Origin of the sequence: Paragemmobacter ruber (assembly GCF_009908315.1) — a bacterium.
Classification (GTDB): Bacteria; Pseudomonadota; Alphaproteobacteria; order Rhodobacterales; family Rhodobacteraceae; genus Paragemmobacter; species Paragemmobacter ruber.
In genome coordinates, this window is the sequence record NZ_JAAATW010000001.1 from 1,519,235 (window position 1) to 1,573,941 (window position 54,707).

62 protein-coding genes (2 of these 62 running past the window's edge) are annotated in these 54,707 nt (G+C 63.5%); 36 read left to right on the top strand and 26 right to left on the bottom strand.

What is annotated here, in order from left to right:
- Both xylB and xylA read left to right on the top strand, forming a co-directional pair.
- Positions 1 to 575 carry the 3' portion of a xylulokinase gene (gene xylB / locus GU920_RS07400; protein WP_161766275.1) on the top strand. It extends 862 nt beyond the left edge of the window, so the window shows 575 of its 1,437 coding nt (coding positions 863-1,437); its start codon lies beyond the left edge, outside the window; its stop codon occupies positions 573 to 575.
- Positions 572 to 1,873: a xylose isomerase gene (xylA, locus tag GU920_RS07405; protein ID WP_161766276.1), complete on the top strand. Its 1,302-nt coding sequence runs from the start codon at positions 572 to 574 to the stop codon at positions 1,871 to 1,873. Before xylB ends, xylA begins: the two co-directional genes overlap by 4 nt.
- A gap of 93 nt (positions 1,874 to 1,966) precedes the next feature.
- On the opposite strand, the gene GU920_RS07410 is transcribed toward xylA, so the two are convergent.
- The gene (locus tag GU920_RS07410) at positions 1,967 to 2,539 is read right to left on the bottom strand and encodes a hypothetical protein (RefSeq protein ID WP_161766277.1); all 573 of its coding nucleotides are present in this window, start codon (positions 2,537 to 2,539) and stop codon (positions 1,967 to 1,969) included.
- 225 nt (positions 2,540 to 2,764) lie between these two features.
- On the opposite strand from GU920_RS07410, the gene mgrA reads away from it, so the two are divergent.
- The 7 genes from mgrA (at position 2,765) to GU920_RS07445 (ending at position 10,628) form a co-directional block, all read left to right on the top strand.
- On the top strand, positions 2,765 to 3,793 hold the full coding sequence (gene mgrA, locus GU920_RS07415) for an L-glyceraldehyde 3-phosphate reductase (protein ID WP_161766569.1): 1,029 nt from the start codon (positions 2,765 to 2,767) through the stop codon (positions 3,791 to 3,793).
- A gap of 112 nt (positions 3,794 to 3,905) precedes the next feature.
- Positions 3,906 to 4,826 (top strand): hypothetical protein, encoded by a 921-nt coding sequence (locus GU920_RS07420; RefSeq protein WP_235933108.1) that lies wholly within the window; start codon positions 3,906 to 3,908, stop codon positions 4,824 to 4,826.
- Between the two features lie 56 nt (positions 4,827 to 4,882).
- Positions 4,883 to 5,737: a flagellar motor protein MotB gene (locus GU920_RS07425; RefSeq protein WP_161766279.1), complete on the top strand. Its 855-nt coding sequence runs from the start codon at positions 4,883 to 4,885 to the stop codon at positions 5,735 to 5,737.
- Between the two features lie 74 nt (positions 5,738 to 5,811).
- On the top strand, positions 5,812 to 7,125 hold the full coding sequence (locus tag GU920_RS07430) for a flagellar hook protein FlgE (protein ID WP_161766280.1): 1,314 nt from the start codon (positions 5,812 to 5,814) through the stop codon (positions 7,123 to 7,125).
- A gap of 7 nt (positions 7,126 to 7,132) precedes the next feature.
- On the top strand, positions 7,133 to 8,533 hold the full coding sequence (gene flgK / locus GU920_RS07435; RefSeq protein ID WP_161766281.1) for a flagellar hook-associated protein FlgK: 1,401 nt from the start codon (positions 7,133 to 7,135) through the stop codon (positions 8,531 to 8,533).
- A gap of 2 nt (positions 8,534 to 8,535) precedes the next feature.
- Positions 8,536 to 9,534 carry a hypothetical protein gene (locus GU920_RS07440; RefSeq protein WP_161766282.1) on the top strand — a complete coding sequence of 333 codons (999 nt, stop codon included), beginning with the start codon at positions 8,536 to 8,538 and terminating at the stop codon, positions 9,532 to 9,534.
- Positions 9,534 to 10,628 carry a flagellar basal body P-ring protein FlgI gene (locus tag GU920_RS07445; RefSeq protein WP_201743991.1) on the top strand — a complete coding sequence of 365 codons (1,095 nt, stop codon included), beginning with the start codon at positions 9,534 to 9,536 and terminating at the stop codon, positions 10,626 to 10,628. The genes GU920_RS07440 and GU920_RS07445 overlap by 1 nt, the downstream gene beginning before the upstream one ends.
- A gap of 14 nt (positions 10,629 to 10,642) precedes the next feature.
- Here the strand turns inward: GU920_RS07445 and fliP are convergent, their stop codons facing one another.
- The 4 genes from fliP to fliF are packed head-to-tail and all read right to left on the bottom strand — an operon-like array spanning position 10,643 to position 13,755.
- Positions 10,643 to 11,377, bottom strand: a complete 735-nt coding sequence (gene fliP / locus GU920_RS07450) for a flagellar type III secretion system pore protein FliP (RefSeq protein ID WP_394351536.1) — start codon at positions 11,375 to 11,377, stop codon at positions 10,643 to 10,645.
- Positions 11,374 to 11,631, bottom strand: coding sequence for a FliM/FliN family flagellar motor switch protein (locus GU920_RS07455; RefSeq protein WP_161766284.1), 258 nt, complete (start codon positions 11,629 to 11,631; stop codon positions 11,374 to 11,376). Before GU920_RS07455 ends, fliP begins: the two co-directional genes overlap by 4 nt.
- On the bottom strand, positions 11,621 to 12,220 hold the full coding sequence (locus GU920_RS07460; protein WP_161766285.1) for a FliH/SctL family protein: 600 nt from the start codon (positions 12,218 to 12,220) through the stop codon (positions 11,621 to 11,623). The genes GU920_RS07455 and GU920_RS07460 overlap by 11 nt, the downstream gene beginning before the upstream one ends.
- The gene (fliF, locus tag GU920_RS07465) at positions 12,220 to 13,755 is read right to left on the bottom strand and encodes a flagellar basal-body MS-ring/collar protein FliF (protein WP_235933170.1); all 1,536 of its coding nucleotides are present in this window, start codon (positions 13,753 to 13,755) and stop codon (positions 12,220 to 12,222) included. Before fliF ends, GU920_RS07460 begins: the two co-directional genes overlap by 1 nt.
- Before the next feature lie 144 nt (positions 13,756 to 13,899).
- On the opposite strand from fliF, the gene GU920_RS07470 reads away from it, so the two are divergent.
- The 10 genes from GU920_RS07470 (at position 13,900) to GU920_RS07515 (ending at position 23,108) form a co-directional block, all read left to right on the top strand.
- Positions 13,900 to 14,373, top strand: coding sequence for a flagellar basal body-associated FliL family protein (locus GU920_RS07470; RefSeq protein WP_161766287.1), 474 nt, complete (start codon positions 13,900 to 13,902; stop codon positions 14,371 to 14,373).
- A gap of 11 nt (positions 14,374 to 14,384) precedes the next feature.
- Positions 14,385 to 14,735 (top strand): hypothetical protein, encoded by a 351-nt coding sequence (locus tag GU920_RS07475; protein WP_161766288.1) that lies wholly within the window; start codon positions 14,385 to 14,387, stop codon positions 14,733 to 14,735.
- Positions 14,732 to 15,283, top strand: a complete 552-nt coding sequence (locus tag GU920_RS07480; RefSeq protein WP_161766289.1) for a MotE family protein — start codon at positions 14,732 to 14,734, stop codon at positions 15,281 to 15,283. Before GU920_RS07475 ends, GU920_RS07480 begins: the two co-directional genes overlap by 4 nt.
- 13 nt (positions 15,284 to 15,296) lie before the next feature.
- Positions 15,297 to 16,166 carry a flagellar motor stator protein MotA gene (gene motA / locus GU920_RS07485; protein WP_161766290.1) on the top strand — a complete coding sequence of 290 codons (870 nt, stop codon included), beginning with the start codon at positions 15,297 to 15,299 and terminating at the stop codon, positions 16,164 to 16,166.
- A gap of 2 nt (positions 16,167 to 16,168) precedes the next feature.
- On the top strand, positions 16,169 to 18,142 hold the full coding sequence (locus GU920_RS07490; RefSeq protein ID WP_161766291.1) for a tetratricopeptide repeat protein: 1,974 nt from the start codon (positions 16,169 to 16,171) through the stop codon (positions 18,140 to 18,142).
- A 103-nt stretch (positions 18,143 to 18,245) separates the two neighbouring features.
- Positions 18,246 to 18,905 carry a transglycosylase SLT domain-containing protein gene (locus tag GU920_RS07495; protein WP_161766292.1) on the top strand — a complete coding sequence of 220 codons (660 nt, stop codon included), beginning with the start codon at positions 18,246 to 18,248 and terminating at the stop codon, positions 18,903 to 18,905.
- Positions 18,906 to 18,916: 11 nt separating this feature from the next.
- Positions 18,917 to 20,983: a flagellar biosynthesis protein FlhA gene (locus tag GU920_RS07500; protein WP_161766571.1), complete on the top strand. Its 2,067-nt coding sequence runs from the start codon at positions 18,917 to 18,919 to the stop codon at positions 20,981 to 20,983.
- Positions 20,980 to 21,741 carry a flagellar biosynthetic protein FliR gene (locus tag GU920_RS07505; RefSeq protein ID WP_161766293.1) on the top strand — a complete coding sequence of 254 codons (762 nt, stop codon included), beginning with the start codon at positions 20,980 to 20,982 and terminating at the stop codon, positions 21,739 to 21,741. The genes GU920_RS07500 and GU920_RS07505 overlap by 4 nt, the downstream gene beginning before the upstream one ends.
- 3 nt (positions 21,742 to 21,744) lie before the next feature.
- On the top strand, positions 21,745 to 22,797 hold the full coding sequence (gene flhB, locus GU920_RS07510) for a flagellar type III secretion system protein FlhB (protein WP_161766294.1): 1,053 nt from the start codon (positions 21,745 to 21,747) through the stop codon (positions 22,795 to 22,797).
- On the top strand, positions 22,785 to 23,108 hold the full coding sequence (locus GU920_RS07515; RefSeq protein ID WP_161766295.1) for a hypothetical protein: 324 nt from the start codon (positions 22,785 to 22,787) through the stop codon (positions 23,106 to 23,108). The genes flhB and GU920_RS07515 overlap by 13 nt, the downstream gene beginning before the upstream one ends.
- A 5-nt stretch (positions 23,109 to 23,113) precedes the next feature.
- On the opposite strand, the gene GU920_RS07520 is transcribed toward GU920_RS07515, so the two are convergent.
- From GU920_RS07520 to flgB, 9 genes are read right to left on the bottom strand one after another with little or no spacing between them, the layout of a single operon-like run.
- Positions 23,114 to 23,563 carry a flagellar basal body-associated protein FliL gene (locus GU920_RS07520; protein ID WP_161766296.1) on the bottom strand — a complete coding sequence of 150 codons (450 nt, stop codon included), beginning with the start codon at positions 23,561 to 23,563 and terminating at the stop codon, positions 23,114 to 23,116.
- 2 nt (positions 23,564 to 23,565) lie between these two features.
- Positions 23,566 to 24,282, bottom strand: coding sequence for a flagellar basal body L-ring protein FlgH (gene flgH / locus GU920_RS07525; protein ID WP_161766297.1), 717 nt, complete (start codon positions 24,280 to 24,282; stop codon positions 23,566 to 23,568).
- Positions 24,267 to 24,731, bottom strand: coding sequence for a flagellar basal body P-ring formation chaperone FlgA (flgA, locus tag GU920_RS07530; RefSeq protein WP_161766572.1), 465 nt, complete (start codon positions 24,729 to 24,731; stop codon positions 24,267 to 24,269). The genes flgH and flgA overlap by 16 nt, the downstream gene beginning before the upstream one ends.
- Entirely contained in the window at positions 24,731 to 25,516 is a 786-nt protein-coding gene (gene flgG / locus GU920_RS07535) for a flagellar basal-body rod protein FlgG (protein WP_161766298.1), read from the bottom strand. The genes flgA and flgG overlap by 1 nt, the downstream gene beginning before the upstream one ends.
- Position 25,517: 1 nt before the next feature.
- Positions 25,518 to 26,228 (bottom strand): flagellar hook-basal body complex protein, encoded by a 711-nt coding sequence (locus GU920_RS07540; RefSeq protein ID WP_161766299.1) that lies wholly within the window; start codon positions 26,226 to 26,228, stop codon positions 25,518 to 25,520.
- Positions 26,229 to 26,231: 3 nt separating this feature from the next.
- Positions 26,232 to 26,498: a flagellar biosynthetic protein FliQ gene (locus tag GU920_RS07545; protein ID WP_161766300.1), complete on the bottom strand. Its 267-nt coding sequence runs from the start codon at positions 26,496 to 26,498 to the stop codon at positions 26,232 to 26,234.
- Positions 26,495 to 26,785, bottom strand: coding sequence for a flagellar hook-basal body complex protein FliE (gene fliE / locus GU920_RS07550; protein ID WP_161766301.1), 291 nt, complete (start codon positions 26,783 to 26,785; stop codon positions 26,495 to 26,497). Before fliE ends, GU920_RS07545 begins: the two co-directional genes overlap by 4 nt.
- Positions 26,786 to 26,795: 10 nt before the next feature.
- Positions 26,796 to 27,170: a flagellar basal body rod protein FlgC gene (gene flgC / locus GU920_RS07555; protein ID WP_161766302.1), complete on the bottom strand. Its 375-nt coding sequence runs from the start codon at positions 27,168 to 27,170 to the stop codon at positions 26,796 to 26,798.
- Positions 27,170 to 27,529, bottom strand: coding sequence for a flagellar basal body rod protein FlgB (gene flgB, locus GU920_RS07560; protein ID WP_161766303.1), 360 nt, complete (start codon positions 27,527 to 27,529; stop codon positions 27,170 to 27,172). Before flgB ends, flgC begins: the two co-directional genes overlap by 1 nt.
- Before the next feature lie 78 nt (positions 27,530 to 27,607).
- On the opposite strand from flgB, the gene GU920_RS07565 reads away from it, so the two are divergent.
- Positions 27,608 to 28,912: a FliI/YscN family ATPase gene (locus tag GU920_RS07565; protein WP_161766304.1), complete on the top strand. Its 1,305-nt coding sequence runs from the start codon at positions 27,608 to 27,610 to the stop codon at positions 28,910 to 28,912.
- Positions 28,913 to 28,996: 84 nt separating this feature from the next.
- Here GU920_RS07565 and GU920_RS07570 read toward each other — a convergent pair whose 3' ends face one another.
- From GU920_RS07570 to GU920_RS07595, 6 genes are all read right to left on the bottom strand, one after another.
- The gene (locus tag GU920_RS07570; RefSeq protein ID WP_161766305.1) at positions 28,997 to 29,803 is read right to left on the bottom strand and encodes a DUF1217 domain-containing protein; all 807 of its coding nucleotides are present in this window, start codon (positions 29,801 to 29,803) and stop codon (positions 28,997 to 28,999) included.
- Positions 29,800 to 30,204: a flagellar biosynthesis repressor FlbT gene (gene flbT / locus GU920_RS07575; RefSeq protein ID WP_161766306.1), complete on the bottom strand. Its 405-nt coding sequence runs from the start codon at positions 30,202 to 30,204 to the stop codon at positions 29,800 to 29,802. The genes GU920_RS07570 and flbT overlap by 4 nt, the downstream gene beginning before the upstream one ends.
- Positions 30,201 to 30,575, bottom strand: a complete 375-nt coding sequence (flaF, locus tag GU920_RS07580; RefSeq protein WP_161766307.1) for a flagellar biosynthesis regulator FlaF — start codon at positions 30,573 to 30,575, stop codon at positions 30,201 to 30,203. The genes flbT and flaF overlap by 4 nt, the downstream gene beginning before the upstream one ends.
- Positions 30,576 to 30,645: 70 nt before the next feature.
- The gene (locus GU920_RS07585; RefSeq protein WP_161766308.1) at positions 30,646 to 31,863 is read right to left on the bottom strand and encodes a flagellin; all 1,218 of its coding nucleotides are present in this window, start codon (positions 31,861 to 31,863) and stop codon (positions 30,646 to 30,648) included.
- A 174-nt stretch (positions 31,864 to 32,037) separates the two neighbouring features.
- Positions 32,038 to 32,328 carry a hypothetical protein gene (locus tag GU920_RS07590; protein WP_235933109.1) on the bottom strand — a complete coding sequence of 97 codons (291 nt, stop codon included), beginning with the start codon at positions 32,326 to 32,328 and terminating at the stop codon, positions 32,038 to 32,040.
- A gap of 22 nt (positions 32,329 to 32,350) precedes the next feature.
- Entirely contained in the window at positions 32,351 to 32,548 is a 198-nt protein-coding gene (locus GU920_RS07595; RefSeq protein ID WP_394351538.1) for a rod-binding protein, read from the bottom strand.
- Between the two features lie 177 nt (positions 32,549 to 32,725).
- On the opposite strand from GU920_RS07595, the gene GU920_RS07600 reads away from it, so the two are divergent.
- The 3 genes from GU920_RS07600 to GU920_RS07610 are packed head-to-tail and all read left to right on the top strand — an operon-like array spanning position 32,726 to position 36,095.
- Positions 32,726 to 34,582 carry a flagellar hook-length control protein FliK gene (locus GU920_RS07600; protein ID WP_161766311.1) on the top strand — a complete coding sequence of 619 codons (1,857 nt, stop codon included), beginning with the start codon at positions 32,726 to 32,728 and terminating at the stop codon, positions 34,580 to 34,582.
- A gap of 10 nt (positions 34,583 to 34,592) precedes the next feature.
- Entirely contained in the window at positions 34,593 to 35,249 is a 657-nt protein-coding gene (locus GU920_RS07605; RefSeq protein WP_161766312.1) for a flagellar hook capping FlgD N-terminal domain-containing protein, read from the top strand.
- A 42-nt stretch (positions 35,250 to 35,291) separates the two neighbouring features.
- A complete protein-coding gene (locus GU920_RS07610; RefSeq protein WP_161766313.1) occupies positions 35,292 to 36,095 on the top strand; it encodes a phosphotransferase in 804 nt (267 codons plus the stop codon).
- Here GU920_RS07610 and ubiB read toward each other — a convergent pair.
- The gene (gene ubiB / locus GU920_RS07615; RefSeq protein ID WP_161766314.1) at positions 36,092 to 37,621 is read right to left on the bottom strand and encodes a 2-polyprenylphenol 6-hydroxylase; all 1,530 of its coding nucleotides are present in this window, start codon (positions 37,619 to 37,621) and stop codon (positions 36,092 to 36,094) included. The genes GU920_RS07610 and ubiB overlap by 4 nt on opposite strands.
- Position 37,622: 1 nt before the next feature.
- Positions 37,623 to 38,375 carry a bifunctional demethylmenaquinone methyltransferase/2-methoxy-6-polyprenyl-1,4-benzoquinol methylase UbiE gene (gene ubiE, locus GU920_RS07620; RefSeq protein ID WP_161766315.1) on the bottom strand — a complete coding sequence of 251 codons (753 nt, stop codon included), beginning with the start codon at positions 38,373 to 38,375 and terminating at the stop codon, positions 37,623 to 37,625.
- An 86-nt stretch (positions 38,376 to 38,461) separates the two neighbouring features.
- Between ubiE and mutM the strand changes: the two genes are divergently transcribed.
- The 4 genes from mutM to dnaA all read left to right on the top strand — a co-directional run bounded on the left by mutM (position 38,462) and on the right by dnaA (position 42,654).
- Entirely contained in the window at positions 38,462 to 39,352 is an 891-nt protein-coding gene (gene mutM, locus GU920_RS07625) for a bifunctional DNA-formamidopyrimidine glycosylase/DNA-(apurinic or apyrimidinic site) lyase (RefSeq protein WP_161766316.1), read from the top strand.
- A gap of 84 nt (positions 39,353 to 39,436) precedes the next feature.
- Positions 39,437 to 40,213: an enoyl-CoA hydratase gene (locus GU920_RS07630; protein ID WP_161766317.1), complete on the top strand. Its 777-nt coding sequence runs from the start codon at positions 39,437 to 39,439 to the stop codon at positions 40,211 to 40,213.
- Between the two features lie 183 nt (positions 40,214 to 40,396).
- Positions 40,397 to 40,672, top strand: a complete 276-nt coding sequence (gene rpsT / locus GU920_RS07635; RefSeq protein WP_161766318.1) for a 30S ribosomal protein S20 — start codon at positions 40,397 to 40,399, stop codon at positions 40,670 to 40,672.
- A 608-nt stretch (positions 40,673 to 41,280) separates the two neighbouring features.
- Positions 41,281 to 42,654 (top strand): chromosomal replication initiator protein DnaA, encoded by a 1,374-nt coding sequence (dnaA, locus tag GU920_RS07640; RefSeq protein ID WP_161766319.1) that lies wholly within the window; start codon positions 41,281 to 41,283, stop codon positions 42,652 to 42,654.
- A gap of 21 nt (positions 42,655 to 42,675) precedes the next feature.
- Here the strand turns inward: dnaA and GU920_RS07645 are convergent, their stop codons facing one another.
- The 3 genes from GU920_RS07645 to GU920_RS07655 form a co-directional block, all read right to left on the bottom strand.
- Positions 42,676 to 43,197, bottom strand: coding sequence for a hypothetical protein (locus tag GU920_RS07645; RefSeq protein WP_161766320.1), 522 nt, complete (start codon positions 43,195 to 43,197; stop codon positions 42,676 to 42,678).
- 245 nt (positions 43,198 to 43,442) lie between these two features.
- On the bottom strand, positions 43,443 to 44,240 hold the full coding sequence (locus GU920_RS07650; protein ID WP_201743993.1) for a carbohydrate ABC transporter permease: 798 nt from the start codon (positions 44,238 to 44,240) through the stop codon (positions 43,443 to 43,445).
- Positions 44,237 to 45,097 (bottom strand): carbohydrate ABC transporter permease, encoded by an 861-nt coding sequence (locus tag GU920_RS07655; RefSeq protein WP_161766321.1) that lies wholly within the window; start codon positions 45,095 to 45,097, stop codon positions 44,237 to 44,239. Before GU920_RS07655 ends, GU920_RS07650 begins: the two co-directional genes overlap by 4 nt.
- A gap of 195 nt (positions 45,098 to 45,292) precedes the next feature.
- On the opposite strand from GU920_RS07655, the gene GU920_RS07660 reads away from it, so the two are divergent.
- The 4 genes from GU920_RS07660 to GU920_RS07675 all read left to right on the top strand — a co-directional run bounded on the left by GU920_RS07660 (position 45,293) and on the right by GU920_RS07675 (position 48,278).
- On the top strand, positions 45,293 to 45,589 hold the full coding sequence (locus GU920_RS07660; protein ID WP_161766322.1) for a ribbon-helix-helix domain-containing protein: 297 nt from the start codon (positions 45,293 to 45,295) through the stop codon (positions 45,587 to 45,589).
- A gap of 95 nt (positions 45,590 to 45,684) precedes the next feature.
- Complete coding sequence (locus tag GU920_RS07665) at positions 45,685 to 46,080, top strand: VOC family protein (protein ID WP_161766323.1); 396 nt, start codon at positions 45,685 to 45,687, stop codon at positions 46,078 to 46,080.
- A 72-nt stretch (positions 46,081 to 46,152) separates the two neighbouring features.
- On the top strand, positions 46,153 to 46,692 hold the full coding sequence (locus GU920_RS07670; RefSeq protein WP_161766324.1) for a Twin-arginine translocation pathway signal: 540 nt from the start codon (positions 46,153 to 46,155) through the stop codon (positions 46,690 to 46,692).
- A gap of 14 nt (positions 46,693 to 46,706) precedes the next feature.
- Complete coding sequence (locus tag GU920_RS07675) at positions 46,707 to 48,278, top strand: GMC family oxidoreductase (protein ID WP_161766325.1); 1,572 nt, start codon at positions 46,707 to 46,709, stop codon at positions 48,276 to 48,278.
- Between the two features lie 160 nt (positions 48,279 to 48,438).
- Here GU920_RS07675 and ubiG read toward each other — a convergent pair whose 3' ends face one another.
- Positions 48,439 to 49,188 carry a bifunctional 2-polyprenyl-6-hydroxyphenol methylase/3-demethylubiquinol 3-O-methyltransferase UbiG gene (ubiG, locus tag GU920_RS07680; RefSeq protein WP_161766326.1) on the bottom strand — a complete coding sequence of 250 codons (750 nt, stop codon included), beginning with the start codon at positions 49,186 to 49,188 and terminating at the stop codon, positions 48,439 to 48,441.
- Positions 49,189 to 49,243: 55 nt separating this feature from the next.
- Here ubiG and pip point away from each other — a divergent pair, with 55 nt between their 5' ends.
- The 5 genes from pip to infB all read left to right on the top strand — a co-directional run.
- Complete coding sequence (gene pip / locus GU920_RS07685) at positions 49,244 to 50,215, top strand: prolyl aminopeptidase (RefSeq protein ID WP_161766327.1); 972 nt, start codon at positions 49,244 to 49,246, stop codon at positions 50,213 to 50,215.
- Positions 50,216 to 50,362: 147 nt separating this feature from the next.
- A complete protein-coding gene (gene rimP, locus GU920_RS07690) occupies positions 50,363 to 50,974 on the top strand; it encodes a ribosome maturation factor RimP (protein WP_161766328.1) in 612 nt (203 codons plus the stop codon).
- Between the two features lie 18 nt (positions 50,975 to 50,992).
- Positions 50,993 to 52,603: a transcription termination factor NusA gene (gene nusA, locus GU920_RS07695; protein WP_161766329.1), complete on the top strand. Its 1,611-nt coding sequence runs from the start codon at positions 50,993 to 50,995 to the stop codon at positions 52,601 to 52,603.
- A 28-nt stretch (positions 52,604 to 52,631) separates the two neighbouring features.
- The gene (locus GU920_RS07700; RefSeq protein WP_161766330.1) at positions 52,632 to 53,264 is read left to right on the top strand and encodes an RNA-binding protein; all 633 of its coding nucleotides are present in this window, start codon (positions 52,632 to 52,634) and stop codon (positions 53,262 to 53,264) included.
- On the top strand, positions 53,261 to 54,707 hold the 5' portion of the coding sequence (infB, locus tag GU920_RS07705) for a translation initiation factor IF-2 (RefSeq protein WP_161766331.1). It continues 1,148 nt past the right edge of the window; 1,447 of the gene's 2,595 nt are visible here — the first part of the coding sequence; its start codon is at positions 53,261 to 53,263; the stop codon falls past the right edge of the window. The genes GU920_RS07700 and infB overlap by 4 nt, the downstream gene beginning before the upstream one ends.

Genomic DNA, 54,707 nt, shown 5'->3' on the forward strand with positions numbered 1-54,707 from the left:
GCGTGATCCTTGCGGCGACAGATGCGCTGAACTGGTTTGCCGGTATGGTGGGCGAAAGCGCCGCGTCGCTGACCGGCGCGCTGGGCGACCTGCACGCGCCGGGCAAGACCATTTTCCTGCCCTATCTGGGGGGCGAGCGCACGCCGCTGAATGATGCTGCGGTGCGCGGGGCCTTTATCGGCCTTGAGCATGCCACAGACCGCGCCGCCGCAACGCGTGCCGTTCTGGAAGGCGTCACCTTCGCGATCCGCGACTGTCGTGATGCCCTGCGCGCCACGGGCACGCAGATTGACCGGCTGCTTGCCGTCGGTGGCGGGTCGCGGTCCGACTACTGGCTGCGCGCCATCGCAACGGCGTTGGGCACGACCGTCCACCTGCCCGCGGCGGGGGATTTCGGCGGGGCTTTCGGTGCGGCGCGGCTTGGCCTTATGGCCGCCACTGGCGCCGGGGCAGAGATCGCGACACTGCCCCCCATCGCCCGCAGCATCGACCCCGATCCGTCACTGACTGACGCCTTCGATGCGGGCCATGCCCGCTATCACGCCGCCCAAATTGCAATCCGAGGACTGAAATGACTGATTTTTTCAAAGGCATCCCCCAGATCAAGTATGAGGGACCTTCCAGCACCAACGAATTCGCCTTCCGCCATTACAACCCCGATGAGGTCATCCTCGGCAAACGGATGGAAGATCACATGCGTTTTGCCGTCGCCTACTGGCACAGCTTCGCATGGCCGGGCGGTGATCCGTTCGGTGGCCAGACCTTCACGCGCCCGTGGTTCGGGGACACGATGGCGCTGGCCAAGATGAAGGCCGACGTGGCGTTCGAGATGTTCGATATCCTCGGCGTTCCCTTCTATTGCCTGCACGATGCCGATGCCCGCCCGGAAGGCGCGACCTTCGCGGAATCGAAGCGCAATCTGGATGAAATCGTCGATTACCTCGGCCAGAAGCAGGCCGGCCACAAGACGCAGCTTCTGTGGGGCACCGCCAACATGTTCAGCCACCGCCGCTGGATGGCGGGCGCGGCGACGAACCCCGATCCGGACGTCTACGCCTATGCCGCCGCGACGGTGAAGGCCAATATGGACGCCACGCAGAAGCTGGGCGGTCAGAACTATGTGCTGTGGGGTGGGCGCGAAGGGTATGAGACGCTGCTGAACACCGACCTGAAAGCCGAGCGCGAACATGCGGGCCGCTTCCTGCAGCAGGTGGTCGAATACAAGCACAAGATCGGTTTCAAGGGCGCGATCCTGATCGAACCAAAGCCGCAGGAACCGTCAAAGCACCAGTATGATTACGACGTGGCCACCGTCTATGGCTTCCTTGTCCAGTTCGGGCTGGAAAAGGAAGTGAAGGTCAACATCGAACAGGGCCACGCCATCCTTGCCGGCCACAGCTTTGAACATGAAATCGCGCTGGCGGCATCGCTGGGGATCTTCGGGTCCATCGACATGAACCGCAACGATTACCAATCCGGCTGGGACACGGATCAGTTCCCGAACAACCATGCGGAAAAGGCGCTGGCCTTCTACGAAATCCTGCGTGCGGGCGGCTATACCACGGGCGGCACCAACTTTGATGCCAAGATCCGCCGCCAGTCGCTGGATGCCGAAGACCTGATCCTAGCCCATGTCGGCGGCATGGACACCTGCGCCCGCGCTCTCAAATCCGCTGCCGCGCTGCTTCAGGATGGCGCGCTGGAGAAGGCCCGCGCCGACCGCTATGCCGGATGGGAAAAGCCTGAAGCGAAGGCGCTTCTCTCCGGCTCGCTGGAGGATGCGGCGGCGGTGGTCACGGCCAAGGGTCTGAACCCCGAACCGAAATCAGGCCGTCAGGAGCGTCTGGAAAACCTCTGGAACCGTTTCGTCTGACCCGGTCTCCGTGACACGATCAAAGGGGCGGCGATGCCATCTACATCGCCGCCCTTTTATCCCTCTTATGGCGCCCGGATCGTGGCGATCCGATCACGACCTTTGACCCTGCCCCTCCAGATGGGTGCCAAGGGCGTGCACGATGGCCCCGGCGGCAGCCTGACCGAAAAGCCCGATGGGAAGCAGCACGCCATCGGGCCGTTCGACGGGGCGGTAGGGGCTCTTGGCATGGGCGATCTGCAGCAGAGTCATTCGGCTTGAACTGGGTGGCGCCGGATCCTCGTTTGGCAGCCAGATGGCGCTGACCTGCCGTCTCGACGGTTTCGCGATTGGCGTGACACCCGCGATCTGCGACCAACCCAGATGCACCTGATCAGGACCCACCCGATAGTCGATGCCGCTGGGCCCGATTTGCAGCGTGCCTCCGGGCGCACCCGGCGGGATGCGTTTCCACTGACGCCAGACGAAAGCCAGCAGCGCGGCGATACTGACGGCAAGCATGGGCCAGACGATATGCGCGATGCTTTCGGGTGGCAGCGGGTCATGCCATGGATAGAACAGTGCAATCATCACCAGCCCGTAGGCGCCAAGCGCGATACCAGTCCCGCGCTTGATCACCACGACGCGGCGAGGGACAGAAAAGACGGCAATGCGCAGGTCCGTCATGGAAGCACCCGGTGGCGGCATGGAACACAATCTCTGCACCGATCCTTTCGGGCAACCTAGGGCGACCACCGATCAAGGGGCAAGGGCGACCACCGGGGAAACATCGCAATCTCTCGCGCCGATGTGAGGAAAGCCTCTGGCACCTGCGCAACCAATCTGATGAAACTGCCCGCCAAATGCGGCCTTGCGACCCTCGCGCCGCCGATTTCCATGACGGAGGACCCCATGCCCTACACCCCTGCCGCCGACCGCTATTCGCGGATGATCTACCGCAACTGCGGGAAATCCGGGTTGAAACTGCCCGCCATTTCCCTTGGCCTTTGGCACAATTTCGGCCATGACACCCCGCATGACACGAAACGCGCGATATGCCGCACGGCCTTTGACCTTGGGATCACGCATTTCGACCTTGCCAACAACTACGGCCCGCCCCCCGGCAGCGCCGAAGAGGCATTCGGCGAGATCCTGAAAACCGATTTCGCCGGCTACCGCAACGAGCTGATCATCTCTTCCAAGGCGGGCTATCTGATGTGGGACGGCCCCTATGGCGAATGGGGCAGCCGCAAGTACCTGATTGCATCCTGCGACCAGTCGCTGAAACGGATGGGTCTCGACTATGTCGATATCTTCTATTCCCACCGTTTCGATCCCGACACGCCGCTGGAAGAAACCATGCTGGCGCTTGATCACATCGTCCGGTCCGGTCGCGCGCTGTATGTGGGCATCTCCAGCTACAACAGCCAGCGCACGCGCGAGGCCTATGCCATCCTGAAGGAGCTCAAGACCCCCTTCATCATCCACCAGCCCAGCTACAACATCCTGAACCGCTGGGTGGAACATGACGGGCTGAAGGAAACGCTGGCAGAGCTTGGCCTAGGCTCCATCGCCTTCACGCCGCTGGCGCAGGGCATCCTGACCAAGAAATATCTGGGCGGCATCCCGCAGGACAGCCGCGCCGCGCAGGGCAAATCGCTTGACCCCGGCACGATCACCGAAAGCGCGCTCGCCTCTGTTCGCGCGCTTGATGATATGGCGGCGCAGCGGGGGCAGACGCTGGCGCAGATGGCGATCGCCTGGGTTCTGCGCGATGGCGGGATCACCACGGCGCTGATCGGGGCATCGCGGCCCGAACAGGTGGTGGATTGCGCCGGTGCGATCGGCAACCTGACCTTCACCGCCGAAGAGCTTGCCACCATCGACCGGATCAGCCGGGAAGAAGATATCAATCTCTGGGCGCGATCCTCTGCCGAATAGTGATTGGCAGCGCATCCCAAGACTGTCACATTCGCAGTTTAAGAATCTTGAAGATGCGCACCCTGCCGCTGACATGCGGCAGGGTGACCCTGAAAAGGACAGACTGGCGGGCATGCAGCCAACAGGCAGCGACACCTCGCACTTCACGCTGCTCCTTGCAGCGCCCAGCGCAGTGGCACACCTTGCCGCGCCGATACTGGCTGATCATCTTGGCATCACTACAGGGGCGGCCCTGCAGCGGTTGACGGAAAGCCCGGGACCGATCGCCCGCAGATTGGCGCCGCAACCGGCACAACTGCTCTATTCACTCTTGTCTGCCTTGGGCTTGAACCTGCTGTTGCAGCGCGACGATGATCGAAGTCCGCTTTTCGATCTGTCGATCCAGCCGTCGATCTGGGTTGATCCGGGCCGCCTGTCGCGCCGCTTGGCGCGCGTCCTTGGGCTGGCGGCCGAAACGATCGAAGTGGCCATCGCGCGACCCGGCGGCCTGATGCTGACCGCGCTCCCGCTGGCCGAGGCGCATGCCCTGGAACGGCGCCTTGCCGCGATACGAGGCCTTATCGTTCTGCGATTCGAGCGGGAGGGTGCGTTCTATGATCTGTTTCCCACCCGGGTGCTGCTTTCGCCTGAACGGGACGCGCTGGCCCTTGCGTTGCAGGCCGAGGATGCGCGGCCCGATCCCCTAACCGGGGCCTGTGCGGCAGGGTTGAACGAGGCGGCCTGCACACGCGTTCTCGCCGCTGTGCCGGCGGCGGGTTTGCTGGCTCTGGACCGCAGCATCCAGAGGTTTGACCTGCATCTTGTGGGCGTGCATGGCTGGGTCACGGGGGACCTTGCCGACTTCCTTGCCACGCGCACGTCGCTGCCCCGCGCAAGGTTCGAGGTGATTTCGCAGGATGATCCGATCACGCTGGATCGGGGGCTGACCCATGCTGTGCTGCGGCAGTTCTGCGCAGATTATGCCGCCATCGGCTTGCAGACCCGGCCCTGCCTGCGCGGTCTGACGCGATTTCCCGACAATCCGACACTTTAGCCCTTGCTTCACCATCCCGGGCTAATCTGTGCCTTGGGTGAATATGGGGTGGTGGAATGGCCAGGCAGGGGAATGCCGCGCCAGTCGTCATCAAACGGAAAAAGGTCATGGGTGGCGGCGGCCACCATGGCGGCGCATGGAAAGTGGCCTATGCCGATTTCGTGACCGCGATGATGGCCTTCTTCCTGCTGATGTGGCTGCTGAACGCGACGACGGAAAAGCAACGCAAGGGAATCGCGGATTACTTCAATCCGATGATCCCGCTCAACCGCGTATCAGGCGGTGGTGAGGGGGTATTCGGCGGCACGGATGTGATGTCGCAGGAAACGCCGGCGCGGACGGAAACGGGTGCCACGACCCCCAATCCGATCCAAAGCACAAGTCCCGCCGCCACGGGCGGCCCCACACCGGGCGAGATCGCTGCAGAAGAGGCGATCCTGCGCGACATCGAACAGCGGCTTCTGGCACATTCCGGTGAAAGCATGATCTCGGATCGCCTGCAGCGCCATGTGGTGACGCGCCTGTCGGATGAAGGGCTGGTCATCGAACTGTTCGATACCGAGGATGAGGCGCTGTTCACCGCAGATACCGCAGAGCCGCGCGCGATCCTTTACGATCTTTCGGCCCTGCTGGCCGAGGTGATGGCCCTCGCCACAAACCGCGTTGCAGTTTCCGGCCATGTTCGGGCCTATCCGATCACCTTGAAGGAAAACCCGTCCTGGGATTTGTCGAGCGCGCGCGGCCACAGCCTGCGCGGCCTGATGGTGCAGGCTGGACTGGATGCCGCGCGATTGCACAGGGTAAGCGGCTTTGCGGATCGTCGCCCGGCAACGGCGGATCCAACGGCGGCCCGGAACAATCGCATCGAGGTGACGTTGTTGCGGCGACACGTCGGGATTGGTGGGAATTGAACGATTAGGCGCGCGTTAATGCCTTTGGCCCAAACATGGCAGCCGACTCAGGTTCAGGCTGAAAAGGGCTATTCATGTCGATCACGTCTTCGCTCAACGCCGGTGTTGCAGGTCTCAATGCCAATGCCACCCGGCTGGCCACGATCTCGGACAACATTGCTAATTCGAACACCTTTGGCTACCGCCGCGCGGCGGCGGATTTCGAAAGCCTGATCGTCGGCGGCAGCAGTGCGGGCGCTGGCGCGTTCAGCGCGGGCGGCGTGCGTGCGGTTGCGTCGCGCGTGCTGGATGACGCGGGGCCGCTTGTCGCTACGTCGAACCCGCTGGATCTCGCGGTTTCCGGGCGCGGCATGCTGCCGGTCCGGCTCAGCGCCGGCCAGAATGGCGCGATCGGGGATCAGGCCATGCTGCTCACCCGGACTGGGGCCTTCCGCGTGGATGCACAGGGCAACCTGACCACCGCATCCGGTTTGATGCTGCTGGGCTGGCCTGCGAATCCCGATGGCACGATCCCCGGCTTTTCGCGCAACTCGGAGATCGGGCTGGAACCCATTCAGGTCGACACGAATCAACGTGTCGGTGATCCGACAACGGCGATCCGCCTTGGCGTCAATCTTCCGGCCACCAGCACGATCCCGGGCGCGGATGGTGAAAGCCTGCCCCTCTCGGTGGAATATTTCGGCAACCTTGGTTCGTCCGAAACATTGCAGATCAGCTTCACTCCGACCGTGCCCGCCACTGGCGCGGCATCGAACACCTGGACGATGGAGATTCGCGATTCCGCACAGAACGGGGCGCTGATCGGGGAATATTCCATCACTTTCGATGCGACCCGTGGGTTGGGCGGTTCCATCGATTCGGTCACGACTGTCTCGGGCGGAGCTTACGATCCGGCACAGGGCACCTTGACCATCAACGTCGCAAGCGGCCCGATCACGCTGTCCATCGGTGCGCCGGGGGCGTCGGATGCGCTGACGCAGCTCGACAATGGTTATGCGCCGGTCGGGGTGTTCAAGGATGGCTCGCCCATCGGCACGCTGGCCGCACTCGAAGTCGATGATGAGGGTTTCCTCACCGCCAGCTATGACACCGGCTTCTCGCAGCGGCTCTACCAGATTCCGCTTGTCGATGTGCCGAACATCAACGGCCTGCGGACCCAGCCGAACCAGACCTATCAGATCACACCGCAATCGGGGGCCTTCACGCTCTGGGATGCCGGAACCGGGCCGACGGGTACGATCTCGGGCTTCACACGCGAAGGATCGACGACGGATGTCGCGGCCGAACTGACCGCCCTGATCCAGACACAGCGCGCCTATGCGTCGAACGCGAAGGTCATCCAGACCGTCGACGAAATGTTGCAGGAAACCACAAACATCAAACGCTAGGTAGGACATGGCCCTCTCATCCGCGCTCAGCGCCGCTCTGTCCGGCCTCACCATCACGTCCCGCAGGGCAGAGACCGTATCTTCGAACATCGCCAATGCCGCAACGCCGGGATACGGGCGGCGCGAGGTCGTGGTGCAGCCCGACGCCCGTGCGCCCGGTGTCCAGATGATCGAAGTGCGCCGACAAAGCGACATGATCCTTACGACGGACCGGCGCAGCGCGGGCGCCGCTGCCAGTGCCGCGGATTACCTTTCCGGGCAGTTGCTGCGTCTTGAACGGGCCTATGGCGCGCCGGGCGAAGCCGGAAGCTTGACGGACACGATCGCCGCACTGGACAGCGCCCTGATCACGGCTGCGGCGACGCCGGACAGTGGCACCGCCCTGACGGCGGTCGCGGATGCGGCAAAGCTTCTCGCCCGCCGCTTTGGCGACATGTCAGACATGCTCACCAATGTCCGGGCAGAGGCAGATGCTGGCATCGCTGATGACGTATCGGCGCTGAACACGGATCTGTCCCGCATCGCCGATCTGGATCGGAAGATCGTCGCTGAACGTGCCTCCGGGCGGGATGCCTCGTCGATGATCGACCAACGCCAGCAGATAGTGGATCGTGTTGCCGCATTGATCCCGCTGCGCGAGGTGCCGCGTCCGGATGGCCGGTCTGCCCTCATCTCCCTGAATGGCGCGGTGCTGCTGGACGGACGCCCGGCTGTATTCGGCTTTACGCCGACAGCAGGCATCACGGCATCGGGCCCGTCCGTCCTTTCGGGTCTCACGCTGAACGGTCAGGCCATCGGAACGGGCCCGGATGCGCTGGTTTCCGGCGGCATGCTGTCGGCCCGTTTTGCGCTGCGCGATACACTTGTGCTAGAGGTTCAGGCCGGTCTTGATGCACTGGCGCTCGATATCGGAACACGCCTGTCCGCAGCGGATGCCACCCTGGGGCCCGCATCGGCCGGCCTGTTGACTGATGCCGGCGCTCTGATCGACGCAGGCGCGGTTGCCGGGCTTTCGGCACGGCTGGCCTTGAACACCATCGCTGATCTGGATGCCGGGGGTGATATCCGCTTCATCCGGGATGGCCTTGGCGCTGCGCAGCCAGGGCCCGTCGGGGAAAGTCGGCAACTGCTGGCCCTTCAGGCGGCGCTCGCCAATGCCGCGCCGATCAGCGTTTCTGGACGCGCATCCTCTCTTGTCGAAACGCTGTCCACACGTCGCATTCAGGCTGAAGAGGATGCAAGCCGCACCTCTGCCCGTGCAAACACCCTGTCCGAGGCAGAGGCCGCAAAGGGCGTTAACACCGACAGTGAGCTTCAGGACCTGCTTCAGATCGAAAAGGCCTATGCCGCGAATGCCCGCGTGTTGCAGGTCGTGGATGGCCTGCTTCAGAACCTGCTGGAGATCTAGCGATGACGACCGTGACCATAGGCGACATGGCCCAGCTTTTCCTGCTGCGCCGGAGCAATGCCGAAACCAGCCGGGAAATCGGCGCCCTCAGCGCAGATCTTGCGCGAGGGACGGCTTCGGATGTCGGCCGTCAGTTGGGCGGCAGAGTATCCTCACTTGCCGCCATCGAGACAGAACTCACCCGGATCGCGGCTTTCGGGCGTGTGGCGGATCAGGGCGCGCAACGCGCCACAGCGATGCAAACCGCTCTTGAACGGCTGTCTTCTGCCGCCGATAAAAGCGCGTCCGTGCTGCTCCGCGCTGCGCAGTCGGCGGATGCGCGCAGTCTCGGCATAGCGGCCCGTGACGCAAGGGCCGCATTCGAGGATGCGGTTGCTGCGCTCAACACGCGGTTTGCCGATCAAAGCCTGTTTTCCGGCACCGCAACCGATCGCAGACCGCTGCCTGAAGCCGATACGCTGCTCGCCGCGGCGAAGACGGCCATTGGCACCGGTGCCTCCGCTTCCGATGCAGCCACGGTGATTGAGGATTGGCTTTCCGATCCGGCGGGCTTTCTGACGCAGGTCTATTCTGGTTCTGCCGATGTCGCGGATCTTTCCGTGGGAACACAAGATGTTGTGCGCCTTGACGTCACAGCCGCTGATCCGGCTCTGCAAGCCACGCTGAAGGGGCTGCTTCTCGGGGCCCTCATGTCGGAACCGGGGTTCGATGATCGGTCGGGTCAGTTGGCATTGGCAAGCCTGGCGGGAACCGCCCTTCTTCAATCGTCGGGTGAACGGGTCATGCTGTCCGCGCGGATCGGCTCTTCCGAGGCGCGCATCGCCCAGTCCCAGGCCCGACAATCAGCCGAGGCGCTGGCCCTCGAACAGGCGCGGACAGACTTGATCGCGGTGGATGGCTATGACGTTGCCACCCGTCTGGAAGAGGCGCGCGCCCGGCTTGAGATGATCTACACCCTCACCGCGCGTCTGTCGCGCCTTTCACTTTCGGATTACTTGTGATGTTGCGTGCCACTGCGCTGTTTCTTTTCCTCGCTGGCCCGGCTTCGGCAGAGGTCATCCGCCTCAAGGATCTGGTCGAGGTGGATGGCGTCCGGGGCAATGATCTGGTGGGGTACGGTCTGGTTGTCGGCCTGAACGGCACAGGAGATGGCCTGCGCAACGCGCCATTCACCGAAGAGATCATGGCGAACCTGCTGGAACGCCTGGGTGCCAATGTCGCGGGTGAGGAGTTTCGTCCCCGGAACGTCGCCGCTGTCTTCGTCACTGCCTCGCTGCCACCCTTCGCACGCGCCGGATCGCGGATCGACGTCTCTGTTTCGGCGATCGGTGACGCATCCAGCCTGCAGGGCGGGACCCTGATCATGACGCCCCTGAATGGCGCGGATGGCGAAATCTACGCTGTCGCGCAGGGCGGGCTCATCGCAGGGGGTATTTCGGTCGAAGGCGAGGCTGCACGCGTGGTGCAAGGCGTGCCGACATCCGGCACCATCCCCTCGGGCGCGCGCGTGGAGCGAGAGGTCGATTTCGATTTCTCGGCAATGTCCACCTTGCGTCTAGCCCTGCGTGCGCCGGATTTCACCACAGCAGGGCGGATCGAGACGACGATCAACCGCGAGTTCGGGCGTCCCGTTGCGGCCATGCTGGACGCAGGGACTGTGGCGCTCGATCTTCGCGCGGCGCGCATGCCCTCACCCGCGCATGTGGTCGGCAGGATTGAGGGCCTGCCGGTGGAGGCTGAGACACGCGCCCGTGTCGTGGTCGATCAGCGGTCGGGTACCATCGTGATGGGGCGCGACGTGCGCATCAGCGCCGTTGCCGTGGCCCAGGGCGGCCTGACACTGCGGGTTGCCGAAACGCCGGTCGTGGTGCAGCCAAACCCCTTTGCCGAGGGAGAGACGATCACCGTACCCAGAACGGACGCACAGATTGAGTTGGAGCCCGGCACGGGTCTGGCTGAACTTCCGCCGGGGACATCACTCTCGGAGGTTGTCGCCGGCCTCAACGCGCTGGGCGTTGCACCGCACGACATGATCGACATCCTCAAAAGCATTCATGCCGCCGGGGCCTTGCATGCCGAACTGATTGTGAACTGATCCGGCCAGCTGCCTTACATATACCCACGCACCAAGGCGGCCGCGATCAGCGACCAGCCATCCGCAACCACGAAAAATGCAAGCTTGAAGGGCAGCGAAACAAAGGCGGGCGGCACCATCATCATACCCATCGCCATCAGGATCGCCGCAACCACCAGATCAATGATCAGGAAGGGCAGAAAGATCATGAAGCCGATTTCAAAGGCACGTGCCACTTCCGACAGCATGAAGGCAGGGATCAGGATCGACAGCGGTGCCTCAACCGCGGGCTGCAGGATGTCTGCATTCGGGCGAAGATCACGCAGGGCTGCGAAGGTATCGAGGTCAAGCCGCGCTGCCATGAAGATTCGAAATGGCCCCATGGCCGCATTGATCGCTTGGGCTGCGTCCATTTCTCCGCGGTTCAACGGCTCGATCCCCGCCGTCCAGGCATCGGCCAGCACGGGTTCCATGATGAACCATGTCAGGAAAAGGGAAAGACTGATCAGCAGCATGTTTGGTGGCGATTGCTGCAAGCCGATGGCTTGCCGCAGGATGGACAGCACGGTCACGATGAAAGGGAAACACGTGATGGTCACCGCGATTCCGGGTGCGAGGCTTAGCACGGTGATCAGCAGCATCAGCTGAACCGTCCGCGTCGACAAAAGCGGCCCTTCGCCGAGGTCGAGCGTCATTTCCTGAGCGACGCCGCCACTTGGCCAGATCGAAACCGCCAGGCAGGCGAGGAAAACCACCCGAAGGGCGCTCACAGCCCGCCTCCCGGGACGGCGACCTCTGTCAGGCGAACAGCAAGCTGCCCTGTCCCATCCTCTGCCTCCTGCAACTCGCCTCGTGCGATCAGTCGGTCGCCGATAAACAGTTCGACCGGATCGTCCACGCGCCGATCAAGCACAAGCACGGCTTCCCGCTCCAGCCGAAGCAGGTCTCGAACCAGAGGGCGCGCGCGGCCCACGGAAACGGCGATCTCGATGGGAACCTGGGTAAAGGGATTGTCATCCGGCATGGGCCTGCTCCGTTATCTGAAGTTCAAAGAAGTCTGAAATGGCCCGGGCGATGGCCGCCGAAGCAGCATCAAGGTCCACACGCGCCTCGGCCTTGGCCGTGGCAATCATGACCTGTCCCTCGTCAAGCTGCGGATCCACACGCAGGATCATCGGGATGCCTTGCGAGATCGGCGGCAGAAGACGCTCAACCAGATCGTGGACGTCCGGCGCGACACGAAGAAGCACTGGCGTATCAGCCAAGCGCTCTGCCAAAGGCATGAGTGTCTCTGCAATGACAGGCGCGAGGGAGGCGCGCGCAACCCTTGGCAACAATTGGGCAGCGACATCATTCAGAAAAGGCTCCAGAGACCGCAGGATGTGATGGCGCACCTCCTGGTATCCAAAGGCCAGCATCTGAAGGTTTCTTGTCGCTTCGGCTTCCCGCTCGGCGCGGGCATCGGATTGCGCTGTGACCGCATCCTCCCACCCGGCGCCATACCCCTCTTCATAGGCGCCGAGACGTATCTCTTCCTCCCGGTCGTTCCTGGTTGGGCTCACCTCGGGTTCGGCCTGTGCGCTGGTGAAATCCTCAAGCTTAAGCGGTGCCATCAGGCTCTGCCTCCGTCCGCATCCATCCAGGTTTTCAGGATCTCGAGCGACTCCGTCTGCCGTTCGCCGATCATTCGGCGCAGGCGGCTCACCGGATCTTCCGTCTCAAGGTGCGCTGGCCTGTCCCCACCGATAACAGGCAGATCGCCGGTATCGACGCCGTCCGCGATCTCTCCCGTAAGGACAGGGCCAAGCGGACGGGGCTCTCGCATCATCGGCGGAAGGGGCAACGCTGGTGGCGCTGCGCTTCGTGACTGTCGCAACGCCGGACGCAGCACAAACAGCGCGATCGCCAGAACCACCGCCGCGAGGATGGCAAAACCTGCGATCCGGGTCAGGTCCAGCCCCAGATCCGATGGTGCCGTGGCTTCTTCCGCCTGCGGAGCGACGATTTCCAGCGACTTCAAGGTAAGGACGTCACCCCGCGACTCGTCAATGCCCGCCGCCGAGGCAACAAGTTCGCGGAGGGCCGAAAGCTCCTCATCCGACCGGGGCTGCCACGTCTGGCTTCCGTCCTCACTGGCGATCCGTTCTCCGTCAACGAGAACCGCCACGCTCAACCGGCGGATATCGCCGGGCACGCGCGTCACCTCGCGCCGCGTCTCGCTCAGCTCGTAATCAACGCGCTCACGGCTTTCCTGCGATTGTGTTGCGGTTCCTGCTTCACTTCCGGCATCGCCATCGGGCAGGTTCGACGCAACGGTGACTTCTCCTCCCGCCTGATTCTCCGATCCGCTTGAACTTTCCGTCTCCGTGCTTGTGGCGACACGCCCCTGGGGATCAATGCGGCGCTCTGACAGCAGTTCACTTTCCGTGACCAGATCGACCGAAACCTCAACCACCGCGCGTCCCGGGCCGACCCGCGCGGCCAAGAGCCTTTCGACATTCTGCCGGATTGCCGTGGCTCGATCGGCGGCATTGCCCTGAGACAGGCCCCCGTCCTCCACAGGAATAAGGCCTTGCACGGCATCAATCACGGCAACCTTGTCAGGGCTCAACCCCGTGATGGCTGAGGCAACGAGATGCCGCAACGCGCGGGCCTGAGCGGGCGAAAGGCCGCCTGCCGTGGTCACAAAGACGCTGGCACTGGGCGCGGAACCCATGTCGAACGGCCGATCCGACCCACGCGCGATGTGCACGCGCGCGGCACGAATCTGTGGATTGGCAAGGATTGTTCGCGCAAGCTCTCCCTCAACCGCGCGGCTCCATGCGGCATCAAACATCTGGGCCGTCGTCCCGAAGCCCGAGAGCGAATCGAGCAGCTCGTATCCTGCGCCGCCCTGCGACGGCAGGCCTTCTGCCGCCAGTTCCAGACGCAGCGCATCGCGCTGATCCGACGGGACATGGATCGCCGTTCCCTTGATTTCATAGGCCACATCGCGCGATTCGAGCGCGGCGACGATCTCTCCGGCAGTGTTCGCTTCCAGACCTGAATAAAGCAGCGCCATAGACGGCGCTGCCGCCATGCGGCCCAGCATCAAAACCATGACGAACATAGCCAAACTCGCCCCGATGGCCAGAGCTCGACGGCGCATGTCCAATGCAGACCAAACGGAAACCAACTGATTCACAGGCAACCCCAGACTTCTGTCTTGGGCCCAGAATTCCTGATGGGACTTAATAATCGGTTAGGGGCAAACGGCTAAGACGGTCGGCATCGCAGAAGTGGAGGATCCCCGATGTCGGATGCCGTGCAGCCAGATGAACCGCCCGCAGGTCGCAGCAAGCTGCCTCTCATGATGGGGCTGGTGCTGGCGCTTCTCTTGGGCGCTGGCGGGTTCTTCGTTACCAATTCCGGTCTTATCGGCCCCCGGTCGGAGGTGGTGGGAACCGATCCCCCGGCCGATCTTCCGGAAATCGCCTTCCTTCCGGTGGCACCGGTCACCATCTCCATGCCCGGTTTGGCGTCTGATTCGCACTTGCGCTTCACCGCGCAGCTAGAGGTGGTTTCGGCTCACGCGGGCGAGGTTGAACTGCTGATGCCGCGGATCGTCGATGTCTTGAACGGCTATCTTCGGGCCGTTCAACCCGCAAGTCTGCAGGAGGCCGGCGCCCTCATCCGGATCCGGGCCCAACTTCTTAGGCGGATCCAGATCGTCACCGGCGAAGGGCGCGTCCGGGATCTGCTGGTGACCGAATTCCTCTTCAGCTGAAAGGTCTGATCGTGGATATACTCGCTGATATCCTGCTTGCTGCGGGGGCCTTGGGTGCCGGGCTCTATTGCCATATCCTCTCCGGTCGGCTGAAGCGTTTCAACACGCTGGAGCATGGCATGGGCGGCGCAATCGCCGTTCTTTCCCAACAGGTTGATGAAATGACCCGCGCCTTGGAACAGGCGCGCGGTGCGGCCATCGGATCGTCCGACAGGCTGTCCGAACTTGTGGATCGGGCCGAGGCGGCCGGCGCCAGGATCGATCTTCTGCTCTCTTCACTGCACGACTTGCCCGACGCGGATGAAAACGCGCGTCGCGTGCGGTTCGTGCGCCGTCGACGTGAGATGGAGGCCGCCGAATGATGCGGTTTCCGCGCCTGACCTTCACCCTCATTGCCGTCCTCCTTGCCGCATCCGGCGCACTTCGGATCGGCTTTGGCGTGGGCACGGCCCTGGCCCGCGCGCCTGAGGAGGCAGAGGTTGCCAGTCCCGCCGAATGTCCGGCGCCGCCTGTAGCCCTGGCGCAGGCGCTGTCAGATCGTGAGGCGCGCCTGTCGCAGCGCGAAGATGCGCTGGAAGAGCGTCTTGCTGCACTCGACCTCGCCGAGGCGGCGATAGAAACGCGTCTGCAAGAGCTGCGGCAGGCCGAGGCGGACCTGGACCGTGTGGTCACGCTGTCCGACGGCGCGGCCGAGCAGGATCTGACCCGCCTCACCGCCGTCTACGAGGCGATGAAACCAGCCGATACCGCCCGTCTCCTTTCGGCAATGCCGGTTGAATTTGCTGCCGGCTTTCTCGGCCGGATGCGCCCCGAGGCGGCGGCCGCCGCCCTTGCCGGTATGGAGCCTGACACGGCCTTCGCCATCACGGCCCTGATTGCCGGGCGCAACGCCCTGGCACCGACCGAATGAAAGGACCCACACCGTGTTCGGCATCATCGGTATCGCAGTGATCATCATCATGGTCTTCGGTGGCTACATGGCCGCGGGGGGCAAGATGGGAATCATCCTGAAGGCGCTTCCGTTCGAAATGGCGATGATTGGTGGGGCCGCCGTCGGGGCATTCCTCTTGTCCAACGACAAGGCGACGGTGAAGCACACCCTTCACGATATCCCGAAGGTTTTCCGCGGCGCCAAATGGCAGCCGGACGACTATCGCGATCTGCTGTGCCTTCTGTTTGAACTCCTGCGCCTGTCACGGGAAAACCCCGTTGCCCTGGAAGAGCATATCGAGGCTCCGGATAACTCCGCGATCTTCGCCCGTTACCCTCGCATCCGCGATGACCACGATGCTTCCGAACTCATCTGCGATACGTTGCGGGCGCGCACCATGAATTATGACGACCCCCATCAGGTCGAAGAGGTGCTGGACAAGCGCATGGAGGCGGCGCTTCACCACGCGCAACATTCCAGCCATGCGCTTCAGGCGACGGCGGATGCGTTGCCGGCCCTCGGGATCGTTGCTGCGGTTCTGGGCGTTATCAAGACGATGGGTTCGATTGACCAACCTCCCGAAGTGCTTGGAAAAATGATCGGCGGTGCACTTGTCGGCACATTCCTCGGCGTGTTCCTCGCCTACGGTATTGTCGGGCCCTTTGCTTCTCGTCTCAAGGCCGTTGCAGATGAAGAGGCCCAGTTCTACCGACTGATCCGCGAGGTACTTGTCGCCAGCCTGCACAATCATCCTCCGACCTTGTGCATCGAAGTGGGCCGTCAGAATACGCCACACCCGGTGCGCCCCCGCTTCGGCGATCTCGAGCAGGCCTTGCGCGCCCTCAAGGCAGAGGCCGCCTGAAGATGCGTTTCCTGCTTGCTATCTTGGTCATCTTTACTCTGCGACCGGCTGTCGCGCAGACGGTCGCCGTGACGACCGGCGACCATGCAAGCTTTACGCGCTTGGTTCTCACGCTTCCGGCCGCAACGGATTGGACGCTTGGCCGTACGCAGGATGGTTACATCTTTCGGGTCGCCGGCGCGCAGCCCGGCTATGACCTAAGTCAGGTATTTCAGCGGATTTCCCGCGCCCGCCTGTCTGCAATCTGGGCTGATCCAGAGGATGGAAGCCTGCGACTGGGCGTGGGCTGCCCATGCCATGCACTTCCCTTCGAGTTTCGCCCGGGTACCGTTGTGATTGATCTGAAGGATGGTCCACCACCGCCCGGATCTTCCTTCGAGCTCACCCTTGACGGAGAGGCCCTTGCCGCCTTGACACCGAAAACTCCACCACGGCCAAAACCGCGCGCGACGCAGATCCCCTCCCCCTTCGTCTGGCACCGCCTTGCGCTTGAAGCGGCCCGCCCGGGCGAACCGATCGCACCCGCACCCGCGCCGAAAGCGCCTGACCCGGCCCTGCTCGCGCTGCGGGAAGACCTTTTGATGGAATTCAGCCGCTCTGCCGCCGAGGGCTTGATTGATCCCGCGCGTCCCTCACAGGGAAATCCCCCGTCTCGGATGCGGTCCGCATCCGTACCTATCAACCTGCGTCTCGGCGAACCTCTGGACGCGCGAACAGGCCTGGCTCTTCCGCGCAGCATGGCCGCACAGGGGCAGACCTGTCCGGACGACCAAAGCCTTGCCCTCGCGGAATGGGGCGACGGGCGCCCGATCCCGGTCCAGATGGCAGAAGCCATGGCCGATCTTACGGGTGAGTTTGACGAGCCGGATCCCGCTGCGGTTTCGCGCGCGGTCCGCTTCCTGCTGCATGTCGGCTTCGGGGCGGAGGCCGCTGCCTTGCTCAAGGCATTGCCCGTGGATCACCCCGATGCGTCTTTATGGCAGTCACTCGCCCGTCTGGTGGATGGCGATGAAGATCCGAATGGCGCCTTTCGCGCTCTCGCCGCCTGCGACAGTCCTGCCGCGCTCTGGGCGGCTTTGGCAGACCGGTCGCTGTCTGCGGCTGACATCAATACCACGGCCCTGCTCCGGGCGTTTTCGGCCTTACCTCCGCAGCTGCGTCAGTCGCTCGGTCCCGATCTCGCTGAAAGCTTTCTTCAAAAGGGTGATCGCAACACCGCAACTGCCCTGCATGACGCGCTTTCCCGTCTGCCCGGACTACAGGATCCGCGCAGCAGGATCCTTGCCTCGCGCATCGCCTCTGCCTATGGCGCTACACCCGACGCGACAGAAGCGCTGCAAGCGGTTCTCGAAGATCCCGGCCCGGCGCAGCTAGAGGCGCTTGTCACCTTGGTCGAACTGCATGCCGCTGAAGGTCGCCCTCTTGATCCAGCGCAGGCCGATGCCTTGGCGGCGTTCCTATCCCAGGCTGCGTCTACACCGATGCAGTCCGATGTCGCGCGGGCACATGTTCTTGCGCTTGCCCTGACAGACCGGTTCGATGCCGCTTTCAGCGCTTTGCCGCAGGCTCCGGATGCAACGGCGGATCTGTGGCGCCTCTTGTCCCTCGGCTCGGACAGCGCGCTGTTGCATCACGCCATCGGTTCGCAAGGTGACGGCGTTCCCCCTGCCGTGCGAGAGGTGATTGCCACCCGTCTGCACGATCTGGGTTTTCCTGAAGAGGCCGCCGCATGGATGCCCGGTCGTCAAGCAGACACGCCCCCTGCTTCAACGACCGAGCAAAGCGCAATACTTGCCCGAGATTGGGGTGCCTTGGACGAAGCGGCGCCGGCGCCATGGCAATCCCTTGCCGCGCAGCTTGACCCGATACCACCCACGGATGCCCAACCGCTCGCCCGCGGCCGCGCCCTCACGGCCTCCAGCGCAGAGACCCGCGCCGCAATTTCGGCCTTGTTAGACACAGTTCCTGCGCCCTGAGACCTGACCTGCTGCTTTCCGCACGTTGACCCTTCGGAAAGAAGTTTGGGCTACGCCTGACGCCAACACGCCCTCTGCGCCCCCGAATCGGAGCATTCATCCTGTGAAACAGGTGGCCTCATTCCTGCTGCTGATCATGATCTGTTCCCCCGTCATGGCGCGGACGGAGTGTGACCTGGCAGCACATCACGCCGCAGCAGAGACGGGCGTTTCCGTAGATCTGTTGATGGCCATCACCCGAACCGAAACACAGCATCGCGGCGCGTCCTGGCCCTGGACATTGAATCATCAGGGAGAGGGCTACTGGTTCGAAACAAAGGATCAGGCAACCACTGCGGCAGAGTCTGTCCTGTCCGCCGGCGATCATATTGATCTTGGCTGTTTCCAGATCAACACCCGCTGGCATCTGAACGAGTTTGCATCCGTCGCAGCCATGCTCGACCCTGTCGAGAATGCCCTTTACGCGGCGCGCTATCTTCAGTCGCTACATTCAGAAACCGGGGATTGGGATCTCGCGGTGGCCGCCTACCATTCGCGCGATGCGGTGCGGGGCGCAGCATATCTTGATCGGGTCCGCGCCGCTCACAAAGTGCTACAACACGGAGACGCGCCCAACGATTGGGCACCCGCAACCGATCCAGATCAAGCCCCGCTTCGCAACCGCCGGAACAGGTTTCCCCTGCTGCTTGCGGGTGATCCGGCAAGTCCGAGCACCATCGTGCCAACACTGTCGGGCAGGACGCCCCTCGTGGGTTCGCCCTGATGTTGCAGCGTATGTCCCTACCCGCGCGACTGCGCGTTCAGCCCACGGTCATCCTTGCGCTCGCGCTCATGACCGTGATTGCCATGATGGTGCTTCCCGTGCCTGCTTGGCTTTTGGATATCGGGCTCGCCTTGTCCTTCGCGCTTGCGATCCTGATGCTCACGGTGGCGCTGTTCATCGAACGCCCGCTCGATTTCTCTGCATTCCCGACGATCCTGCTTGCCTCGCTGCTGCTGCGACTTGCACTGAATGTCGCTTCGACGAAACTGATCATCTCGCAAGGGCACACCGGTACCGATGCCGCCGGTCACGTGATCGAAGCCTTCGCCGAATTCGTGATGGGCGGCGATCTGGTGCTTGGCCTCGTTATCTTTGTCGTGATCCTGATCGTTAACTTTCTTGTGATCACAAAGGGCGCGGGCCGCATGGCCGAAGTGGGTGCGCGGTTTGCGTTGGATGGGTTGCCAGGGCGGCAACTGGCCATTGATGCGGATGTCGCCGCGGGCGCGATTGATCACGCCGAGGCGAAACTCCGGCGCGAACGTGAACTTGCGGAAACGAGCTTCTTTGGCTCGCTTGATGGGGCTTCAAAGTTCGTAAAGGGCGATGCCATCGCCGGCCTTGTGATTACGGCAATCAATCTGATCGTCGGCCTTTGTGTCGGGGTATTCGGGCATGATCTTCCTTTCGGTCAGGCGCTCGAGACCTATACCATCCTGACCGTGGGCGACGGCCTGGTCACCCAGATACCCGCGGTGATCATCTCGGTTGCCGCCGCGTTGCTCATGGCGCGGGGTGGTGGAACCGGGGCGGCGGATGTTGCCTTCTTCGCCCAGCTCAGCCGTTATCCGGCGGCCTTGCTTACGGTTGCTGGCCTTCTTGCGGCCTTTGCCCTCGTGCCCGGTCTTCCCATCATCCCATTTCTGACTGGTGCAATCCTCATCGGCTACATGGGCTGGCGTCGCTTGAACCTTCCCCCGCCGACGATCGTTGAACCGGTTCCTGCCGGTCCTCCGCCGCCGCGCCCGATGGGTGACATGTTGGATTTCGACGAAATCCACGTCGAGTTTGCCTCTGACCTTGTTGCCATGGCGCTCGACCCTGCAACCGGTCTGGACCGGCGCGTCGGCAACATGCGCAATCACATCGCGACCGGTTTCGGCTTCATCCTGCCCGAGATCCGGCTCACCGATGAGCCGAGCCTTGCTGCGGGACAGTATCGCATCAGGATCCAGGGGGTGGAGCGTGTGCGCGATCGTCTCATGGCGGATCGCGTGCTGGTGCTTCTCGTCGATGGTGTGCCTGCTCCCCCGGGGGTCGATGTGCGTGAACCGGTTTTCGGCGCTCCGGCACGTTGGATCATGCCGGACGCGCAGGAAACGGCGGCCCTCTCCGGCCTGACAACCGTTTCACCCGCAGAGGTCCTGTCGACACATCTGCTGGAAACCATCCGTGCCAATCTGTCCCGCCTCCTTTCGCTGCGCGGATTGCGCCGCCTGCTGGATGAGTTCGCCAATGTCTCTGATCCCGCGCGTGCGCAGATGAACCGCCGTCTGCTGGATGAAATGATACCGGAGAAAGTCGCTCCAGAAACGCTGTTGGCAACGCTGCGTCTCTTGCTGGACGAGCGGGTTTCGATCCGCAACCTGCCCCTGATCCTCGAAGCTATTGCCGAAGCGCGATCCCTGCCATCGGCAGAGGCGATCTGCGACCATGTGCGACAGCGTCTCGGTTTTCAGATCACGGCCGAACTGCGACGTGATGACGGAACCATTCCATTGATCCAGCTTGCGCCGGAATGGGAAAGAACCTTCACGCAATACCAGTTGGATCAGGGCCCCGTGGCGGGAGACGTGGCTCTGCCACCCGACATGTTCTCGCGGCTGGCCAATGCAATTGCCGAACGGCTCGGCAAGGTGACGGAAGCGGGAACCCAACCCGCCCTCGTCACCTCTGCGCGGCGCCGCCGGTTCTTGCGAAACGTCCTTGCCGCAAAAGGCGTATCGGCACCGGTTCTGTCTTACGAAGAGATCGGTCTTGAGGCACGCCCCGCCATTCTTGGCCAGGTCCCTGCATGATAGAACTGGCAACCCTCTTCGTCGAACAGGTCCAGGCCCTGCTCCGCCCGGCCACACTGGTCTTTCTACGGGTTGGCGCCGCAGTGGCGATCCTTCCCGGGTTCGGCGAACAGGCCATCCCGGCGCGCATCCGCCTGGCGGCGGCGCTTGCCTTCACGGCCGTCATCCTGCCCGCCGTTGCTGGACGATACCGGGGTGACGACATCCTTCTTCCTGCCGCGGCAGAGGTGTCTGCAGGCTTGCTGATCGGCCTGTCGCTTCGCCTCTTGATCCTCGGATTGCAGACCGCAGCCGCCATTTCCGCACAATCCGCGTCACTATCCCAGTTCTTCGCCAGCGCAGGGTCGGAGCCTCAGCCCGCGCTCGGTATTCTCTTCACGCTTGCGGCGACCGCTCTCGCGCTTCAGGCCGGATTGCATGTCAAGCTGGCGGCCTACCTGATCCTGTCCTACGATGTTCTTCCAGCCGGTCGCATGGTAGCGGGCGCGGATGTCATGGCTTGGGGAGTTGGGAACGTCGCCCGCGCAACCGCGCTGGCCTTCTCGCTGGCCCTTCCCTTTGTGATGGCTGCCCTTCTTTGGAATGTGGCTTTGGGCGCGGTCAATCGCGCCATGCCGCAACTGATGGTCACCTTCATCGGCGCTCCGGCCCTGTCGATCGGGGCCCTTGCCCTCGCGGCGGTCATCACGCCTGTCATCCTTTTCATCTGGCTTCGGGCGCTGGATGCCCAACTCGTCACGCCCTTTGGTACGGGGTGACAGATGGATGAGGAAAGCGACGACAAACCGTATGATCCTTCCGAGAAACGGCTTAGCGATCTGCGGGAAAAGGGCCAGATCCCCCGATCTCAGGACCTTCTGACCGCTGCGGCCTATGCCGGCTTTGTCCTATCCGCCGTTTTCCTTGGTCCAGGCGCACTGCTCTCCATGGCGGAAACCGGTATGCTTTTCCTGGCGCGGCCAGAGTGGGGAAATGCCATCGGCTCTTCCCTGGCCATGGTGGTGGCCGTTTTGCCTATCGTTCTCGTGCCGGCGCTGCCCGTAGTTGCGGGGCTCGTGATCCTGCGGGGGATCGTCTTCACGCCAGAAAACCTCGCACCGAAACTGTCCCGGACTGATCCCCTGGCAGCAGCTCGCCAGCGATTTGGACCTGATGGTCTGGTGGAGTTCGCCAAAGGCGCCGTAAAGCTGGTGCTCGTGGCGGGCCTTCTCGCGTGGTTTCTCAAGGGCGAAGCCGACACGCTCCTCACCGTTCCGTGGCTTGACCCCGGGCAAGGCAGCGCCCTGATGGCAGGAATGCTCCTCCAGTTCCTCATGCTCATCTGCGCTCTCGCTGCGGTTCTCGGCCTTGTTGATTACCTCTGGCAGGTCTATCGCCACCGTCAGCGCAACAGGATGTCGCGTCAGGAACTGCTTGACGAACACCGCGAGACGGAGGGTGACCCGCAGGCCCGCGCGGCCCGTCGTCAGCGCGGCCAGGACATCGCGATGAATCGCATGCTTGCGGATATTCCCAAGGCGGATGTGATCGTGGTCAATCCGACGCATTATGCCGTGGCACTGAAATGGAACCGGGCAAAGCGGCAAGCGCCGATCTGTCTCGCCAAAGGGGTGGATCAAACGGCCGCGCGAATCCGCGACATCGCACGCGAACACAACATACCGATCCATTCCGATCCCCCGACGGCGCGCGCCTTGTTCGCGACGGTCGAGGTCGGCGATCAGATTCGGCCAGATCATTATCGCGCTGTTGCCGTTGCCATTCGATTTGCTGAGGCCATGCGCAAGAAACGGGCAAGACGGTGGAGATCATGACCATAAGAAATCACCGCCTTTTGCAGGCTGCCGCGTTGGTGCGGGATTTTCGGCTTGGGCAAGTCGCTCAGGCCCATCGGGCGCTTTTGCTCAGCCGCACCCGCGCCGCGGCGCTTGCCCCTGAACCTGTTTCGGGCGCGGATCCCGCGCTGCACGCGGCTGCCCTTCAGCATCAGATTTGGGCCGAAGGGCGCCGACGGACGCTGGAATCCATCATGGCGTATCAGGAACAGGTCCTTTCAAACGAAAGGGACCTGGCCGCGCGGGCGATTGCCCGTCAGCGCGTAATCGAACGATTATTCATGAAATGATGCTGTCAGGTATCCTGACGCACAATGTCGCCGATCAGGACATCGGTGACCACCCCAGGCATCACCACCGATGCTGCTTCGAACAAAGCCATCCGCAGCGGCACAAGGTTCGCTGAATCGGTAAAAGAGCCACGAAATCCGCCGGAGTTTGCATGGTTGAAGAGAACCTGCAGAAACTCATCCCGCAGTTTCGGCTCGTTCTGATATACCAGTTCGGTCGCACCCTCGCTGACCTCGAGGCTTAAGGAAAGCACTACTAGGCTGACGACAGCACCGTCTTCAAGCACAGGAACGATGAACTGGTTGGCAAGCTTTGCATATTCTGGCGGTGCCGCAGGTTCTTCCGCGTCTTCCGCAGTTGTGGCCGTCGCATCTTTACGGAGAAAATAGCCCGCACCGGCCCCAACCCCGAGGCCAAACATTCCAAGCACGACCGGAAGGATGAGCTTTTTCATGATCAGAACGGCAGGATGATATCGGTGATCTGTTGACCGTAGCGAGGTTGCTGCACATCGGTGATCTGACCCCGGCCGCCATAGGAAATGCGCGCCCCTGCGATCTTGTCATAGGTGATTTCATTCTGGCGGGAAATGTCGACGGGCCGAACATAACCGGTCAGGATCAACTCCCTCAGTTCGAAATTCACGCGCACTTCCTGTTGCCCTTCAATCCGCAATACACCGTTTGGCAATTCTTCCACGACAGTTGCCGCGATCCGCAGCGTCAGCCGCTCCTGTCGCACAACCGATCCCTCGCCCTGATAGCTTGAGGCAGAACTGACCTCCGCCGCTTCGGCCATGCTGGCCCCCTCAGGCAATTCGCGGTCCAGACGCTGCGGCAGGCCCAGCAGCGACGGAATTCCCATCTCCTCGTCCGAGCTTCGGCTGCGCCCGGAGGAATTGTTGATGCGTGCGCTGTCGTCGATTTCGATCACGACGGTCAGGATATCACCGCGCTGGGCGGCACGCCGATCCCCGAACAGCGCCCCCCTCTCCGAACTCCATAGCGAGGAGGGTGCACCCGGACCATCGGGATCGGAGCTTTCAGGGAGTGGGGCTGAATACATCGCGTGATGCTGGGTTGAACCTTCAAGCGGCGAAAAGCCGGGTGCGCGACCCACTTCCTCCAAACGGCCACATCCTGCCGCAACAGTCACGATCAGCAGCCAGCGCATGCGTCATCCCCCACGGCCACATTGCCATCCGCCATCACGCGGCCAGAAACCACGGTCTTGGACCCAAGGCTGATGACACGGATCACCTCGCCCGCACCGCCCTTGTCCAGCGCCCGCCCTTCCGCAGCGATTTCCAACCCCCCGCGCAGATAGCGCATCTGCACGATCGCATTTCGCCCGATCAGGATGGGCGGACCCACATCACTGGCCAGTATCGGACGCCCTGGATAGATCGTCCGTCGGGCCTGCAGGCCGATGGCCTGCGCGGGATCGACCAGCGCGCCGGGAATGGCAGCCTCTACCACCGCCATGTCCGCCGATGACAAGGTGCTCTGCGCCGCGATGACGCGGGTCGCGACAAGGCTTTCGGCACCTTGTGCCGCCAGCGCGCCGATGGTCGCCGATCCGAACAGACTGATCAAACAGGCAAGGACGCTTTCGGCCTTCATCATCGCACCTGTGTTGTGGCGGCCAGCATCTGGTCTGCGGCGGTCAGCACCTTGGCATTCAGTTCGTACCCGCGCTGCGCCTTGATCAGTTCGGTCACCTCGCGCACGGCATCGACGGAACTTTCCTCCAGATAGCCCTGCCGCAAGGTGCCCAGCCCATCGACGCCGGGCGTCCCGGGCAAGGGTGGGCCCGATGCAGCACTTTCCATAAAGAGGTTGGATCCGATCGCCTCTAACCCCTTCTCGTTCGTGAAGCCGGTCAAGGTGATCTGGCCCAATTGTTCAGGGTCGGTCCGATCGGCGAAATAGGCCCAAACTTCGCCCGCCGCATTGATCGAAAGACTGCGCGTCTCGGGCGGGATCGTGATGCCCGGTGCCACGGCATGGCCGTCCGCCGTGACGATCAGCCCATCAGCGCTGCGCCGAAGCGCTCCGTCGCGCGTGTAGCCGGCAAGGCCCGAGGGCAGCGTCACCTCAAGGTAACCCTGTCCCTCGATCGCAAGATCAAGATCGCCACCCGTTTCCGAGAAGGTTCCCTGCGACAGAACGACAGAGACCGCGGCCGGTCGCACCCCCATGCCCAACTGGATGCCGGTTGGAAGCATCGTCCCGTCTTCGGCCGTCACCGTGCCCGGGCGCGCAATCTGATCATAGTGAAGGTCAGCAAAATCCGCGCGGCGGGCATTATACCCGGTGGTCGACATGTTGGCGAGGTTGTGGGACACCACATCAACGCGCATCTGCTGTGCCGCCATCCCTGTGGCGGCGATCTGCAAGGCCTTCATATCACTCTCCGATCGTGCGGATCATGCCGCGCATCCGTTCGTCTTCGCGGTCAAGGAAGCTCTGCCCCATCTCGTAGGCGCGCTGCACCTCGATCATCCGGGCGACCTCGGTCACCGGGTCGACGTTGCTTTCTTCCAACGCACCCTGAACCAGATCGGCACCCTCTGCGGGTGCGGTCTGACCAGCAGAGAACAGTGTCCCCGCGTCGTGTCGAAGGGTCAGCGGGTCTTCGGGCAGCCACAGGCCGATCCGCGCCACCGGCGCGCCATCGGCGGTCAGCGTGCCATCTCGCCCCAGCATCACCTGCCGCGCACCGGGCGGCAGCACCACCGGCGCACCCCCGGCATCAAGAAGGCGATCTCCGTTCGCTGTCGCCAGGCTGCCATCGGCCCCGGGCGTGAAGGCCCCCGCGCGCGTCAGCCGATCGCCATCCGGTGTCTGCAGCAGGAAGAAACCCTCGCCGCGGATGGCGAAATCGAACTGCCCGCCGGTTTGAACCAGCCCGCCTTCGGCAAGATCTATCTGTCGTGTTCCGCCCAGCGCCATCGAAAGCGAAGGCGCCTCTCCCGCCCGGCGCACGTATTCCGAGAAAATCACCCCCTCACGCCGAAAGCCGTTGGTCGCGCTGTTGGCGATGTTGTTTGCCACCACCTGCATTTCGCGCATCAGTCCGGATTGGCGGGTCAGTGTGACGTAACCGGTTGCCTCCATCCATCAGCCCCCCGCAACCACAGGCAGGACGCTGCGCTGAAAGAAGTCCACCAGCCGGGCGGTCATGAAGCTCATGCTGGCCCAGAACACGACCATCATCGCCGCGACTTTGGGGACGAAGGTCAGCGTCGCCTCTTGCACGCTTGTCAGGGCCTGCAACAGGCCGATGGCCAGGCCAGCCAGGAGCGCCACAGCAAGCATCGGGGTTGAGATCTGTACAGCGATCCAGAGCCCCTGCCGCAGCATGTCGAAGATCAGGGCCTCGCTCATACCGGCATCCTCAGGATTTCCTGATAGGCCTCAACCACCCGATCGCGCACGGCGGCGACCGTTTCCACCGCAGACTGGGTTGATGTCAGCGCCTCGACCAGTTGGTGGATGCTTGCCTCACCGGTCATGGCGGCGCGGGCGGTTGCTTCGTTCCGGTTCAGCGTGGCTGCGAACTCTGCGGCGAAATCGGCCGCGTGCGACGACAGGGACGGATCGGCGGGTTCCGGGCGCAGCGCCGCCCGGTCGCGCAGGTAAAGGTCAGGGGCAATGGAGGCAAAGATGGTCATGTGCGGGCCCTCAACGACGGATGAGATCAAACAGGCTTTGCATCATCTGCCGTGCCTGATCAAAGATGCGGAGATTGGCCTCGTAGCCACGCTGTGCCTCGCGCGCGTCGGCAAGCTCCATGATCAGATCGACATTCGAACCGTCATAGTGCCCCGTTTGATCGGCGAGGGGATGGGCAGGGTCATGGACCCGCTGCCCAGGGCGGTCATCCAGCCGCAGCGGACCCAGTCTCACGCCGCCATCGGCGATCTGAAAGGTGGCAATCTTTCGCTGGTAGCCCGGCGTATCGGCATTTGCGATGTTTTCGGACACATGGCGCAGCCGCATCGCCTGCGCATCCATCCCGCTGCTGGCCGCGGCAAGCGCTGTGGTCAGGGAGTTCATCACTGACCTCCCCGCCCGAGCGCCACGCGGACGACGGCCGATGTGCTGCGATAGATGGACAGCGCCATTTCATGGCCTTGCCGGGTTTCCGCCATGCGCCGCATCTGATCTTCCAGCGCGACCGTGTTTCCGTTCGGATCTGCGGCAAGCTTCAAGATGGCAGGGCGGGCCGAGGCCGCCCCGTCCCCCGTGGCGCCGTTCGGCCCGCCACGATACACCTGCGCAAAAGCGGGAAGGTCTGCCGCACGGTAGCCCGGCGTGTCTGCATGGGCGATATTTCGGGCAATCACGGCCATGCGTGCGCCCGCATGGGCCGCAAGACCCTGCGCCATCCGTGTCAGTTCAAGCTTCTCGAACATCTCGGGCTTCTCCCTCGATTGGTTTCACCAAGGCTTAAGCCCGATTCGCTAAGGAAGGGTTGAAGCCCCCAAAAAAGGATGCCGATCATGTTCGACAGTCTCCGCGCCCGCATCGCCGGTATCCGCAGCACCACGCGCATCGGGCGGGTGGCTGCTGTCGGGCCTTCCACCGTGCAGGTGACCGGCCTGTCGGATGTGGCGGCGCTTGGGGACCGCGTGTTTGTCGGTCTGATGGGGGCCGAGGTGATCGCCTTGGGTCCGCAGGGCCTGACGGTTCTGCCCGACTCCCCGACCGAAGGCATTTCGATCGGTGATCCCGTCGGGCATCAGGGACCGGCCGCGATTGCCCCAGATGCCAGCTGGATCGGGCGCATCCTTGATCCTGATGGGCAGCCCTTGGATGGCCGCCCGCTGTTGTCCGGTCTGCAAAGCCGCCCGTTGCGTGCTTCGCCCCCCGCGGCCGCGTCCCGTCGCCGATTGGGGGAAAGGCTTGCCACCGGGTTGGCGGCCTTCGATACGATGCTGCCCCTTGTTCAGGGCCAGCGTCTTGGCCTTTTTGCGGGTTCAGGCGTTGGGAAATCCACGTTGCTGGGTAGTTTCGCGCGACATGTCGCCGCCGATGTGGTGATCGTGGCCCTTGTGGGTGAACGCGGGCGAGAAGTTCGCGCCTTCGCCGAGGATGTTCTCGGGGCGGCGGGGCTTGCCCGCAGCGTCATCATCGCTGCCACGTCGGATCAGTCGCCGCTGGTTCGGCGTCGCTGCCCTTTGGCTGCAATGGCGGTTGCTGAACATTTCCGCGATCAAGGCGCGCAGGTCCTGCTGCTGTGCGACAGCATCACCCGGTTCGCCGAAGCCCATCGCGAGGTTGCCGCCGCGGGTGGCGAGCCGATCAGTCTGGGTGGCTGGCCGCCGTCCCTGTCGCATGCCATCATGTCACTGGCCGAACGCGCCGGTCCGGGCGGTGATACCACAGGCGGGGACATCACCGCCATCTTCACGGTCCTGGTCGCCGGTTCGAACATGGAAGAGCCTGTGGCCGATATCCTGCGCGGGGTTCTTGATGGCCATGTCATTCTTGACCGCGCGATCGCCGAGCGCGGGCGCTTTCCTGCGGTCAACCTGCTGCGCTCGCTGTCGCGCAGCCTGCCTGACTGCGCAACCGATGAAGAAAACACCATGATTGCAGAAGCAAGGCGCCTCCTTTCAGCTTGGGACCGCGCCGAACTCATGGTCCAATCCGGATTGTACAGCGCTGGATCGGACAGCCTGACAGACCGCGCCATCCGCCTTTTTCCGCAGTTGGACGCCTTCCTCGCTGAAACTGCACCAACCGATGTACCCGGCCATGCGTTTCAGCGGTTGCGCCATATTCTGTCATCCTGACCGCGCAGCGAATGGTCGCATCTATGCGCGCCACCGGCAATGGATGCGTTCTCATTGGGTGCAAGTGGAGTATGGGTTGGTAGCTCACAGCCGGCGCAGAAAAGACCGGCTCTGTTGCAGCAGGGTAAGCGCCGAATTGGCGGAACCCGACCCTTCGCCAAAGCTCGCCGTGACAAGGAAACGCTGGATCAGGCGCTCTACGGTGCTGCTGTCCTTGAACTGGCTGATCGTATCAGCCCCGAAGACAGCGGCAGCCCGGGATCGCATGGCGGAAAGCTGTTGATCCAGATCTAGTGCCGCCGTGCTCCGTGGCAGGTTGAGCGCGCCCCGCATCACCGTGGACAGAGGTGCATCGCCAAGAATGCGCAGCCACTTCGTTGTCTCGCTCGACGATCCGGCCGCAAGGCTCGCCAGTTCCCGGCGCGCGTTCAAGGCCAGACGCAAGTTACCGTCCACCCCTCCGACCGCCGTCTCGAACCTCTGCTGCTTCCAGCGCGTCATCACCTCGCCGGGAAAATCAGAAAGAACAGTCCGCGGCACTGAAAAATCGCCAAAGCCGAAGGCCGAAGAAAGCTCCAGATACCGCTTGTCGGTCAGCCTGTTTGCAAGCGCGTCTTGCCGCAGCGTCCCGTCTTCCAAGACTTTGCGGATGAAGGCCCGGGCGTTGACATCCGCCTCCAAACCAAAGGCTTCAAGGGTAATCCGCAGCAGGCGCCGGTCGTTCACAAGCGCCTCTGCAGTGCGAACCGATCCGATCTTCCCGCGAAAATATGCCTCGTCACGTTGGATCGCGGGCTGTCGTGCAAAGGTTGCGCTTTGCATGGCTTCGGTCCGCTTGAGAAACGACCAACCGCCGGGGCCCGACAAGGGAACGAGCGGCTGGAATGTCATGACCGGTGCGCCGCCAACAGCCGCTCCTCCCGTGGCAAGAGGGTGCGCAGGGCCTTGAGCGCAGGATAGTACTGCTCCGCCAGAACCGACTTGGACGCAAGGCCAAGCTGCGCGCGGCTGTCAGGGTCCGTCAGGACCTGGCTCAACTGCTCCACCGCGCGCAGGATGGCCATGCGCATCGCCTCCGGCTCCGCGTCGCCTGACAGCACAAGCTGCGCCATATAGCAGACGCGCCGGACCGGGGTGGTGGCTTCACCCGGATGGATCGCATCGCGCAGGCGCAGGATGTTGGCATTCGGGGTCATCACCGAAAGCCGGCTGCGTTTGTCGCCGTTCTCGATGACGGCGCCGTTGATCAGCACGCGCTCATGCGGGCCCAATTTGAGAACCAACCCCGTCATGTCGACGCATCTCCCCGCAGCCCGCGCATGACCGAGGTGTTGATCCCGATCAGGACGGAAACATCGGCGCGGCCGTCCAGCACGGCCGCGCTGTGCTGCACCGTGAATTGATAGAGGTAGAACAGCCGGGCGCGCAGATCCGTGGGCAGGCTGTTGCGCGATCCGGCCACATCGGCGGCCAAGGCTGACCAAAGCAGAAGGTTGCGGTTCAAGGCACTTGCCAGCGCCGAAAAGCCCGCCTTGCCGCCTGTTTCGGCATTGCGAAGGGCGGCTGTGGCCTGCGCCAGCAAGTCGTATTCCAAGGCCCGGGGATTGTTCAGCGCGATATCCGGGCGCAGATAGGCGGATCTTGCAAGTTGTTGTGCCGTCATTCTTTTCTCCGGCGGATTTGGATGGGTGAGGGGCCGGGATCATCCCGGCCCCCTTCTGGATCCACCCGCGTCAGCGGAACAGAGACAGCAGGTTCTGCGGCTGCTGGTTCGCGATCGACAGCGCCTGGGTCGCCAACTGCTGCTGCACCTGCAGGGCCTGCAGGCGGGCCGATGCCTCCTCCATGTCTGCATCGACCAGCGATCCGATCCCGGATTTCAGCGCGTCCGACAGTTTGCCGACGAATTCGGACTGCGTCTTGATCCGACCCTCGATCGAACCGAAGGCGGCCGATGCATCCACCGCCGTATCCAGCAGCCCGTCAATCGCCCCAAGCGCCAGTTCTGCGCCGGCCGCCGTCGATACGTCGATCCCGTCAAGTGCGCCCAGGGCGCCAGAGTTGGCGTTGCGGAACTGACCGCTCACCGCCAGATCGACGTCACCATCGTTGGTGAACGAAAGCTGCCCGGCCGAGCCGCTGTCGTAATCCACGGTCAGCCCGTCGATCCCCAGCGCATCCACCGCGTTCTTCAGGCCGACAGCCACCAGATCGGCAACCGAGTTGTTGCCGCTGGCCACGTCGGATTCGGTCACCGTGTAGGTTGCCTGCCGGTCGCCGATCCGCAGGCTGACCGTGTCACCCGCAGCCCATGCGGTCGTGCCATCTGCAATGGTGATATCATCCGTTCCACCCGCCGAATCGAGCGACAGAACGAACGTGTCCCCTGCGCCCGAAATGGTGCCACCCGTCGTGGTCGAGAAGATGTCATTCGCGGCGTAATCGCCGGTCGAAAGGTTCTGGCCATTCACCGTGATGGTCGAAGCAGTGACACCGCTCGAGGACCGGTCCAGCGATGCCAGCACCTCGATGCTCGTCGTCGAGCCGTCAACGAGGTTCAGACCGTTGAACTGCGCCGAGTTGACGACGGATTCGATCTGCTCCTTCAGGGCCGTCACATCGGTGTTCAGCTTCGCCCGATCGACGTTTTCGGCCTGCGCAGCGACGATCTTGCCTTTCATCTGCTTTAGCAGGTCCGTCACCGTTTCCGACGCCTGCCGCGCCACCGCGATGGTCGATGTGGCAAGAGATAGGCTGTCGGAAATCCCCTTGAAGCTTTCGACATCCGACTCCATCACCTTCGAGATGGCCCAGACCGAGGCATTGTCCTTGGCCGAAGCGATGGATTTCCCGGTGGAAATCTCCTGCTGCGTCATGCCGAGGTTGTTGTTGATCGACTTGATGGTTTGCAGCGCGACCATCGCGCTGTTGTTGGTCAGAATGGACGACATTTTCATATCCTCATGGAACGGCGCCTTTGGCGCAGGTTTGCCCGACGGTTTCTGCCCGGTACGCGCGGTTGGCTACCGCCGTGCCACCCCGCTGCGGGATGCCCCCTCATCTCGTCTGACAAGGGTTAAGTCTTTGCTGATGGGTCGGGGGCGAATGCGCCGCATTTGAAACAATCAAAGCCTGCGCCCGATGCCTTGCAGGGGCAGGGCCTGCCGTACCCCATGGCGGTCATAAGTGTCGGCACGTTCTGCCGATGCCATTTCCGACAGGCGCCGCTGGCCCGCGCGCAGGCCTTGCGCCGCGGCGTTTAGGCAGGCTGCGGATCGCTCTGCTTTTCGACGCAGTCGCAACAGCGCTTGCTGGTCTAGCTGCGGGATCAGGTCCAGAAATGTCTCTAATTCTGCCGAATACGTCTCGATCCTGCCATAGAAGGCCTGCCGAAGATCTGTGACGAGGTGATCCAACAGATCCTCGATTTCCCGCGAATCAGTCATTGCGCCCCCCAGTCAACGCCCGGAACAGCGGTTCGGTCAGACCGATTCCACCGGCCGATACGATGGCGCCTGCCTGCGCGTCCCGGAGAAAGGAGGCGAACTGCTCTTCGCCGATCCCCCCGCCGAACGGGCCCTTCTGGGCCGAAAGCCCGCTGTGGCGCAGCATTTCCGCAAGGAAGGCAGTCTCCATCTCACGCGCCTTCTGTCTCAGGTTGTCGCGGGGTGTGGGCGGGTGAAGGGCCGGTGTCGTGATGTCCAAAGGTCATCTCCTTTTCTGTGTGGGTGACCTGACATTCCCGCCTCGCGGTAAAGGATTGGTAATTCGTCTGGGGCACGGTGCAGTTCGCAGCAAAGGCCGGATTGACGGATGATCATCCCAACGATTCTCGTTCCCCTTGGCGATCTGGGCTTTGCGGCCCGGTCCTTCGCAGGCAAGACAGGGATTGAAAACGGCTCTAATCAGGCCGAATTTGATCCCGCGCTCCTGTTGGATGCGTCCAGCCTGCCGCAGCGGTCAGATATGGCTGCGGTCGAACAGCCTACCCAGTCCGACAAGGCCGATGCCCCTTCGCCCACCGACCTGCTGCTGCAAATGTCGGCTTCGCCTGACCAAGGCAGAATGGTGCAGCAAATCGCGGCGCCCTCTCGGGTCGTTGGCGAAGTTCCACTTTCTGCGCCCGCTTCGCCTGAACCTTCAGGTCCGGATGCAACGCCCGTCATTCGCAGGGTCACGCCAACCCTTCATCCCGCTGATTCAATCGTCCCGCTCGCCACTTCAGGCGTGGCTGAGATCATCGCCCCGCCCGTGGCCGATATGCCGCCGACACGGGGTGAACCGGCAACCACGGCCGCGGATCCCCTTTCCCAACCCGTTGGAATCATCCCCGCGCCGGATCGCCCTGCCATGCCGCGTCCCGCGCCGGTGGTTGCCTGGCCTGCCGCCCCGCTTGATCCTGCCCGCCCGGCCCAACCGCGCCCGGAGGGGCGACCGCCGTCGGGAACCGCCGCGCCTCCGTCTGTCACGCTGCCTTTGCCAACCGTCACGCCCTTATCCGGCCCGCCTGCTCCGTTGGCCGCCGCGCCTCAACCCGATGCGCGGCCTGCGTCCACGATAGATCTTTCGGCAGGAACAGCGTTTTTGCAGCCGCTGCTGGGTTCTGTCCCACGTCCCGATACGGATGCGCCGATGATGCCAGTTGGGCAAAAACGTGTCGAACATAGCAGAAAAAGCGATTCTTCTGCTGATGGGAGCGCTCCGCCACCGCTACCCTTTGTTTCCCGACGGGAACCCAGTCCCACCCCCGCCACGGTTGCCACCCCGATCCTGATCCCTCCCGCGGCCCCGGTTCCCACCTCGGCCCCGCCGATAACCGACCGCCTGCCAGAGGCGCCTACCGTTGTCACCGCAGCACTGCTGCGGCCTGTGCGCGATGGCAAACGGGAACAGGACATCGCGGCGCCGTCGGCGCCTTCGCCCCTGCCTACAGCATCGGTGCAGCAAGAACCCGTCACCCTGCCAGCGGCGATAACTGCCGAAGGCCGGATTGATCGTCAGACCCCTGCCGTTCCGTTCGACAGCCGGACGGCTGCCCTTCCTGGTGATAACCTTCAACCGCCGCAGTCACCTGCATCTGCCTTGCGTTTAGAGCCGAACATGGCAGAAAATGCGGAAATCGCGCCAGTTTCCGGCCCGGTCCTATCGGCCGTTCTACTTGCCATCCCCGATGGTCCGGCTGAACCTGTTCCACTGCCGCCTCCCGTGGTGACTGCAATCGTCGATCACGTTACGCAGCAGCCGTCCCCCCGCCTGACAGCGCCGCTGTTGCCGCTGATTGTAGAAACGGCGACAGCGGCGCAGGACGGCCCCGTCACCGTCACGCTGCGCCCGCTGGAACTTGGCACCCTGCGGTTTGAGGTCAGCTCCCGCGATCAGGGCATCCATCTCCATCTTTCTGTCGATCAACCGGCAACGCTCGATCTGCTCCGCCGTCATTCTGATCTCATTCTGCAAGACCTGCGACAGGCGGGGTTCGTGGGCGTCACGCTCAGCTACGCCGACGGCGGCGCCTCCGGTCAAAGCAGCTTTGGCGACACGGGACGAGAGCAGGCGCAACACGGTCAATGCCCCTCGGCCATCGCGCCGCAGGGCCCTGTGCCGCCGATCGAAACCGCCTCCAACACGCCACCCGCCGTTGGTGCGGGCACCCTCAATCTTCGCCTTTGAAAGGACCAGCATGGAACCGATCAGTGCCACCACCACCCCCACCACGCCAACGCAGGCAAGCCGCGGTTTCGCGGCATCGCCGGGGTCGGACTTCAACACCTTTCTTCGGATGCTGACCGTTCAGATGCAGAATCAGGATCCCCTGAATCCGCTCAACGCCACCGATTTCGCGGTGCAACTCGCCACGTTTTCGGGTGTGGAACAGCAGGTCCAGACCAATCAGATGCTGTCGGGCCTTGCCGCGCAGTTCAGTCTGATGGGGATGGCGCAACTTTCCGGCTGGGTGGGGCAGGAGGCCCGCACAAAGTCCGACGTCTGGTATGACGGCGCGCCGGTGCTGCTGGCGCCCGATCCCGCACCCGGGGCCGACAACGCGGTGCTGACGGTGACGGACGCCACCGGTCGCCTCGTCTCACGCGAGACGGTGCCACTGGATGGGCGCAGCTACGCTTGGCTCGGGGCGGATGCGACAGGAAACCCTTTGCCGGAGGGCAGGTATCAGCTGCGCCTCGAAAGCCGCCTTGGGGACGAGGTGCTGCGCACCGATCCCATCCCCGCCTATGCCGTGATCGAAGAGGCGCGCCGGGATGGTGACCAGATCACCCTGCTCCTCAAGGGCGGCATTTCCGTATCGGCCGATGATGTGACCGCGCTGCGAAAACCGTGAACGGTCTTGCGGCGGCCGGGGGCTGCATTAGGCTTGCATCCCATGCAGTTGCCGCCACCCGCCGCCCTTTCCGCCCTGACGCGGCTTGATCCCTCGCTGTCGCAGGCGGCGTTGCAGGCCTTGCCGGGGGGGCGGTCCAATGGCGTGTGGCGGGCGGGTGACTTCGTGCTCAAGCACCACAATCGCGCTGCAGCAAGCCCGCTCTTTCCCAACGACCCGCTGGCCGAGGCGCGCGCGCTTTCCCTCTTCGCGCCGCTCGGGCTCGCGCCGCGATTGCGCGCCCGCGGGGCGGACTGGATCATCTACGATCACGCCCCCGGCGCGCCCTGGCGGGGCGATCCTGCGCCCCTTGCCCGCATGCTTCACCGCCTGCATGGCACCGATCTTCCCCGTGACAGCTTCCGCCTTCTGCCCAATGGCAGCGCCGCCCTGCTGGCCCATGCCGCAACCTTCGCCCCGCCCGGACTGCCGCCACCGCCCGCCGATCCGCATCTGCCCCCGGTCTCGCCGCGTCCGGTTCATGCCGATGCCGTGCTCGGCAACATCCTCGCCACGAAGGACCGCCCGCTGCTGATTGATTGGCAATGTCCCGGCATGGGTGACCCGGCGGAAGACCTCGCCACCCTCGCCTCGCCCGCGATGATCTGGCTCTATACCGGCCAAATCGCGCAGGATGGCTGGGCCGATGCGCTGTTTGATGCCTATCCTTGCGCCAGCACGGCCGCCCGCGCGCGGGCGCTGCGTCCGCTCTATCTGTGGCGCATCGCCGCGCATTGTGCGTGGAAGGCGGCGCTGGGCGATGCCGATTACGCCCGCGCCCTGCCGATGGAGCTTGCCGCGCTCTAGACCAGCGCGCCCAGCACCACGCCGGCCGCAAAAACACCGGCCCCAAGCGGGATCAGATACCACCGCGACCGCCGCCGCGGCGGTGCCAGCGGCTTGGGCTGCTCGGCCTGCGCGATCAGCGCGGCCTCCACCATGCGCGGCAGCTTTGGCCCGAACCGGCTCAGGACCTTCGCGGTCAGCAACAGGTCACGCAACAGCGCCGCCGGCCCCACATTCTTGGCGATGTAGCGCTCCACCACCGGGCGCGCGACCTCCCAGATGTTGATATGGGGGTCCAGCGACCGCGCCACACCTTCGACCACCACCATCGTGCGCTGCAACAGGATCAGTTCCGTCCGCGTCTGCATCCCGAACCGTTCCGTCACATCGAACAGATAGGCCAGCAGCCGCGCCATCGAAATCCGGCTCGCATCCATGCCAAAGATCGGCTCGCCCACCGCCCGCAGCGCGCGGGCAAATTCGTCGATGTCACGATCTGCTGGCACATAGCCCGCTTCGAAATGCACCTCCGCCACGCGGCGGTAATCCTTGCGGATGAACCCCATCAGGATCTCGGCATAGACCCGGCGGGTATATTCGTCGATCCGCCCCATGATCCCAAAATCCAGCGCGATGATCGCCCCATCCGCGCCCACCTTCAGGTTCCCCTGATGCATGTCGGCGTGAAAGAAGCCGTCCCGCAGCGCATGGTTCAGAAACAGCGCAAGCACCCGCGCCGCCAGAACCTTGCGATCATGCCCCGCCGCATCAATGGCGGCGTTCTCGTTCATCCCGATACCCGCCGCCCAGCCCAGCGTCATCACCGTGCGCCCCGACAGCGCCCAGACGGGCCGCGGTACGCGGAACCCCTCGTCCTGTTCGGTATTCGAAGCGAACTCTGCCGCGGCCGAAGATTCCAGCCGCAGGTCCAGCTCGCCCATGACCACGCCTTCGAAATGCGCAATCACATCCATGGGGCGCAGCCGCCGCGCGGCGGGCGCCACGATCTCGATCGTCCGGGCGATCAGGTAGAAGGCATCAATATCCTTGCGAAATGCCCGTTCGATCCCGGGGCGCAGCACCTTGACCGCCACTTCCTCGCCGGTCTCGGCCAGCCGCGCTCGATGCACCTGCGCGATCGACGCAGCGGCGACAGGCTCGGAAAACTCGGAAAACACCTGATCGACCGGCACCTCAAGCTCTGCCTCGATCATCTTCTTCGCCACTGCCGTGGGAAAGGGGGGCAACTGGTCCTGCAGATATTTCAACTGCTCGGCCAGATCATCGCCCACGATATCGGGCCGCGTGGAAAGGATCTGCCCGAACTTGATATAGGCCGGCCCCAGCGCCGTCAGCGCGCGTGTCGCGGGCGGCAGCGCCGGGTCGCCCCGCAGGCCCAGCCATTTGAACGGCCAGCCCAGCAGCCGCGCCGCCACGCGGATGGATGCGGGCGCGCGGAACGCCTCCAGCACCACGGCCATTGCCCCGGTCCGCTCCAGCGTCGCGCCGGTCCGCACGAGGCGCCAGATGTTATGCGGTCCCCGCACGTCAGAGCTTCCAGCCGGAATGAAGCGCCGCCACGCCCATGGTCAGGTTGCGATACTTCACCTGACCGAACCCCGCCTTCCGGATCATGCCCGCAAAGGTTTCCTGATCGGGAAACTTGCGGATCGATTCGACCAGATACTGATAGCTGTCGCGATCCTTCGCCACGATCTGCCCCATCACCGGGATCACGTTGAAGGAATAGGCGTCATAGGCCTTTTGCAGCAGGTCATTCGGGATATGGCTGAACTCCAGCACCATCAGCCGCCCGCCGGGCCGCAGCACGCGGTACGCTTCGGCCAACGCATCCTGCACCCGCGTCACGTTCCGGATGCCGAAGCTGATCGTATAGACGTCAAAGCTGTTCGTCGGGAAGGGCAGCGCCATCGCATCGCCCACCACCCAATCCAGCCGCTCGGCCTGCCGCTCGGCCTCGGCCCGCTTGCGCCCTTCCACCAGCATGGACTCGGTCATGTCCAGCACCACGGCGGATGCGCCTGTCGCGCGCTTCAGGAAGCGAAAGGCGATGTCCCCGGTCCCCCCCGCCACATCCAGCAGCCTCTGGCCCGGACGCGGGGCCAGCCAGTCCATCATCGCGTCCTTCCACAGCCGGTGCACACCGCCCGACATCAGATCGTTCATGATGTCATAGCGGCTGGCCACGCGGGTAAAGACGCCATGCACCATGCCTGCCTTGTCGGCCTCCGGCACGGTCTGGAACCCGAAATGCGTCGTGCCTTGATCTTGGTCGGTCATGGGGTCTTGCCGTTCCTCTCGCTTGCCCCCTCTTATAGGCCGGTTCCCCGGCGCTGCAATGCGCCCACATGTCCGACAGGCCCCGAATGCCCGAACTGCCCGAGGTTGAAACCGTCCGCCGCGGCCTTGCCCCGGTGATGGAGGGGCGCCGCATCACCCGCGCCACCGTCAACCGGCCCGATCTGCGCTGGCCCTTCCCGCCGCAGATGGCCGAACGCCTGACCGGCGCGCGGGTGATCGCCCTGCGCCGCCGCTCGAAATACATCCTCGCCGATCTGTCCACGGATGAAACGCTGCTCATCCATCTGGGCATGTCGGGCCGGATGCTGATTTCTGCACCGCCGCCGATCTCGGGTGACGGTGCGGCACCCGACCGTGCCACGCTGGGCGAATGGCACCATCATCACCCCGCGCCGGAAAAGCATGATCATGTAGTCCTCGACATGGATACCGGCGCCCGCGTCACCTTCAATGACGCCCGCCGGTTTGGCGCGATGGACCTGATGCCCACCGCTGCGGCAGAGGCGCACCCGCTTCTCGCCGCACTCGGCCCCGAACCGCTGGGCAATGCCTTTGACGAAACCTATCTCGCGGCCCGCCTCAAGGGCCGCAACACGCCCATCAAGGCCGCGCTTCTGGACCAGCACCTCGTCGCGGGGCTGGGCAATATTTATGTCTGCGAAACGCTCTACCGCGCCCGCATCCACCCTTCGCGCAAGGCGGGCCGGATCGCCGCCCCCCGCGCCGCCGCGCTCGTCCCCATCATCCGCGACGTGCTGGCCGAGGCGATCACCGCCGGGGGGTCCTCCTTGCGCGATTACCGGCAGGCCGATGGCGAACTGGGCTATTTCCAGCACAGCTTTCAGGTCTACGGTCGCGAAGGAGCGCCCTGCCTCACCCCCGGTTGCACGGCGACGATCCGGCGCATCGTGCAATCGGGCCGCTCGTCCTTCTACTGCCCGTCCTGCCAGAAATGACGCGCCGTTAATCGCGGCGCGTGGGGCTTGATAACCGCCCGGTTGCTGCTACGAGTCTGCCCAACCAGAAAACGGAGCCGCGCCATGGCCTATGAGACGCTGATCGTCGAGATCGAGGATTACATCGCCCTCATCCGCCTGAACCGGCCCGAGGCGCTCAATGCCCTCAACGCCCGGCTCATGCAGGAACTGGCGGCCGCCGTCACCGCCGCCGATCGCAACGACAAGGTCCGCTGCATCGTCATCACCGGGTCTGACAAGGCCTTCGCCGCAGGCGCCGATGTGAAGGAGATGGCCGAAAAGTCGTTCACCGACGTCTTCTTCGACGATCTCTTCGCGCCCGAGGCCGACGCCATCACCCGCGTCCGCAAACCCATCATCGCCGCCGTTGCTGGCTACTGCCTTGGCGGCGGCTGCGAGCTGGCCATGATGTGCGATTTCATCATCGCCGCCGATACCGCCAAATTCGGCCAGCCCGAGATCAACCTCGGCATCGTCGCCGGCATGGGCGGCACCCAGCGCCTCACCCGCGCCGTGGGCAAGTCCAAGGCGATGGACATGAACCTCACCGGCCGCTTCATGGAGGCGCCCGAGGCCGAACGCTGCGGCCTTGTCTCGCGGGTCGTCCCCGCCAAGGACCTTTTGGCCGAGGCGATGAAAGCCGCCGCAAAGATCGCCCAGAAATCCGCGATCACCACCATGATCGTGAAAGAGGCGGTCAACCGCGCACAGGAAACCACCCTGCGGGAAGGCATCCTCTTCGAACGCCGCATGTTCAACGCCGCCTTCGCGACCGAAGATCAGGCGGAAGGCATGTCCGCCTTCCTGGAAAAGCGCGAACCGCAGTTCCGCGACCGCTGATCGCCCGCGCGCTGCGGAAATCGCCTTATTTTCCGGCTTTCCTTTCCATCCGGCTTGCACTATAGCCCGCCGTCACATGCGCGTGGGCCCGCTTAGGCAAGAATCGATTCCGCACCTCGGGGCGGAGCCTTGGGTCTTTGTGCAACCGATCTGAAACAAAGACCTACAGGATACGAACCGCCCATGGCAAATACGGCCCAGTCCAAGAAACGCGCCCGTCAGTCCGAAACCCGCTATGCGGTGAACAAGGCTCGTCGTTCGCGCATCCGCACCTTCGTGCGCAAGGTGGAAGAGGCTATCGCCTCCGGCAACGCCGAAGCAGCACTCGCCGCTCTCCGTGCCGCCCAGCCCGAGCTTGACCGTGGCGTGACCAAGGGCATCCTGCATGCCAACACCGTGTCGCGCAAAATGTCGCGTCTCGCTGCGCGCGTGAAGGCTCTGGCGACCCCCGCCGCCTAATCCACACACAGTTTTTCCAACAGACAGGGCGCATCCCGCAGGGGCTGCGCCCTGTTCGTTTTCGGGGCTTCTGAACCCGCCGGTTTTGCGTTTTCGGCACACGGCGTTGCTCATTTGCAAGGGGTGCCGGATTCGGTTTGGTCATACTTCTGTCAAGCGTGAAGTTCGGTTGCACCCCCGCGTGGCGGCTTGCTAGCGTCTCCTTGCGATTCACTCTCGTCTTGGGGGACAAAGCGGAATCGCGAACGGATTTCGACAGGTTCGCAAGGCTGCCAAGCGTGTGCTTACGCCGTCGATTTCTGTTTGCGTTTCAGTTGGTTGTGGTGTCTGCACAGGTTGTGTGGAAATCAGGTCAGGCAGGTTTGGGCCAGATAGTCATCTGGTCTGGCTTTGTGTGACTTGCCGGTCTTGCAGGCTGGAAATGGGCTCTGGGTGCCCCGGCGAAGGGGTGTGGAAATGGGCTGTTTCCGCAAGGCAAGCGCTGTGCGCAGCCATGCGATGAACCCCGGTCGCGGGCGATAGCCCCGGCAGTCATGCCGGTGCAACAACAACAGGCGTGCCGGATCTGCCACAGGTTCAGAAGCACGCCGCCGCACGGGTCAGGAAGAATGACGAACGAGACTTGGGGTTTGGTCCGCGAGGAACTGATCAAGAGGGTTGGCCGCAATAACTATGTAACCTGGATCGAACCGCTCAAATTCTCCGACCTCAAGCACGGGGTCGCCCGCTTTGAAGTGCCGACCTCGTTCTTCGGCGATTGGGTGTCCCGCAACTTCTCTGACCATATCCGCGCGCAGTTGAACACGGCGGGCGCACAGGTCGAACGGGTGGAGTTTGCCGTGGCCAACCGCCCCTCTGCCCCCGAAGCGGCTGTTGCGCCCCGTCCTGCTGCGGCGGCGCAGCGCACCCGTTCCGCCACCCGCAGCGCGGATCTTGAAGAGGTGCCCGGTGCGCCGCTCGATGCACGCTTCACCTTCGATTCCTTCGTCGTGGGCAAACCCAACGAACTCGCTCACGCCGCCGCCCGCCGCGTGGCCGAAGGGGGCCCCGTCAGCTTCAACCCACTTTTCCTCTATGGCGGCGTGGGGCTCGGCAAGACGCACCTGATGCACGCCATCGCGCATGAACTGCAGAACCGCCAGCCGCATCTGCGGGTGCTCTACCTGTCTGCCGAACAGTTCATGTATCGCTTCGTGCAGGCCCTGCGCGAACGCCAGATCATGGATTTCAAGGAACTGTTCCGCTCTGTCGATGTGCTGATGGTCGATGACGTGCAGTTCATCGCCGGCAAGGACAGCACGCAGGAAGAGTTCTTCCACACCTTCAACGCGCTGGTCGATCAGAACAAGCAGATCGTCATCTCCGCCGACCGCGCCCCGGGCGAGATCAAGGATCTCGAAGAGCGGATCAAGTCGCGTCTGCAATGCGGCCTTGTGGTGGACCTGCACCCGACCGATTACGAACTGCGTCTGGGCATCCTGCAGCAGAAGGTGGAACTCTACCGCAGCCAGTATCGTGGCCTTGTCCTGTCGGACGGGGTGCTGGAATTCCTCGCCCATCGCATCACCACGAATGTCCGCGTTCTCGAAGGCGCGCTCACCCGCCTCTTCGCCTTTGCCTCGCTGGTGGGGCGCGAGATCACGCTGGAACTGACGCAGGATTGCCTGGCCGATATCCTGCGCGCGTCTGACCGCAAGCTCACGATCGAAGAGATCCAGCGCAAGGTGGCGGAACATTACAACATCCGCCTGTCCGATATGATCGGGCCAAAGCGCAACCGCACGATCGCGCGCCCGCGTCAGGTGGCGATGTATCTGGCCAAGCACCTCACCCCGCGCAGCCTGCCGGAAATCGGGCGCCGCTTCGGGGGGCGTGACCACACCACCATCATGCATGGTGTCCGCAAGATCGAAGAGCTCATGGCCACCGACAGCCAGCTCAACGACGATCTGCAACTCCTCCGCCGTCAGCTTCAGGGCTGACGGCAGGGCTTTCGTCGCCGATCAGGCCGGGATCGCCTCTTTCGCAGCGCGCCGCCGCGCCACCAGCCCGGCCACGCCCAGCGCCGTCAGCAGCAGCGGCAGCGTGCCACCAATCGGAACCACCGAAACGCCAAGCCTTGCCGCGTCTTCAATCAACTCGCTGCGCGTCACCCCTTCCGTCTTGAAGATCCTAGGGAAGCCGTCAGGGCTATAGGTGATCGTCGCGTCGGCATAGCTTTCCAGATAGCTGGTGACGCTCAGAAACGCCGGACCTGTCACGCTGAATGTCCAATCGAAGGTGAACAGGTTGTTGGCCGGAAAGGGAAAGCCGAACCTGCCAAAGTAATCCCCATTCACCCCATCGTTGACCAGCAAATTCAGGATGTAAAAGTCATACCCGTCCAGCAGGTCAACCGGGCCGGCGTCATAGGTATAGGTGTAGCTCTGGCCTGCCAGAACACTCGTCGGTCCCGTGATGATCGCGGCCTGTGCCTGCGACCCCATCAGCGCCAATGCCGCCAGCATTCCCAAAACTTTCCGCATCGGTCCAATCCCTGCTTAAACCCAAGGCCCGATTTTGCGCCCGTGGCTGTGGCGTTTCAATCAAGATTAACAGAGTCACCGGGAGTCCGGCCATCTTTTAGCCATATTTCGTATCTGACCTGCTGCCGTGGCGCGGCTCCGGCCACGGATGCAACCGCAGGTTACTCCAAGCCGGTCCACTGCCCGCGTCGCAGGCGCCCTTCGTGGCGAATCGGTCCCCGTTCCGGACCCAACTCCAACCGGGATCACGCGCGCATCGCGAAGCCCCGCGCGATGTGGTTGCGGACGAACCAGATCATCCCCAGGCCGGGGATCAGCGATACCACCGTCATCGCCATGACCAGCCCGATATCCGTCTGGAAGCCGAACAGCGCATTGATCGCCATTGTGATGGGCTTGCCCGCCGTCACCGTCAGGATGCGTGCAAACACCACCTCCACCCACGAGAACAGGAAACAGAAGAACGCCGCCACCCCGATCCCCGGCGCGATCGCCGGGACCAGCAGCCGCAGGATGAAGGACGGCAGCGAATGGCCGTCCAGAAACGCAGTCTCGTCAAACTCGCGCGGTACGGCGGAAATGAAACTCTCAAGGATCCAGATCGCGATGGGCAGGTTGAACAGGCAATGCACCAGCGCGATGCCGACCGGCGAATTCACCAGCCCCAGATTGGCGAAAAGGATGAAGATCGGCAGCGAAAGCACCACCGGCGGCGTCACCCGGAACGCCAGCAGCAGGAACAGGAAATGCCGATCCCCGGCAAACCTGTAGCGCGACAGCGCATAGGCCGCGGGCAGCCCCGCCCCGATACACAGCGCGACATTCAGCAGCACATAGATCAACGAATTCAGGATCGATTCCCGCAGCGCGGGTTCGGCCAGAATGTTGCGATAGTTGATCAGGCTCCACTGCCCCTCCACCATCCCCTCGCGCGGGAGGGTGGACATAAAGCTCAGAACAAAGGTCTGCGCCAAAGGCAGCAGGATGAACAGCGCAAGCAGGGCGAAAACGGCCAGCCGCAGGATCAGGCCCCCCATCGTCATGCCTCCTGCCGCGACAGGCCGCTGATCCGCACAAAGGCCCAGACCACCGTGATCACGATCAGGAAATAGACCATCGACCGCGCCGCCGCCGACCCATAGCTGAACCCCTTGATCTCTTCCCCAAGGTCGATGGCCAGGAAATGCGTCGCCATGTCCGGCCCGCCCGCGTTGATGGCGAAGGCCTCGGTGTAGATCATGAAACTGTCCACAAAGCGCAAAAGCAGCACGATTCCCAGCGGCGCCGCGATCTTGGGCAATTCGATGAACCGAAACACCGCCACCCGCGACGCCCCGTCAATAGCCGCCGCGCGATAGTAATCCGGCGATATCCCCGACAATCCCGCATAGGCAAGGATCACCACCAGCCCGATCCAGTGCCACGTGTCCATCACCACCAGCAGCACCCATGTCTGCCACGCGGTGAACTTCCAGTCGAACACCACCCCCGCCGCCGCCAGCGCCCGCCCCACGATCCCCGTGGCCGGGTCGATCAGGCCTAGCCACATCATCGCGATCATGTTCCACGGCACCACAAGCGGCAGCGCCACCAGCATCAGCAGCATCACCGCCCAGCGCCCCGTCCGCCGCACCAGCAGCGCCAGCCCCACCCCAAGCGGCACCTGCACCGACAGCACCACCGCCGCGAACAGCAGGCTCCGCAGCAGGCTCGCATGGAACCGGTCCGAGGTGATGATCTCCTCATACCATTCCGCGCCCACCCAATGCACATCGGCCAGCGAAAAGATATCATGCAGCGAATAGTTGAAAACCGCGATCAGCGGGACCACGCCAATAAAACCCATAAGCCCCGCCGCAGGCAGCAACAGCAGCCACGCCTCATTCCGATAAGGTTTCATTCCTGCCCGCCTGCCAATCCCGGGGCAATTCCTGCACGGATCGCCGCGCGGCGCAACGCCCCACCGGCGCCGCGGCGCCTCGCCTCATGCGACTTTGGTATCGGTGCCGTGCCTCTTGCCTTGCCGGATGCCGCCACGCTTTACTTGAATAATCATCCATCCGTCGGAGGGATCATCGTCAGGGAGGACAGATCCATGTGTCAGGTTTTCGCGGGGCAGGACCCCGCCCGCTATGAAAGCATCACCCGCCGCCTGCGGCTGAACGGCCAAAGCACCAGCATCCGGCTGGAACGCGCCTTCTGGGAGATCGTAGATGAAATCGCCGCGGCCGAAGGCAGCACAACCCCCGCCTTCGTGTCCAAACTCCATGCCGAGGTTCTGGAACAACGCGGAGAGCCGGAGAACTTCACCTCGCTCCTGCGCTGCGCCTGCCTTGTCCATATGGACCAGCGCGCCCATGTCCGCGCCGCCCATGCGATGGCTGCCGAATAAAAAGTTGCGCGTAGTATAGACCTACTACCAGCGCGGCCCGGAACGACCACAGACTTCTCCTCAGGACAGTCCAGAAGACCTGACGGAGGAAGACCTTGGCCAAGGCCATTCACAGCATGATCCGCGTGCTTGATGAAGCACGCTCACTCGCATTCTACGAACAGGCCTTCGGCCTGAAGGTTGCCGACCGTCTGGATTTCGAGACTTTCACCCTGATCTACCTGTCCAACGCCGAAACCGGGTTCGAACTGGAGCTGACGGTCAACAAGGGCAGGACAGAGCCTTACAACCTTGGTGATGGCTATGGCCACCTCGCCTTTTCGGTTGCGGATGTGGATGCTGAACACGCCCGCCTCACCGCGGCAGGGCTCGCCCCGCGCAAGCTCGTGGATTTCGCGCCCGGCGGCACCGTGATCGCGCGCTTCTTCTTCATCGCCGACCCGGACGGATACCAGATCGAGGTTCTGCAAAGGGCCGGTCGCTACCTTTGAACGTCGCCCCGCGGCGGGTCAGAGGAACCGCCGCGCGGCCCAAGCTTCACCGTCATTCTCAGGGAGGAGAAAATGACACAACAGTTGAAGGAACCGGCGCTGAAAAGCCGGGGTATGACGCGCCGCCAGCTACTGTCGCGCTCTGTCGCGGTCGGGGCCAGCTTTGTCGTCGGCGCGGGCTTCGTCGCCTCTGGCAATGCCGCCTGGGCGATGGAAACCACCGCGATCAAGCCCGAATCCATGGCCACGCTCATCCAGATGGCGCGCGATATCTACCCGCATGATCAGGTGGGCGATGAATTCTACGCCACCGCCGTCAAGGGCTATGACAGCGCTGAAAACGCCGAACAGGTCGAGGCCGGGATCACCGAACTCAACGCCGCTGCCGCCGCTGCCGGCCATGCCGACTATCTGTCGATCGGCTGGGAGGAAGACCGCGTTGCCGTGCTCAAGGCCATCGAAGGCACCCCCTTCTTCCAGACCGTGCGCGCAGGTCTCGTGACCGGTCTCTATAACCAGAAAGCCCTGTGGCCGATCTTTGGCTATGAGGGCGAAAGCTTCTCGCTCGGTGGCTACATCGAGCGTGGCTTTGATGACATCAACTGGCTGTAAGAGGGGGCGATCCAATGGTTGCGAAGTTTGACCTGACCGACGACTCCGTGGTCGTCATCATCGGCACCGGCGCGGGCGGCGGTGTGCTGGCCAACGAACTGGCGCAAAAGGGCGTCAAGGTCGTGGCGCTGGAAGCGGGCGGTCGCTATCTGCCCGAAGATTACCTGAACGACGAATGGGACAGCTTCTCCCAACTCGCGTGGCTCGACACCCGCACCACCAGCGGCACATGGCGCGTGGCCAAGGATTTCGCCGGGCTTCCGGCCTGGATCGTCAAGGCCGTGGGCGGCACCACCACCCACTGGGCGGGCGCTTCGATCCGTTTTCAGGAACATGAATGGAAGGCGCTGACCACTTACGGCAAGGTCGAAGGCGCCAGTCTGCTCGATTGGCCCATCGACGCCGCCGAAATGGCCCCCTGGTATGACAAGGCCGAAGAAAAGCTGGGCGTCACCCGCACCGGCAACCGTCCCGGCCTTCCCGGCAACAACAACTACAAGGTCTTTGAAAAAGGCGCCCTCGCGCTGGGCTACAAAGAGGTCAGCACCGGCCGCATGGCCATCCAGTCCTCCAACGAAACCGGCAGCCGGATCGCCTGCCAGCAGACCGGCTTCTGCTTCCAGGGCTGCAAATGGGGGGCGAAATGGTCCGCCGCCTATACCGACATCCCGGAAGGTGAGGCGACCGGCAACCTCGAGGTGCGCGAACGGTCCCACGTCGCCCGCATCCTGCACAATGACGCGGGCAAGGTGACGGGTGTCGAATACTTCGACAAGGACGGCAACCTGCAGTTCCAGGCTGCGCGCATCGTCTGCGTGGCGGGCAACACCTTCGAATCGCCGCGCCTCCTGCTGAACTCGGCCTCGTCGATGTTCCCCAACGGGCTTGCCAACTCGTCCGATCAGGTGGGCCGCAACTACATGCGCCACACCACCGGGTCGGTCTACGGCATCTTCGACAAACCCGTCCGCATGTGGCGTGGCACCACCATGGCCGGCATCGTTCAGGATGAAGCGCGCCACGATCCGTCGCGCGGCTTCGTTGGTGGCTATGAGCTGGAAACGCTGGCGCTGGGCCTGCCCTTCATGGCGGCCTTCCTGAACCCTGGCGCATGGGGCCGTGGCTTCACCACCGCGCTCGACCATTACGAAAACATGGCCGGGATGTGGATCGTGGGCGAAGACATGCCGCAATCCACCAACCGCGTCACCCTGTCGGATGCGACCGATCAGTATGGGCTCAAGGTCGCCAACGTGCATTTCGATGATCACCCGAACGACATCGCGATGCGCAACCACGCCTACAAGCAGGGCATGGCCATCTATGATGCTGTGGGCGCGACCCGGTCCTTCCCGACGCCGCCCTATCCTTCGACGCACAACCTCGGCACCAACCGCATGTCGGAACGGCCCGAGGATGGCGTCTGCAACAAATGGGGCCAGACGCATGACATCGCGAACCTGTTCATCTCGGACGGCTCGCAGTTCACCACCGGCGCGGCAGAGAACCCCACGCTCACCATCGTTGCGCTGGCCATCCGTCAGGCCGATCACATCGCCCGCGAGATGAGCGCAGGCAACATCTGACCACGCCTGTCACAGCGGAAAGGGCGGCCCCGTCGTGGGCCGCCCTTATCCGTTTCCGACCGACACATGGTTAATTTCCCGGACACCCGCCGTTCGCGGCGTGCATACACTTTGCTGCACGCCCGTCTGCACCCTTTCCTGCCACCGCTGGAATCGATGATTAACCGCCGCTCCGCTTCACGCTGGCGGTCACGTAATTGCACGAAAGATCCCGCGCCGACAGCGACCAGGACCAGCTTATGGGATTGAAAACCATACCCTTTTTGTCCACCGGCTCCAGCCCCGCGCGGCGGATCAGATCATAAAGCTCGTCCGGCGTGATGAACTTCGCCCATTCATGCGTGCCCTTGGGCAGCCAGCGCATCACATATTCCGCCCCGATGATCGCCATGACAAAACTCTTCGGATTGCGGTTCAAGGTAGAGCAGATCATCAACCCATTGTCTTTCAACAACATCTGACACGCTGTCAGATAGGCCAACGGGTCTGCCACATGCTCCACCACTTCCATGTTGAGAACGACATCGAACCGCTCGCCCGCCGCCGCCATGTCCTCCGCAGTCGTATGCCGGTAATCAATCCGCAACCCCGATTGTTCTGCATGCAACCGCGCCACCGGGATGTTCCGCGCCGCCGCATCCGCCCCCACGACATCGGCCCCCAGCCGCGCCATGGGTTCTGACAAAAGCCCGCCACCGCAGCCAATATCCAGTATTCTCAACCCCTTGAAGGGCAGGGGCTGGGTCAGGTCACGGTCAAACTCCGCCGCGATCTGGTTGGTGATATAGTCTAGACGGCACGGGTTGAGCATGTGCAGCGGCTTGAACTTGCCGTTCGGATCCCACCATTCGGCGGCCATCGCCTCGAATTTTGCCACCTCTGCCGGATCTACGGTCGTCGTTGCCGTCATGGCGTCCTCTTGTTTAACTTTGGTTCAACAGTTTTGCGCGTTATATAGGGCAACGATGGACCACAGATCAGGCCAAAAGCGCGCAGTTGAATTTCTCTACCCGCCGATCGACCCGTTCGATCAGCGCGTGATCGCCATGGCCGATGGGCATCGCATCTATGTCGAACAATGCGGCAATCCGAACGGCATACCCGTCATCGTGCTGCACGGCGGCCCGGGCGGCGGGTGCAGCCCCGCGATGCGGCGTTACTTCGATCCGACCGTGTTTCGCATCATCCTGTTCGATCAGCGCGGCTGCGGCCGATCCCGCCCGCACGCCGTGGTGATCCAGAACACCACATGGCACCTCGTCTCGGATATCGAGGTGATCCGCAACGAACTGGGCATCTCGCGCTGGATCTGCTTTGGCGGCAGTTGGGGCGCGACGCTGGCGCTCATCTACGCCATCACCCATCCCGAACGGGTGGTGCACATGGTTCTGCGCGGCGTTTTCCTCATGACCCGGTCCGAACTTGACTGGTTCTACGGCGGTGGCGCCGGTGCCTTCTTCCCGGAGCTTTGGGCGCGCTTCGTCAACGCCATCCCGTCGGATGAACGTGGCGACCTGATCGCCGCTTATCACCGCCGCCTCTTCTCGGGCAACGTGATGGAAGAAACGCGCTTTGGCCGCATCTGGGCCAATTGGGAAAACGCGCTGGCCTCCATCCACCATGATGGCCCGTTAGGGGAAAGCCCCGCCGAATACGCCCGGGCCTTCGCCCGGCTGGAGAACCACTACTTCTACAACGGCGGCTTTCTGGAAGAAGACGGCTGGATCCTGCGCGAAAAGGGCCGGATCAAGCACATCCCCGCCACGATCATCCAGGGGCGGTATGACATGATCTGTCCGCCCGTATCGGCCTGGAAACTGGCGCAAGGCTGGGACAATTGCGAAATCCGCCTGATCCCCTTTGCCGGTCACGCCCTGTCGGAACCCGGCATCAGCGAAGGGCTGGTGCGCGCGATGGATGGCCTGCGCCGCTTCTGATCGCGGCGGTCCTGACCAAAACCCTTGCAGACTCGGGCCCCGCCACGTATATGGCCTTACAACAGCGGTGTCGGGGTCCAAACCCGGCCCCACCGAACCTGACATGCGGGCCGCTGAGCCCGCTTTTTTGTTTCCATCGGAACCCGAATGACCGACCTGATCGCCAAGACCGCCATCGACCGCCGCCTCGCGGCCATCGTCGGCCCCGTCATCGAAGGGCTGGGCTTCGAACTTGTTCGCATCCGGCTCATGGGCGGCAAGACCCGCGTCCTGCAGATCATGGCCGACCGCCCCGATGGCGGGATCGAGGTGGACGATTGCGCCGCCATCTCCACCGCCGTCTCTGCCGTGCTGGATGTCGAAGACCCGATCGAGGAAAACTATGTCCTCGAAGTATCCTCCCCCGGGATCGACCGGCCGCTGACGCGGCTGAAGGATTTCGACATTTGGGCCGATTACGAGGCCCGGATCGAGACCACCGAACTCATCGACGGCCGCCGCCGCTTCAAGGGCATTCTGCAAGGCACCGAAGGCGACGAGGTGCTGATCGAAATCGAAGAGGCGGGTCAGCCCCTGACCATCGGCCTGAAATTCGACTGGCTGTCGGATGCCAAGCTGATCCTGACCGACGACCTGATCGCCGAGATGCTGCGCCAGCGCAAAGCTTCTGGCGCGATCGACGAAAGCAAGTTCACCGACATCGAAGAATTCGAAGGCGAAGAGGAAACCCCCTCCGACGCGCCCGAAACGAAACACTGACGAAGCCCGGAGGCCATCATGGCAATCACCTCTGCGAACCAGCTCGAACTCCTGCAAACGGCCGAGGCCGTGGCCCGGGAAAAGATGATCGACCCGGATCTGGTGATCCAGGCGATGGAAGAATCGCTCGCCCGCGCCGCCAAGTCGCGCTACGGCAGCGATCTCGACATCCGCGTGAGGATCGACCGCAAGACGGGCCGCGCCACCTTTGCCCGCATCCGCACGGTCGTCGAAGATGAGGCGGTGGAAAACCACCACGCCCAGCTGACCGTCAAGCAGGCCAAGGCCTACAAGGCCGATGCCGCCGTGGGCGATGAAATCATCGACGAGGTTCCCCCCGTCGATCTGGGCCGCATCGCGGCGCAATCGGCCAAGCAGGTGATCCTGCAAAAGGTGCGCGAGGCCGAGCGGGATCGCCAGTTCGAAGAATTCAAGGATCGCAAGGGCAGCATCATCAACGGCGTGGTGAAGCGCGAAGAATACGGCAACATCATCGTCGATATCGGCCGTGGCGAAGGCATCCTGCGCCGCAACGAAAAGATCGGCCGCGAAGCCTATCGCCCGAACGATCGCATCCGCTGCTACATCAAGGATGTCCGGCGCGAGGCGCGCGGTCCGCAGGTCTTCCTGTCGCGTACCGACCCGATGTTCATGGCCGAACTGTTCAAGATGGAAGTGCCCGAAATCTACGACGGCATCATCGAGATCAAGGCCGTCGCCCGCGATCCGGGTTCGCGCGCCAAGATCGCCGTGATCAGCTATGACAACTCCATCGACCCGGTCGGTGCCTGCGTCGGGATGCGCGGCAGCCGCGTGCAGGCCGTGGTGAACGAACTGCAGGGCGAAAAGATCGACATCATCCCGTGGAACCAGGATCAGGCCACCTTCCTTGTGAACGCGCTGCAACCGGCCGAGGTGTCCAAGGTCGTGATCGACGAAGAAGCCGGCAAGATCGAGGTTGTCGTCCCGGATGAGCAGCTTTCCCTCGCCATCGGCCGCCGTGGCCAGAACGTGCGTCTGGCGTCGCAACTGACGGGCCTTGATATCGACATCATGACCGAGGCCGAGGAATCGCAGCGCCGTCAGGCCGAATTCGCGGAACGCACCAAGCTGTTCATGGACACGCTCGATGTCGATGAGATGATGGCGCAACTCCTTGTTTCCGAAGGCTTCACCAACCTCGAAGAAGTGGCCTATGTCGAAGCGGACGAACTTCTGTCCATCGACGGCTTTGATGAGGATACGGCGGCCGAGTTGCAGGCCCGCGCGCGTGACTTCCTCGAAGAGCAGAACCGCAAGGCACTGGAAGCAGCCCGCGCGATGGGCGTCGAGGAAAGCCTCATTGAATTCGAAGGTCTCACCCCCCAGATGGTAGAGGCGCTGGCCAAGGACGGCATCAAGACGCTGGAAGACTTCGCCACCTGCGCCGACTGGGAACTCGCCGGTGGCTGGACGACCGAGAACGGCCAGCGCAAGAAAGACGAAGGCGTGCTCGAGAAGTTCGAGATGTCGCTGGAAGAGGCGCAGCACCTGATCATGACCGCGCGCGTCATGCTGGGCTGGGTTGATCCGACCGAACTGGAAACCGCCGCCGCCGAAAGCGACGAAGACGAGGAGGCCGAAGCCTGATCGCAGGCTTCGGGTTCAGGGAACGCCCATGACGCGGGGTGGCCGGGAAACGGATCAGGACGGACCAGAGCGCAAGTGCATCGTCTCTGGCGAAAGCCAGCCGAAGGCTGGACTGATCCGCTTTGTCGTGGATCCCGACGGCGGGGTCGTTCCCGATGTGATCGGGCGTCTGCCGGGGCGGGGCTTCTATGTCGCGGCGGATCGCAAGGCGATTGACAAGGCGGCGGCAAAGGGGCTTTTCTCCCGGGCCGCGCGCCAGCCGGTCAAGGTGCCCGACGGTTTGTCGGATCTGATCGAGGCGCAGCTCTTGCGGCGGGTGATCGACAGCCTGTCGATGGCGCGCAAGGCAGGGCAGGCCGTCACCGGCTATGAAAAGGTGAAGGAATGGCTGGCAAAGGGGCAGGCGCGCGTCCTGATCCAGGCCAGCGACGGATCGGAACGCGGCAAGACCAAGCTGCACCCGCCCAAGGACGATGGGGCCTTTATCGGCTGTCTTTCCTCGGGGGAATTGGGTTTGGCTTTCGGCCGTGAACGTGCGATACACGCCGCGCTTGCGGCTGGTGGACTCGAACGACGTGTTGTAGAGGAAGCGGCAAGGCTTGCGGGAATCCGCGGGCATATCGGCGGAATTTCCGCCGGAGAGGATACGAAGACGGCATGAGCGATACTGACGGCAAGAAACCCCTCGGCTTGGGTGGCGGGGCACGTGGCCCCGGCCAGGTGAAGCAAAGCTTCAGCCATGGCCGCACCAAGAGCGTCGCCGTAGAGGTGAAGCGCAAGCGTGTGGTTGTCCCCACGAAGCCCGGCACGCCGGGTGCGACCGGTGGTGCATCCGGCACCGCAACGCATCTGGGTGATCCTTCCAAGCGTCCCGCCGGCATCACCGATGCCGAAATGGAACGGCGTCTCGCCGCGCTCCGTGCCGCCAAGGCGCGCGAGCAGGAAGATGCCGCCCGCCGGGCCGAGGAAGAAAAGGCGCGCGAGGAAGAACGCCAGCGCCGCCGCGAAGAGATCGAGGCGAAGGAACGCGAAGATCGCGAACGCGAAGCCGCGCTCCGCGCCAAGGCCGAAGAAGAGGAACGCGCCGCCCGCGCTGCCGAAGAGGCACGCATCGCCGCCGCCGCCGCCCGCAAGGCCGAGGTTCTGGGCACCCGCCCGAGATCGGCCACCGCCGCCGCGCCCGAAGCGCCGGCCGCCAAGGCCGCGCCTGCCGCCCCGGCAGAGGATGCCGCCCGTGGCGGTGCCGCCGCCGCCGCCGCGCCCCGCGCGCCGCTGGCCCCGCGCAAGGCCGAACGTGAACGCGACGAACGCGCCACCGACCGAGACCGCGGCAAGGTGAAGGGCGACGAAGGCCGCCGCGCCGGCAAGCTGACGCTGTCGGATGCCATCTCGGATGAAGGCGGGCGTCAGCGCTCGCTTGCCGCGATGAAGCGGAAACAGGAAAAGGCCCGGCAAAAGGCGATGGGTTTCGGCCAGAAGGCCGAAAAGCAGGTGCGCGATGTGCAGCTGCCCGAAACCATCGTCGTGTCGGAACTGGCCAACCGCATGGCGGAACGTGCCGCCGACGTGGTCAAGGTGCTCATGAAAATGGGCATGATGGTCACCATGAACCAGACCATCGACGCCGACACCGCCGAACTGGTGATCGAAGAGTTCGGCCACAAGGCCGTGCGCGTGTCCGATGCCGATGTGGAACAGGCGATTGAAACGGTCAGCGACCGGGACGAAGACCTGCGCCCGCGTCCGCCGATCGTCACCATCATGGGCCATGTCGACCACGGCAAGACCTCGCTTCTGGATGCGATCCGCAAGGCCAATGTCGTGGCGGGCGAAGCCGGTGGCATCACCCAGCATATCGGCGCCTATCAGGTGAAAACCCCCAACGGCTCGCTCGTATCCTTCCTGGATACGCCGGGCCACGCGGCCTTTACCTCCATGCGCGCGCGTGGCGCGCAGGTGACCGATATCGTCGTTCTGGTGGTGGCGGCAGATGATGCCGTGATGCCCCAGACGATCGAGGCGATCAACCACGCCAAGGCCGCCAAAGTGCCGATGATCGTCGCCATCAACAAATGCGACAAGCCGGATGCAAACCCCCAGAAGG

Coding starts and splice junctions, on each gene's coding strand:
- xylA (WP_161766276.1), top strand. CDS start 572: ATGACTGATTTTTTCAAAGGCATCCCCCAGATCAAGTATGAGGGACCT.
- GU920_RS07410 (WP_161766277.1), bottom strand. CDS start 2,539: ATGACGGACCTGCGCATTGCCGTCTTTTCTGTCCCTCGCCGCGTCGTG.
- mgrA (WP_161766569.1), top strand. CDS start 2,765: ATGCCCTACACCCCTGCCGCCGACCGCTATTCGCGGATGATCTACCGC.
- GU920_RS07420 (WP_235933108.1), top strand. CDS start 3,906: ATGCAGCCAACAGGCAGCGACACCTCGCACTTCACGCTGCTCCTTGCA.
- GU920_RS07425 (WP_161766279.1), top strand. CDS start 4,883: ATGGCCAGGCAGGGGAATGCCGCGCCAGTCGTCATCAAACGGAAAAAG.
- GU920_RS07430 (WP_161766280.1), top strand. CDS start 5,812: ATGTCGATCACGTCTTCGCTCAACGCCGGTGTTGCAGGTCTCAATGCC.
- flgK (WP_161766281.1), top strand. CDS start 7,133: ATGGCCCTCTCATCCGCGCTCAGCGCCGCTCTGTCCGGCCTCACCATC.
- GU920_RS07440 (WP_161766282.1), top strand. CDS start 8,536: ATGACGACCGTGACCATAGGCGACATGGCCCAGCTTTTCCTGCTGCGC.
- GU920_RS07445 (WP_201743991.1), top strand. CDS start 9,534: ATGTTGCGTGCCACTGCGCTGTTTCTTTTCCTCGCTGGCCCGGCTTCG.
- GU920_RS07455 (WP_161766284.1), bottom strand. CDS start 11,631: ATGCCGGATGACAATCCCTTTACCCAGGTTCCCATCGAGATCGCCGTT.
- GU920_RS07460 (WP_161766285.1), bottom strand. CDS start 12,220: ATGGCACCGCTTAAGCTTGAGGATTTCACCAGCGCACAGGCCGAACCC.
- fliF (WP_235933170.1), bottom strand. CDS start 13,755: ATGCGCCGTCGAGCTCTGGCCATCGGGGCGAGTTTGGCTATGTTCGTC.
- GU920_RS07470 (WP_161766287.1), top strand. CDS start 13,900: ATGTCGGATGCCGTGCAGCCAGATGAACCGCCCGCAGGTCGCAGCAAG.
- GU920_RS07480 (WP_161766289.1), top strand. CDS start 14,732: ATGATGCGGTTTCCGCGCCTGACCTTCACCCTCATTGCCGTCCTCCTT.
- GU920_RS07490 (WP_161766291.1), top strand. CDS start 16,169: ATGCGTTTCCTGCTTGCTATCTTGGTCATCTTTACTCTGCGACCGGCT.
- GU920_RS07500 (WP_161766571.1), top strand. CDS start 18,917: ATGTCCCTACCCGCGCGACTGCGCGTTCAGCCCACGGTCATCCTTGCG.
- GU920_RS07505 (WP_161766293.1), top strand. CDS start 20,980: ATGATAGAACTGGCAACCCTCTTCGTCGAACAGGTCCAGGCCCTGCTC.
- flhB (WP_161766294.1), top strand. CDS start 21,745: ATGGATGAGGAAAGCGACGACAAACCGTATGATCCTTCCGAGAAACGG.
- GU920_RS07520 (WP_161766296.1), bottom strand. CDS start 23,563: ATGAAAAAGCTCATCCTTCCGGTCGTGCTTGGAATGTTTGGCCTCGGG.
- flgH (WP_161766297.1), bottom strand. CDS start 24,282: ATGCGCTGGCTGCTGATCGTGACTGTTGCGGCAGGATGTGGCCGTTTG.
- flgA (WP_161766572.1), bottom strand. CDS start 24,731: ATGAAGGCCGAAAGCGTCCTTGCCTGTTTGATCAGTCTGTTCGGATCG.
- flgG (WP_161766298.1), bottom strand. CDS start 25,516: ATGAAGGCCTTGCAGATCGCCGCCACAGGGATGGCGGCACAGCAGATG.
- GU920_RS07540 (WP_161766299.1), bottom strand. CDS start 26,228: ATGGAGGCAACCGGTTACGTCACACTGACCCGCCAATCCGGACTGATG.
- GU920_RS07545 (WP_161766300.1), bottom strand. CDS start 26,498: ATGAGCGAGGCCCTGATCTTCGACATGCTGCGGCAGGGGCTCTGGATC.
- fliE (WP_161766301.1), bottom strand. CDS start 26,785: ATGACCATCTTTGCCTCCATTGCCCCTGACCTTTACCTGCGCGACCGG.
- flgC (WP_161766302.1), bottom strand. CDS start 27,170: ATGAACTCCCTGACCACAGCGCTTGCCGCGGCCAGCAGCGGGATGGAT.
- flgB (WP_161766303.1), bottom strand. CDS start 27,529: ATGTTCGAGAAGCTTGAACTGACACGGATGGCGCAGGGTCTTGCGGCC.
- GU920_RS07565 (WP_161766304.1), top strand. CDS start 27,608: ATGCCGATCATGTTCGACAGTCTCCGCGCCCGCATCGCCGGTATCCGC.
- GU920_RS07570 (WP_161766305.1), bottom strand. CDS start 29,803: ATGACATTCCAGCCGCTCGTTCCCTTGTCGGGCCCCGGCGGTTGGTCG.
- flbT (WP_161766306.1), bottom strand. CDS start 30,204: ATGACGGGGTTGGTTCTCAAATTGGGCCCGCATGAGCGCGTGCTGATC.
- flaF (WP_161766307.1), bottom strand. CDS start 30,575: ATGACGGCACAACAACTTGCAAGATCCGCCTATCTGCGCCCGGATATC.
- GU920_RS07585 (WP_161766308.1), bottom strand. CDS start 31,863: ATGTCGTCCATTCTGACCAACAACAGCGCGATGGTCGCGCTGCAAACC.
- GU920_RS07595 (WP_394351538.1), bottom strand. CDS start 32,548: ATGGAGACTGCCTTCCTTGCGGAAATGCTGCGCCACAGCGGGCTTTCG.
- GU920_RS07600 (WP_161766311.1), top strand. CDS start 32,726: ATGATCATCCCAACGATTCTCGTTCCCCTTGGCGATCTGGGCTTTGCG.
- GU920_RS07605 (WP_161766312.1), top strand. CDS start 34,593: ATGGAACCGATCAGTGCCACCACCACCCCCACCACGCCAACGCAGGCA.
- GU920_RS07610 (WP_161766313.1), top strand. CDS start 35,292: ATGCAGTTGCCGCCACCCGCCGCCCTTTCCGCCCTGACGCGGCTTGAT.
- ubiE (WP_161766315.1), bottom strand. CDS start 38,375: ATGACCGACCAAGATCAAGGCACGACGCATTTCGGGTTCCAGACCGTG.
- mutM (WP_161766316.1), top strand. CDS start 38,462: ATGCCCGAACTGCCCGAGGTTGAAACCGTCCGCCGCGGCCTTGCCCCG.
- GU920_RS07630 (WP_161766317.1), top strand. CDS start 39,437: ATGGCCTATGAGACGCTGATCGTCGAGATCGAGGATTACATCGCCCTC.
- rpsT (WP_161766318.1), top strand. CDS start 40,397: ATGGCAAATACGGCCCAGTCCAAGAAACGCGCCCGTCAGTCCGAAACC.
- dnaA (WP_161766319.1), top strand. CDS start 41,281: ATGACGAACGAGACTTGGGGTTTGGTCCGCGAGGAACTGATCAAGAGG.
- GU920_RS07645 (WP_161766320.1), bottom strand. CDS start 43,197: ATGCGGAAAGTTTTGGGAATGCTGGCGGCATTGGCGCTGATGGGGTCG.
- GU920_RS07650 (WP_201743993.1), bottom strand. CDS start 44,240: ATGACGATGGGGGGCCTGATCCTGCGGCTGGCCGTTTTCGCCCTGCTT.
- GU920_RS07655 (WP_161766321.1), bottom strand. CDS start 45,097: ATGAAACCTTATCGGAATGAGGCGTGGCTGCTGTTGCTGCCTGCGGCG.
- GU920_RS07660 (WP_161766322.1), top strand. CDS start 45,293: ATGTGTCAGGTTTTCGCGGGGCAGGACCCCGCCCGCTATGAAAGCATC.
- GU920_RS07670 (WP_161766324.1), top strand. CDS start 46,153: ATGACACAACAGTTGAAGGAACCGGCGCTGAAAAGCCGGGGTATGACG.
- GU920_RS07675 (WP_161766325.1), top strand. CDS start 46,707: ATGGTTGCGAAGTTTGACCTGACCGACGACTCCGTGGTCGTCATCATC.
- ubiG (WP_161766326.1), bottom strand. CDS start 49,188: ATGACGGCAACGACGACCGTAGATCCGGCAGAGGTGGCAAAATTCGAG.
- pip (WP_161766327.1), top strand. CDS start 49,244: ATGGACCACAGATCAGGCCAAAAGCGCGCAGTTGAATTTCTCTACCCG.
- rimP (WP_161766328.1), top strand. CDS start 50,363: ATGACCGACCTGATCGCCAAGACCGCCATCGACCGCCGCCTCGCGGCC.
- nusA (WP_161766329.1), top strand. CDS start 50,993: ATGGCAATCACCTCTGCGAACCAGCTCGAACTCCTGCAAACGGCCGAG.
- GU920_RS07700 (WP_161766330.1), top strand. CDS start 52,632: ATGACGCGGGGTGGCCGGGAAACGGATCAGGACGGACCAGAGCGCAAG.